Annotated in this window: 57 protein-coding genes, 2 tRNA genes and 1 CRISPR repeat array (1 of these 60 only partly in view); of the genes, 30 read left to right on the top strand and 29 right to left on the bottom strand. The window is 40.8% G+C overall.

Annotation, left to right across the window (positions count from 1 at the left end; genetic code table 11):
* The 3 genes in view from CFH81_01600 to CFH81_01590 are tightly spaced (at most 2 nt apart) and all read left to right on the top strand, a layout consistent with a single transcriptional unit that may run on beyond the window.
* Positions 1-760 carry the 3' portion of a tRNA (N(6)-L-threonylcarbamoyladenosine(37)-C(2))-methylthiotransferase MtaB gene (locus CFH81_01600; GenBank protein ID DAB41017.1) on the top strand. It extends 503 nt beyond the left edge of the window, so the window shows 760 of its 1,263 coding nt (coding positions 504-1,263); the start codon falls outside the window, past its left edge; its stop codon occupies positions 758-760.
* Entirely contained in the window at positions 729-2,408 is a 1,680-nt protein-coding gene (locus CFH81_01595; protein DAB41016.1) for an AAA family ATPase, read from the top strand. Before CFH81_01600 ends, CFH81_01595 begins: the two co-directional genes overlap by 32 nt.
* Before the next feature lie 2 nt (positions 2,409-2,410).
* Positions 2,411-2,932, top strand: a complete 522-nt coding sequence (locus CFH81_01590; GenBank protein ID DAB41015.1) for a hypothetical protein — start codon at positions 2,411-2,413, stop codon at positions 2,930-2,932.
* Positions 2,933-3,019: 87 nt separating this feature from the next.
* Here CFH81_01590 and CFH81_01585 read toward each other — a convergent pair whose 3' ends face one another.
* A complete protein-coding gene (locus CFH81_01585) occupies positions 3,020-3,517 on the bottom strand; it encodes a hypothetical protein (GenBank protein ID DAB41014.1) in 498 nt (165 codons plus the stop codon).
* Between the two features lie 99 nt (positions 3,518-3,616).
* Positions 3,617-6,418, bottom strand: coding sequence for a helicase (locus CFH81_01580; protein ID DAB41013.1), 2,802 nt, complete (start codon positions 6,416-6,418; stop codon positions 3,617-3,619).
* 211 nt (positions 6,419-6,629) lie between these two features.
* Here CFH81_01580 and CFH81_01575 point away from each other — a divergent pair, with 211 nt between their 5' ends.
* From CFH81_01575 to CFH81_01565, 3 genes are read left to right on the top strand one after another with little or no spacing between them, the layout of a single operon-like run.
* Positions 6,630-7,940 carry an ATP-dependent RNA helicase RhlE gene (locus CFH81_01575; protein ID DAB41012.1) on the top strand — a complete coding sequence of 437 codons (1,311 nt, stop codon included), beginning with the start codon at positions 6,630-6,632 and terminating at the stop codon, positions 7,938-7,940.
* Complete coding sequence (locus CFH81_01570; protein DAB41011.1) at positions 7,941-8,270, top strand: hypothetical protein; 330 nt, start codon at positions 7,941-7,943, stop codon at positions 8,268-8,270.
* A gap of 18 nt (positions 8,271-8,288) precedes the next feature.
* A complete protein-coding gene (locus tag CFH81_01565; GenBank protein ID DAB41010.1) occupies positions 8,289-8,432 on the top strand; it encodes an entericidin EcnAB in 144 nt (47 codons plus the stop codon).
* Positions 8,433-8,498: 66 nt separating this feature from the next.
* On the opposite strand, the gene CFH81_01560 is transcribed toward CFH81_01565, so the two are convergent.
* On the bottom strand, positions 8,499-9,626 hold the full coding sequence (locus tag CFH81_01560) for a type IV pili twitching motility protein PilT (GenBank protein ID DAB41413.1): 1,128 nt from the start codon (positions 9,624-9,626) through the stop codon (positions 8,499-8,501).
* A gap of 814 nt (positions 9,627-10,440) precedes the next feature.
* Here CFH81_01560 and CFH81_01555 point away from each other — a divergent pair.
* Both CFH81_01555 and CFH81_01550 read left to right on the top strand, forming a co-directional pair.
* Positions 10,441-11,094, top strand: coding sequence for a TetR family transcriptional regulator (locus CFH81_01555; protein DAB41009.1), 654 nt, complete (start codon positions 10,441-10,443; stop codon positions 11,092-11,094).
* 64 nt (positions 11,095-11,158) lie between these two features.
* Positions 11,159-11,767, top strand: a complete 609-nt coding sequence (locus tag CFH81_01550) for an SAM-dependent methyltransferase (GenBank protein ID DAB41008.1) — start codon at positions 11,159-11,161, stop codon at positions 11,765-11,767.
* A gap of 57 nt (positions 11,768-11,824) precedes the next feature.
* On the opposite strand, the gene CFH81_01545 is transcribed toward CFH81_01550, so the two are convergent.
* Both CFH81_01545 and CFH81_01540 read right to left on the bottom strand, forming a co-directional pair.
* Positions 11,825-12,406, bottom strand: a complete 582-nt coding sequence (locus CFH81_01545) for a hypothetical protein (protein ID DAB41007.1) — start codon at positions 12,404-12,406, stop codon at positions 11,825-11,827.
* A gap of 335 nt (positions 12,407-12,741) precedes the next feature.
* A complete protein-coding gene (locus CFH81_01540; GenBank protein DAB41006.1) occupies positions 12,742-13,236 on the bottom strand; it encodes a hypothetical protein in 495 nt (164 codons plus the stop codon).
* A gap of 144 nt (positions 13,237-13,380) precedes the next feature.
* On the opposite strand from CFH81_01540, the gene CFH81_01535 reads away from it, so the two are divergent.
* On the top strand, positions 13,381-14,616 hold the full coding sequence (locus CFH81_01535) for an aminoacetone oxidase family FAD-binding enzyme (GenBank protein DAB41005.1): 1,236 nt from the start codon (positions 13,381-13,383) through the stop codon (positions 14,614-14,616).
* An 18-nt stretch (positions 14,617-14,634) separates the two neighbouring features.
* Here CFH81_01535 and proB read toward each other — a convergent pair whose 3' ends face one another.
* Complete coding sequence (gene proB / locus CFH81_01530; protein ID DAB41004.1) at positions 14,635-15,405, bottom strand: glutamate 5-kinase; 771 nt, start codon at positions 15,403-15,405, stop codon at positions 14,635-14,637.
* Positions 15,406-15,569: 164 nt separating this feature from the next.
* Here proB and CFH81_01525 point away from each other — a divergent pair, with 164 nt between their 5' ends.
* A complete protein-coding gene (locus CFH81_01525) occupies positions 15,570-16,256 on the top strand; it encodes a hypothetical protein (GenBank protein ID DAB41003.1) in 687 nt (228 codons plus the stop codon).
* Positions 16,257-16,264: 8 nt separating this feature from the next.
* Here CFH81_01525 and CFH81_01520 read toward each other — a convergent pair whose 3' ends face one another.
* The 3 genes from CFH81_01520 to CFH81_01510 are packed head-to-tail and all read right to left on the bottom strand — an operon-like array spanning position 16,265 to position 17,233.
* Positions 16,265-16,489: a hypothetical protein gene (locus tag CFH81_01520; GenBank protein ID DAB41002.1), complete on the bottom strand. Its 225-nt coding sequence runs from the start codon at positions 16,487-16,489 to the stop codon at positions 16,265-16,267.
* Positions 16,486-16,698, bottom strand: coding sequence for a hypothetical protein (locus CFH81_01515; protein DAB41001.1), 213 nt, complete (start codon positions 16,696-16,698; stop codon positions 16,486-16,488). The genes CFH81_01520 and CFH81_01515 overlap by 4 nt, the downstream gene beginning before the upstream one ends.
* 1 nt (position 16,699) lies before the next feature.
* Positions 16,700-17,233 (bottom strand): molybdopterin adenylyltransferase, encoded by a 534-nt coding sequence (locus tag CFH81_01510; GenBank protein ID DAB41000.1) that lies wholly within the window; start codon positions 17,231-17,233, stop codon positions 16,700-16,702.
* A 144-nt stretch (positions 17,234-17,377) separates the two neighbouring features.
* Between CFH81_01510 and CFH81_01505 the strand changes: the two genes are divergently transcribed.
* A complete protein-coding gene (locus tag CFH81_01505; GenBank protein ID DAB40999.1) occupies positions 17,378-18,592 on the top strand; it encodes a hypothetical protein in 1,215 nt (404 codons plus the stop codon).
* Here the strand turns inward: CFH81_01505 and CFH81_01500 are convergent, their stop codons facing one another.
* Positions 18,593-19,063, bottom strand: coding sequence for a hypothetical protein (locus CFH81_01500; GenBank protein ID DAB40998.1), 471 nt, complete (start codon positions 19,061-19,063; stop codon positions 18,593-18,595).
* Positions 19,064-19,119: 56 nt separating this feature from the next.
* Between CFH81_01500 and CFH81_01495 the strand changes: the two genes are divergently transcribed.
* Positions 19,120-20,523: a phospholipase gene (locus CFH81_01495; GenBank protein ID DAB40997.1), complete on the top strand. Its 1,404-nt coding sequence runs from the start codon at positions 19,120-19,122 to the stop codon at positions 20,521-20,523.
* 8 nt (positions 20,524-20,531) lie between these two features.
* Positions 20,532-21,263, top strand: a complete 732-nt coding sequence (locus CFH81_01490) for a hypothetical protein (GenBank protein DAB40996.1) — start codon at positions 20,532-20,534, stop codon at positions 21,261-21,263.
* 9 nt (positions 21,264-21,272) lie between these two features.
* Here CFH81_01490 and CFH81_01485 read toward each other — a convergent pair whose 3' ends face one another.
* On the bottom strand, positions 21,273-22,085 hold the full coding sequence (locus CFH81_01485; protein DAB40995.1) for a short-chain dehydrogenase: 813 nt from the start codon (positions 22,083-22,085) through the stop codon (positions 21,273-21,275).
* 5 nt (positions 22,086-22,090) lie between these two features.
* Positions 22,091-22,774 carry a 3-methyladenine DNA glycosylase gene (locus tag CFH81_01480; GenBank protein ID DAB40994.1) on the bottom strand — a complete coding sequence of 228 codons (684 nt, stop codon included), beginning with the start codon at positions 22,772-22,774 and terminating at the stop codon, positions 22,091-22,093.
* Between the two features lie 186 nt (positions 22,775-22,960).
* Here CFH81_01480 and CFH81_01475 point away from each other — a divergent pair, with 186 nt between their 5' ends.
* From CFH81_01475 to CFH81_01440, 8 genes are all read left to right on the top strand, one after another.
* Positions 22,961-24,121: a hypothetical protein gene (locus tag CFH81_01475; GenBank protein DAB40993.1), complete on the top strand. Its 1,161-nt coding sequence runs from the start codon at positions 22,961-22,963 to the stop codon at positions 24,119-24,121.
* Between the two features lie 70 nt (positions 24,122-24,191).
* Positions 24,192-24,902 (top strand): hypothetical protein, encoded by a 711-nt coding sequence (locus tag CFH81_01470; protein DAB40992.1) that lies wholly within the window; start codon positions 24,192-24,194, stop codon positions 24,900-24,902.
* Positions 24,903-24,978: 76 nt separating this feature from the next.
* A complete protein-coding gene (locus tag CFH81_01465; GenBank protein DAB40991.1) occupies positions 24,979-26,052 on the top strand; it encodes a dipeptide epimerase in 1,074 nt (357 codons plus the stop codon).
* An 83-nt stretch (positions 26,053-26,135) separates the two neighbouring features.
* A complete protein-coding gene (locus CFH81_01460) occupies positions 26,136-27,461 on the top strand; it encodes a glycoside hydrolase (protein DAB40990.1) in 1,326 nt (441 codons plus the stop codon).
* Positions 27,462-27,503: 42 nt separating this feature from the next.
* Complete coding sequence (rsmD, locus tag CFH81_01455) at positions 27,504-28,106, top strand: 16S rRNA (guanine(966)-N(2))-methyltransferase RsmD (GenBank protein ID DAB41412.1); 603 nt, start codon at positions 27,504-27,506, stop codon at positions 28,104-28,106.
* Between the two features lie 64 nt (positions 28,107-28,170).
* Complete coding sequence (locus CFH81_01450) at positions 28,171-28,611, top strand: sulfurtransferase (GenBank protein ID DAB40989.1); 441 nt, start codon at positions 28,171-28,173, stop codon at positions 28,609-28,611.
* A gap of 35 nt (positions 28,612-28,646) precedes the next feature.
* Positions 28,647-29,399 (top strand): hypothetical protein, encoded by a 753-nt coding sequence (locus CFH81_01445; protein DAB40988.1) that lies wholly within the window; start codon positions 28,647-28,649, stop codon positions 29,397-29,399.
* A 537-nt stretch (positions 29,400-29,936) separates the two neighbouring features.
* Complete coding sequence (locus tag CFH81_01440) at positions 29,937-30,365, top strand: hypothetical protein (GenBank protein ID DAB41411.1); 429 nt, start codon at positions 29,937-29,939, stop codon at positions 30,363-30,365.
* A 12-nt stretch (positions 30,366-30,377) separates the two neighbouring features.
* Here the strand turns inward: CFH81_01440 and CFH81_01435 are convergent, their stop codons facing one another.
* From CFH81_01435 to CFH81_01425, 3 genes are all read right to left on the bottom strand, one after another.
* Positions 30,378-32,432, bottom strand: coding sequence for an ATP-dependent DNA helicase (locus CFH81_01435; GenBank protein DAB40987.1), 2,055 nt, complete (start codon positions 32,430-32,432; stop codon positions 30,378-30,380).
* Positions 32,433-32,435: 3 nt separating this feature from the next.
* Positions 32,436-32,774, bottom strand: a complete 339-nt coding sequence (locus CFH81_01430) for a hypothetical protein (GenBank protein ID DAB40986.1) — start codon at positions 32,772-32,774, stop codon at positions 32,436-32,438.
* A gap of 65 nt (positions 32,775-32,839) precedes the next feature.
* On the bottom strand, positions 32,840-33,388 hold the full coding sequence (locus CFH81_01425) for a hypothetical protein (GenBank protein ID DAB40985.1): 549 nt from the start codon (positions 33,386-33,388) through the stop codon (positions 32,840-32,842).
* 228 nt (positions 33,389-33,616) lie between these two features.
* On the opposite strand from CFH81_01425, the gene murA reads away from it, so the two are divergent.
* Positions 33,617-34,888: a UDP-N-acetylglucosamine 1-carboxyvinyltransferase gene (gene murA, locus CFH81_01420; GenBank protein ID DAB40984.1), complete on the top strand. Its 1,272-nt coding sequence runs from the start codon at positions 33,617-33,619 to the stop codon at positions 34,886-34,888.
* Positions 34,889-34,904: 16 nt separating this feature from the next.
* Here murA and CFH81_01415 read toward each other — a convergent pair whose 3' ends face one another.
* The 4 genes from CFH81_01415 to CFH81_01400 all read right to left on the bottom strand — a co-directional run bounded on the left by CFH81_01415 (position 34,905) and on the right by CFH81_01400 (position 38,868).
* Positions 34,905-35,276 carry a hypothetical protein gene (locus CFH81_01415; GenBank protein DAB40983.1) on the bottom strand — a complete coding sequence of 124 codons (372 nt, stop codon included), beginning with the start codon at positions 35,274-35,276 and terminating at the stop codon, positions 34,905-34,907.
* Between the two features lie 12 nt (positions 35,277-35,288).
* Positions 35,289-36,875, bottom strand: coding sequence for a hypothetical protein (locus tag CFH81_01410; protein ID DAB40982.1), 1,587 nt, complete (start codon positions 36,873-36,875; stop codon positions 35,289-35,291).
* Between the two features lie 74 nt (positions 36,876-36,949).
* The gene (locus CFH81_01405; GenBank protein DAB40981.1) at positions 36,950-38,020 is read right to left on the bottom strand and encodes a tRNA pseudouridine(13) synthase TruD; all 1,071 of its coding nucleotides are present in this window, start codon (positions 38,018-38,020) and stop codon (positions 36,950-36,952) included.
* A 14-nt stretch (positions 38,021-38,034) separates the two neighbouring features.
* Entirely contained in the window at positions 38,035-38,868 is an 834-nt protein-coding gene (locus CFH81_01400) for a thiamine-phosphate kinase (protein DAB40980.1), read from the bottom strand.
* Positions 38,869-38,984: 116 nt separating this feature from the next.
* Between CFH81_01400 and CFH81_01395 the strand changes: the two genes are divergently transcribed.
* The 5 genes from CFH81_01395 to CFH81_01375 all read left to right on the top strand — a co-directional run bounded on the left by CFH81_01395 (position 38,985) and on the right by CFH81_01375 (position 43,582).
* The gene (locus CFH81_01395) at positions 38,985-40,697 is read left to right on the top strand and encodes a fumarate reductase (quinol) flavoprotein subunit (protein DAB40979.1); all 1,713 of its coding nucleotides are present in this window, start codon (positions 38,985-38,987) and stop codon (positions 40,695-40,697) included.
* A 10-nt stretch (positions 40,698-40,707) separates the two neighbouring features.
* Entirely contained in the window at positions 40,708-41,697 is a 990-nt protein-coding gene (locus CFH81_01390) for a succinate dehydrogenase (GenBank protein DAB40978.1), read from the top strand.
* Positions 41,698-41,708: 11 nt separating this feature from the next.
* Positions 41,709-42,596, top strand: a complete 888-nt coding sequence (locus CFH81_01385; GenBank protein DAB40977.1) for a heterodisulfide reductase subunit B — start codon at positions 41,709-41,711, stop codon at positions 42,594-42,596.
* 85 nt (positions 42,597-42,681) lie between these two features.
* On the top strand, positions 42,682-43,122 hold the full coding sequence (locus CFH81_01380; GenBank protein DAB40976.1) for a cytochrome C: 441 nt from the start codon (positions 42,682-42,684) through the stop codon (positions 43,120-43,122).
* Between the two features lie 73 nt (positions 43,123-43,195).
* A complete protein-coding gene (locus CFH81_01375; protein ID DAB40975.1) occupies positions 43,196-43,582 on the top strand; it encodes a dethiobiotin synthase in 387 nt (128 codons plus the stop codon).
* A 184-nt stretch (positions 43,583-43,766) separates the two neighbouring features.
* Here CFH81_01375 and CFH81_01370 read toward each other — a convergent pair whose 3' ends face one another.
* Complete coding sequence (locus tag CFH81_01370) at positions 43,767-44,297, bottom strand: alkylhydroperoxidase (protein ID DAB40974.1); 531 nt, start codon at positions 44,295-44,297, stop codon at positions 43,767-43,769.
* A 208-nt stretch (positions 44,298-44,505) separates the two neighbouring features.
* On the opposite strand from CFH81_01370, the gene CFH81_01365 reads away from it, so the two are divergent.
* Positions 44,506-45,168, top strand: coding sequence for a uracil-DNA glycosylase (locus CFH81_01365; GenBank protein DAB40973.1), 663 nt, complete (start codon positions 44,506-44,508; stop codon positions 45,166-45,168).
* Between the two features lie 73 nt (positions 45,169-45,241).
* Here the strand turns inward: CFH81_01365 and acs are convergent, their stop codons facing one another.
* The 9 genes from acs to CFH81_01320 form a co-directional block, all read right to left on the bottom strand.
* Positions 45,242-47,200 (bottom strand): acetate--CoA ligase, encoded by a 1,959-nt coding sequence (acs, locus tag CFH81_01360; GenBank protein DAB40972.1) that lies wholly within the window; start codon positions 47,198-47,200, stop codon positions 45,242-45,244.
* 13 nt (positions 47,201-47,213) lie between these two features.
* Positions 47,214-47,828, bottom strand: coding sequence for a DNA polymerase III subunit epsilon (locus CFH81_01355; protein DAB40971.1), 615 nt, complete (start codon positions 47,826-47,828; stop codon positions 47,214-47,216).
* Positions 47,829-49,655 carry a hypothetical protein gene (locus CFH81_01350; GenBank protein ID DAB40970.1) on the bottom strand — a complete coding sequence of 609 codons (1,827 nt, stop codon included), beginning with the start codon at positions 49,653-49,655 and terminating at the stop codon, positions 47,829-47,831.
* Positions 49,656-49,709: 54 nt separating this feature from the next.
* Positions 49,710-51,380 (bottom strand): cation acetate symporter, encoded by a 1,671-nt coding sequence (gene actP / locus CFH81_01345; GenBank protein ID DAB40969.1) that lies wholly within the window; start codon positions 51,378-51,380, stop codon positions 49,710-49,712.
* Positions 51,381-51,390: 10 nt separating this feature from the next.
* Positions 51,391-51,696, bottom strand: a complete 306-nt coding sequence (locus CFH81_01340; GenBank protein ID DAB40968.1) for a hypothetical protein — start codon at positions 51,694-51,696, stop codon at positions 51,391-51,393.
* A 12-nt stretch (positions 51,697-51,708) separates the two neighbouring features.
* The gene (locus CFH81_01335) at positions 51,709-53,028 is read right to left on the bottom strand and encodes an outer membrane porin, OprD family (protein DAB40967.1); all 1,320 of its coding nucleotides are present in this window, start codon (positions 53,026-53,028) and stop codon (positions 51,709-51,711) included.
* Positions 53,029-53,159: 131 nt separating this feature from the next.
* Entirely contained in the window at positions 53,160-53,822 is a 663-nt protein-coding gene (locus tag CFH81_01330) for a DNA-binding response regulator (GenBank protein ID DAB40966.1), read from the bottom strand.
* The gene (locus CFH81_01325) at positions 53,819-55,414 is read right to left on the bottom strand and encodes a hypothetical protein (protein ID DAB40965.1); all 1,596 of its coding nucleotides are present in this window, start codon (positions 55,412-55,414) and stop codon (positions 53,819-53,821) included. Before CFH81_01325 ends, CFH81_01330 begins: the two co-directional genes overlap by 4 nt.
* A gap of 25 nt (positions 55,415-55,439) precedes the next feature.
* Complete coding sequence (locus CFH81_01320) at positions 55,440-56,471, bottom strand: bifunctional 3,4-dihydroxy-2-butanone 4-phosphate synthase/GTP cyclohydrolase II (GenBank protein ID DAB40964.1); 1,032 nt, start codon at positions 56,469-56,471, stop codon at positions 55,440-55,442.
* Positions 56,472-56,642: 171 nt separating this feature from the next.
* Between CFH81_01320 and CFH81_01315 the strand changes: the two genes are divergently transcribed.
* A tRNA-Gln gene (locus CFH81_01315) sits at positions 56,643-56,717 on the top strand.
* A gap of 34 nt (positions 56,718-56,751) precedes the next feature.
* Positions 56,752-56,828, top strand: a tRNA-Met gene (locus CFH81_01310).
* Between the two features lie 330 nt (positions 56,829-57,158).
* Positions 57,159-57,621: direct repeats of the CRISPR family, unit length 28 nt; unit sequence TTTCTAAGCTGCCTATCCGGCAGTGTAC.
* Positions 57,622-57,671: the final 50 nt, after the last annotated feature.

Here is a 57,671-nt window from a genome sequence, read left to right as displayed (position 1 = left end):
AACAGATATTCTTGCTCAGGTGGAAAAACTTGCGAGCAATGGTTTTGGAGAATTCATCCTAACGGGGACTAATGTAGGAAGTTATGGGCAGGACAGAGGTTCTTCGATGGCAAAACTGCTCAAAAAGATGAGCATGGTACGCGGAGTAAGACGTATACGCATAGGAAGCCTTGAGCCCATACAGATAGATGATGAATTTAAAGAGCTGCTTTGCGAACCATGGATGGCAAAACATCTGCATATCGCCCTGCAGCATACCAGCGACAAGATGCTCAAGCTAATGAACCGTCGCAATACCTTTGCTGCCGATCTGAAACTTTTTTATGAAATAGCACAAAAAGGGTATGCGTTGGGTACGGATTATATTGTAGGTCACCCAGGCGAAGACGACAAGGAGTGGACAGAGGCGATAGAGAGAGTCAAACAGCTTCCGCTTACCCATATTCATGCATTTACTTACTCTAAGCGGGACAACACCCCTTCAGCAAACATGAAACCTGAAGTCAGAGGCGATACCGCCAAGAGTCGACATAAAGAGCTTACAGCACTTATCCAGGCAAAAAATTATGAATTTAGATGCAGGTATAGAAAAAATCTTGAGGTGCTGCTTGAAAACGGCAAAGATGGAATTTATCATGGCTTTGACCAATATTTCAATAAAATAGAAGTCAAAAGCGATGAGGATCTCAGCAGTAATTGGATGCTGCTTAATGATGTGGAGGTAAGCAATGAAGGAAATAAAATACAAATCTTATCTTAAATCTTTTGATCAAAAAAATGTAGGCATCATAGCGGGGTTACTCGCCGTGCTGGTAGGGCTTTTATTTTTTTCATTTTTGAGAGATACGGATCAGCTTATTACCCACGCGCAGGCGAATGCTCTTTATACTGAAAATAAAATTCAAAAAGTCATTGTTGATGAACCTTATATACGACTTCAGAGCACTGATGGCAGATACAAAATCTACAAAGAGGCAATCAATCAAAATGCTTTTTTTAGTAAATATCCGGTAGAGGTTCACCAAGAAGGCGGGGTGGCGTACACTATGATATTTTTATTGATTGTTTTATCTGTTCTTGGACTGGCGTTCTGGTTGGCCAGACAAAATGGTTTTCAGCAGTCTAAAAAATTTAGCGGTATTTCAAGTGATGCGAATGAATTGCCCCCATATGAGCCCGTGCAGGCACTTGCGTCTAAAGTAAAATTTTCTGATGTGGCAGGCATCAAAGATGTCAAGGAGGAGCTCGAAGAGATTATTGACTTCTTAAAAGAACCGCAAAAATATAGAGACCTGGATATTCGTTTGCCCAAAGGCGTACTGCTGGTGGGGCCTCCTGGTGTAGGAAAGACACTTATTTCCAAAGCGGTGGCAGGAGAAGCCGGTGTTCCTTTTTTCTATCAAAGCGGGGCTTCTTTTGTGCATATCTATGTCGGCATGGGAGCAAAAAGAGTCAGTGAGCTTTTCAGAAAAGCCAAACAAATGGCTCCCAGTATTATTTTTATTGATGAGATTGATGCGGTAGGCAAAAGTCGCGGAGCACTTAGAAATGATGAAAGGGAAACTACACTCAACCAGCTGCTTACCGAAATGGATGGCTTTGAGGAGAGTTCAGGGGTTATTGTTATTGGAGCAACCAATAAGATAGATGTGTTAGATGAGGCTCTGCTTAGGGCAGGACGTTTTGATAGACGTATCCATATTTCGCTGCCTGATTTACAAGAGAGAATAAAAACACTTGAGCTTTATTTGATAAACAAGCCAAATGAGGTTGATGTGCAGCAGGTTGCCCGCATGACGGTCGGTTTTAATTCTGCGGCACTTTCTACATTGACAAATGAGGCAGCTATTTTTGCCATGAGAGAAGGGCGAAACGTCGTAAAGACAGATGATTTTGAAGCTGTAAAAGAAAAAGTTCTGCTTGGCAAACGAAAGATACTCAGTTTTACAGAAGAGGAAAGGGCGATTCAGGCACGTTATCAAGGGGCCAAAGCTCTCATGGCAACATGGCTTGATGTAGAATTTGAAAAAATAGGTATTGTAAATTCAAGATTTACGACTCAAGACCACGAAATTCTTTCCAAAACACAGCTGCTGTCGCGTATTAAAGTTTATTTGGCCGGCAGTATTGCAACAAAAATACATTACAATGAACAGTTTACCAACGCCAGTGAAGATATTTCTAAAGCTAAAAAATTGGCAAACAAAGTGATTCATGAATACGGCATGGGTGAAAATTTTATTATTACGCCCGATCAAGAGGAGCAGCTTTTGAGGGAATCTGTTTCTGCAATCACTTCTCTTTTGGGTACACTCGGCCAGGCATTAAATGAAATTACTGAATATCTTTTAGTGCATGAAAATATAGTACAAGAGGAATGCAGAAAGATTTTGCGTGAGATGTTTTGAGCATGAAATTTTTTAATGGGTTTTCGCTTCGCGGAGAGGAAAAATTTTTTGATGGTATTCTTATGGATACGGATATGTGCGTGGCGGGGTTCAGCTATGGTGCGCAAAAAGCACTTGAGTATGCTTTTGCATCTAAAGAGCGAATCGATAGACTAATCTTGATTTCACCCGCTTTTTTTCAAACGCAAAAACCCAGTTTCACTAAAGCGCAATTGCGATATTTTGAAATGGATAAAGAAGGATATATTGACCGATTTTTGCAAAATGCAGCTTATCCGAGTTGTACAGATTTGTATCCATATCTGCGGTCTGGAACCAAAGAAGAGCTTGAAACACTTTTGACCTATACGTGGGAAAAAGAGAAGTTCAGATCACTTCTGAACAAAGGGGTTACGGTAGAAATTTTTTTGGGAAACAAAGACAAGATTATAGATGCCGATGCAGCATTTTCATTTTTTTCGCCGCTTGCAAGTACTTATTTTATAAAGGATGCAGGACATTTGCTGAAAGATAAAGATTTGTAGATTGAAAAGAGATAAAAATAAACTTATAATAACTTCATTTTGCTAAAAGAAATTCCTATAGGCAAAGCGCCTATAGGAGAAGAAACCCTATCTTCTTCGATTATCGTAGTAATCTTCGCCACGATAGCCGTATTCACCTTTTCTTGCTTTATGGCGTTTATTTTTATGGTAACGGTATCCTTCATGATAATAGTGTCCATTGTGTAATTTGCGACCTTGATACAGATAGTATCCATTTTGGTAGGTTCCGCCCGTGTAGTACCTTCCATTGTAGTAATAGTATGGAGAAGCATATCTATTTACTTCACGATATCTGTGGTGATATTGCCCCCCATAGAATCTGCGCCCCTGATAGAGATAGTATCCATTTTGGTAAGTTCCGCCATAATAATACCTGTCATTATAATAATAATACGGTCTATCATAATATCGAGGACTGTCGTACGAACCTATAATTGTTCCTGCTACCGCCCCTACAGCAGCCCCTGAAGCAAATGCCTGCTCTTGAGGTGTGCACCCTGAAAAGAACAGCATACTAGAAATAACACCGATTGCACCTAAATGCTTTATATTAACTCTATTCATGATAACTCCTTTCTAAGTTATTTTATATAATAGCATAAAATTATCTATTTTGTGTAAAATGGATTAAAAAAATTAATAAAAATATATTTATTAATTTTTTTATCGTCCTTTCTTGCTTTTATAGTATTCACTTCCTCGTTTTCCTTGTGTGTGGCAACTGTCACAGATGGAAAAACGATAAGAAAAATCAAGCACTTTCCCGCAACGCCGGCATTTTTTTACAAAATGCCCTTTTCTTAGAGAATTTTCTATAAAAGTATTGAGCCGCCCTCTGGCATCTATGGCATTTTGTGTATCCAGAAAAAGATCCGGAAATTTAAAAGAAAGCCAAAGATAAAGTGAAATTTCTCTCACTCTGTCCTCGGCGTTTAGAAGCATATCGTTGGTTTGCGCAAAAGCCGGAAGGTCCCGAGGGGGGATATAAAGCACTTTGCTGCCTGCTTCAATTTGGCGAATGTAGCGATGCAGGACAGATTCGATATAGGGGGAAGAGATGCTTGCAGGGGCACAGGCGAGATAATAACGGGTACGTAAATCAAGATCATATTCGCTAACGATAGCCGCTATCTCAAGCATGGCATCAATATTGGCAGCGACAAAAGGTCCCTCAAACTCCATGTTGTCTGCAAAAAAGCTTAGGATATCCAAGAGATTATCTGTTTCCAATATCTCTCCTATAAGCATTACGTGCTCCAGGCTTGCCATGACAGAAACCGGAAGGCTGAGATTGGTCAGAGGACTATGAAAGGTCTTATCTATGGTGTAAAGAGTATTTTCGTCCAAAGCGCCCACATAGCCTTTCTCTTCAAAACCGTAGCGTCCTGCGCGTCCGGCAATTTGCAAGACTTCGGTTGGAAGCAGTTCACGACGACGTAATCCGTCAAATTTATTATCTTTTGCAAACAAAATTGTTTTAATGGGAAGATTAAGTCCCATAGCAATGGCATCAGTAGCAACCAGAATATCACTTTCTCCCTCCCTGAAGCGTCGTGCCTCTTCGCGTCTGACTTCGGGAGAAAGGTTTCCGTAAACTACCGAAACACGATAGCGATCGCTGAGTTGCTGCTTGAGAGAAAGCACTTCCCGTCTTGAAAATGCCACAATAGCAGTTTGTTTCTCTATTTTTCGTACAGAAACCGGACGATCCATCATTGTCAGTTCATTTTTTCTTTCAAATTCGATTACCTCAAGTTCTTCTTGCAGGTATAGGCAAAGCTCCTTGACAGCGCTTAATGCATCGATTGATCCTGTGAGTATCACTGTTTTGGCCGGTACGCCTATGAGTGCATTTGCCCAAGCCCATCCTCTGTCACGATCAGCAATCATCTGGATTTCATCTATGACGCACACATCGACATCGACTGAGATATTCATCATCTCAATAGTAGAGCTGATGTGTGTAGACTCCTCATCGATAATCTCCTCCTCTCCTGTGATCAGAGATACGTGCACACCATTATTTTTGAGGTTTTCATATCCTTCTAGCGCCAATAAGCGCAACGGCGCAAGATAATAACCTGTTGTTGCGGCTTCAAGCGCTTTAAGCGCCGCATACGTTTTTCCGCTATTGGTTGGTCCTACATGAAAAATGATTTTTCGTTTAAGCCCTCTGGCTAATGGAAAAAGATTTTTAAAATCACGAATGGTTTTAGCAAGCAGCTCTTCTCTTTTTTGTTTAGCCAAAAGCGGTTTAATATATTCCGTAAAATGAAACAGGATGCGTCGCTTCATCTTCTCTTTGAATTTTAAAGTGCGCGAAGCACGTATTTGAGGTTCTATGAAGCGAATAATAAATTCATGAAATACCTCTTCACTCATAGTGAGTTTTTCACAAAGCAAATGCATTTCATCGTAGACTTCGTCTACTCCAACTCTAAAATGCGCAAGAAGTTCATCATTCACATGGTTGATATCATCTTTTACGGGGAGTTCTTTACCTTGCCAAATAAGACTGTAAAAAAAAGGTTTTTCATACGATACGGAAGTATTGTAATACAAAAGAGTACCAAAGAGATCATAATGTTTTTCTTTTTCGATAATGATATGATCGGTGCTTTCGAATACATGGTATTTCTCACTAATATTTGTTAATATATTTTCAATAGTCTCATAAGAAAGAGGCGCATGGTAAAGCAGGGATTCCGGCGGCATTTTTTTGAGTGCTTGAACTATTTCTTGTTCGTTCAAATAATGATGTTTTGCTTTGATGATCCTATCTAAAAAGATAGTGATCTCGTTTATTTTTTGAGCAATAGTTTCTTCTTTTATGTTTTTTAGCCGAGCGATAATTTCGTCATCATTTTTTTGCCACCATTCATCCATCGGCAGGGGGGGCGTCGCACAAAGCAATAATTTATTGAAGTCAAAATCATGCATTGCAAAAGTAAAACCATGATAAAAGGTCATCTCATTGAGTGTATTGAACTCAATATCTAACGCCTTTTCAAATTTTTTGAGTCTCGTTTGTATGCGTAAATAGCCAAGCTTGTTGAGTACTTTTTCTTCGGTGATCTTAGAATTTTTCGTATCTATAAAAGATTCAATAAGTAAGTTTTCTTCATGTTTTGTATGTTTTACATTGTCGAGTATTTGAAGAATGGTTTCTACTTTATCCAGGGGTCTATTGATGTCTCCGCTGTATGGTACGGCTTTATAGTTTTGAGTAAGATGGGATACAATTATCTCGCGCACACCAGCCCCTTCCTCGCTCCAGATGCGTCTTAAAACGCGAACCATCTCATCTTTTGTGAAATGCGGAAGTCTCACTTCAAGGATCATCATGAGTTCGATAAGTTTATCCTCGTCTAGTGTAGCAATTCCTTCATCAAAGGGAAGTCCATCGAAATAATTTCTTATCTTGTTATTTAATTTTATGAGGTATTTTTTCTTTTTCTTTGCCATTTGTAAGTTTCAATTTAATTTTCATAAGTATAGCATGATTTAAGACGAGATACGGCGGTGTGAGAATATCCCGTATTATTACGCTATAATGTTATTCTATTTAAGCGTATATCGGTCAATGACTTAAATTTTGCAAAAAACATACTAACTAAGCCTAAGACCGACCTATACACTCTATATGGTAGGCTCGTTCAAAAGGTACAATAAAATTATGTCATTTACAAATCTAGGATTATCAGAGCCTCTTCTCAGAGCAATTAAGGAGCAGGGGTATACTATGCCCACGCCCATACAGCAACAGGCCATTCCGGTAGTGATACAAAAAAAAGATGTTTTAGCTGCGGCTCAAACAGGCACAGGAAAGACGGCGGGATTTACATTGCCTTTGCTCGAAAGGCTCAAGCAAAATAATCCAAATATGAATAAATATCAAATACGTGCTTTGGTTTTAACCCCCACGCGCGAACTTGCTGCGCAAGTGGCTCAGAGTATAAAAGTGTACGGAAAATATATGCCTTATACTTCTGCGGTTGTTTTTGGAGGTGTAGGAATCAGTCCGCAACTCGCAGCCATTCGCAAAGGAGTCGATATAGTTATCGCTACACCGGGCAGACTGCTTGATATCGTTGGCCAAAAAGGTATAGATTTTTCAAAGTTGGAATGTCTTATTTTGGATGAAGCGGACCGCATGCTTGATATGGGTTTTATACACGATATTAAAAAACTAATGAAACTTATGCCGCAAAAAAAACAAACTTTGCTTTTTTCTGCAACTTTTTCCCCTGAGATTAAAACGCTCGCATCAGGATTGCTCAATGATCCTGTGCTTGTAGAGGTGGCGCGTGAAAATACCACTGCAGAGCAGATATCACAGGTAGTGCATTATGTTGATAAGACGCGAAAAAAAGAGTTATTGTCACAGTTGATAAAAACGAAAAATTGGCAGCAGGTTTTGGTGTTTACGCGCACGAAACATGGGGCCAACCGTTTGACTTCGCAGCTCGAAGAATCCGGCGTTCTTGCTGCAGCTATACACGGCAACAAGAGCCAAGGAGCAAGAACCAAAGCGCTGGCGGATTTTAAGGATAAAAAAATAAGAGTGCTTGTAGCTACAGATATTGCTGCAAGGGGTATCGATATAGATCAGCTTCCCCATGTGGTCAATTATGAGCTTCCGAATGTGCCTGAAGACTATGTGCACCGTATCGGCAGAACAGGGCGTGCAGGAAAAGAGGGTGAAGCGGTTTCTTTGGTTTGCATAGACGAACATAAGCTTCTTGCGGATATTGAAAAATTTATTAAATCGCCCATTAAAAAGGTGGAAATTCCTGCTTTTGCTCCAGATCCAAGCATCAAAGCCGAGCCTATTCAAAACGGAAGAGGTGGAGGACGCAGCAATCAAAGAAGCGCTTCTAAAAAAAATAGCAATGGCGGAGGAGAAGCATCCTCTCAACGTCCAAGATCATCACGCGGACCATCGGCCGCAAACACTACTGCTCGCCAAAGATCAAAGGTAAAATAAATGAAAAAAATTTTTAAATTACAAGATGAAAAAAAACATGCAGACCGTGTGCTTGAAGCAATAAAGCATGAGATACGCAAATATGCAAAACGCGAATCCAAAAAGAAGCTGCCTGAGAGCGCATCAATGTATTGGGATTTTGATTGCCGTATCGGACAGGATTTTCCAAGTTCTCAAGTGATAAAATTCGAAGAACTCACCAAGGTTCTAGACAACGCTAAGGAGTCCGGATGGACCGAATGCTATGTTGAGATACTTGCAAGGGCTGCGAACAAGCCTTTAAAAACACCAAAACCGGTGCCGGAAGAATTAGAATCTAAAGAGTCATAGAAAAAAAGGACAGGCAACTTGAAAAAGAGATTCATATGGATTGCAGTAGGGGTAATAGGATTTTTTATGAATGGATGTGCCACGTGGAGCGGCATTAAGTACGATTCAAGCAAAGCCTGGAAAAGCACCAAAAAAGCGGTTCATGACGTGACGTCAGACTGATGATAGGATGTTATTTAGGAAATATTTAGAGAAATTTACTCTCTAAATACTGCAAAAGAGATCTGTTTATCTGCCGCGTTTTAATTTAATTTCTTCATATTCCGGACTGAGAGTAAACATCAATTTCAGATCTGATGGGCTTGAAGCGTATTGGTAGGCTTGTTCTTCTGTGATTTTTCCTGCCAACGTGAGATCAAATAAGGCTTGATTGAAGGTGATGGAATGAAACATCTTGTGTTCCTTGGTTAACGCATCCGGAATTTCATTATCTCTTTTGGTGCGGATAAGTTCTTGAATAAGAGGGCTTTTGAACATCATTTCAACCGCAGGCACCATTGCGCCTGAAACCCCTCTGATAAGACGCTGCGAGATAACGGCGGCAATAGTAGAAGCAAGTGTTGCGCGTACACGGTTTTGTTCTTCGCTCGGGAAGATGGCTATCATTCTATCTATGGTTTCTCGCGCGTCTAGGGTATGCACGGTCGAAAAGACCAGATGTCCCGTATTGACCGCCTGCAGAATACTCTCGGCTGTTGCGATGTCACGGATTTCCCCCACAACGATAATGTCCGGGTCTTCCCGCATGGCGGCACGCAAAGCCAAGGCAAAACTATTGGTATGATTTCCCAACTCCCGTTGTTCAATAATACATTTTTTATCACGATGCACATACTCTATAGGGTCTTCAATGGTAATAATATGGTGATAATAATTTTCATTAATTTCTTCAATAATACTGGAAAGAGTAGTTGATTTGCCACTCCCGGTCGTACCCGTAACAAGAACAAGTCCCCGCCTAAGATGCGTTAGATTCCGCAAAGCTACTGGCAGATTCAAAGCTTCAATATTTTTAATATTTTGTGGAATAAGACGCAAGGCAATAGAGTAACCATTAAGGTGCATATAGATATTTACACGAAAACGAAAATCGTCATTGAAAGTATAAAGACCGTCAAATTCTTTGGTTTCTTTGAAATTTAAATATTTGTCTTTCATCAGTTTTTGAACCAATTTTTCCATCATTTCATGCGAGACAATTTCGCGGGACAGAAGAGAAATATCACTTTTTATACGCGCATGTATAGGACTGTTGCTCTTAAGATGCAAATCCGCGCCTTCCGCTTCAATTAACATTCTTAACCAACTATTCAATTTTTCTATAGGTTCCGTAGAACTTTCGTTGTTTAAAATCATAGCCATAAACCTCCCGCCTAAATTTTTTATATTTTACTATTTATTCAAATTAAAAACAAATGAATTGATTAATAGAAAAAGAGACTTAGATTGAAGCTGCTTTTTTGCATTAAATCTATAATACTATATTTTGATTAACATAATATAAATTCTATCAAAAAAGTAAGTCCTCCACAAGCACACCATTTAAAACAATGACATAGGCAGCTATAAAATATTAATTCAATATGTATGCCATAATTTTTTTACAAATAATGGAATTTTTTATTACTACCAGCCCCTATAAGTTTGTAACCGTTTTTTGGCAGTTAAATTTAAATATCCGTTTGTTGTAATGTACGGCTAATTTAGTATACTAAAATTTATATTTTTTGATATTCAATTTACACAAAATAAAGCCCGAATATAGTCAGAACACACTGCGAAATTTATTTTCAGTGTCAAACAACTACTTATTTCATTTATCGGTGTATATATCAATGATGTTAATATTATTTAATTTAAATCTTGCAACAAATACAACTTCAAGCGACGTATATTTTTTACACCGACAGCAACATGCAATCCTTGCTTCATACCCATTTCCCATAAGATTCTACAAGACTATCCCTGCGGTACGGCCTCGGAAGGATTTAAATGAACAGTTGTTAATAAAACTATGAAGCCGAGTATATTCGTTGTGAACAGTTGTTCACAACGAATATAATGCAAAGATTTTTAAATGAACAATTGTTCTTATTAATTTACTTCATAGGCTTGACAAATGAACAATTGTTCACTATAATTCATTACAATATATCAGAAGGAGCCTAGAATGCACGATGAGAGCGCTATTCCCCTCCCTTCAAAGGGCAGCAAAACCAAAGACAAAATATTGAAAACATCGCTTAAACTCTTTTCAAGCAAAGGTTATACGGCTACTACCGTCAGGGATATAGCCGGTGCAATGGGTATAAAGCAAAGCGCCCTGTATAATCACTTTAAAAACAAAGATGAAATACTTGAAACACTCATTAGTGACCTAACCTCCTCAGCAATAGTGACCATATTTGCCGATAAAGAGTCTCAGGAGCTTTATAAACAAGGAAAGTCAGTACTGATGTCTATCGCCACTATTTTTAAGCTTTTAAGCTTTGATGGGCAAAATGAAGCTTTATTTAAACTGCTTATGCAGGAGATTTATCGCAATGAACGTATTCGCGAAATCTATAATGAATATTTTTACCAGGAAAACGTCAAAAAACTTTCAGGACTTTTTTTTATGATGATGCAAAATGAAATGATCAGGTCCTCGGATCCTCTTTTGCTTGCAAATGAATTTTTTTCACCGCTTTTTTTCTATCAAATGCAAGTTTCTTTGCTAAAATTAGACAAAAAATCGACCTCGTCGATTGTTTCATTATTTGAAAAACATGTGGATTATTTTTGGGATTCAATAAAAATAGAAAAACAAACCACTCTTTTTTAAGATATACTAAAAAATATCAGAAACAATACGAAGAAGTATATTAATAAATATAAAGGAATATTTTATGGAAAACAAAATAGACTATTTTGAATCCAAATCAAAGTCATGGGATATGAATAGCAGTCGTGTTCAAAATGCAAAAAGTATTGCTGAACTTATAGTAAAAAATATAAATCTTTCTAAAAATATGGAAATTATGGATTTTGGTGCAGGTACCGGACTTTTGAGTTATTTTATCGCACCTTATGTTGCTAAGATAGTTGCCCTGGATAATTCCCCTTCTATGTTGAAAAAATTTAAAGAAAAGCGTACTGAATTTGCTTGTGCTACAGAAGTGCTTGAAGAGGATTTGCATGAAATATATCCTGAAAGAAAATTTGATGGTATTGTCTCTTCTATGACAATGCATCACATTGAAAATATTGATACCCTGCTCTTTGGTTTCTATCAGGCGTTGCATCATGATGGATTTATCGCTCTTGCCGATTTGGATAAAGAGGATGGCAGTTTTCATAGTAGCAATACAGGAGTGTTTCATTATGGGTTCGATAGAGAGATGCTTAGAGAAATGGCGCTGAAGGTAGGTTTTAGAGAGATATTTTTTGAGACGGCAAGCATCATTGAAAAACCGCATTGTAAATTTTCAGTTTTTTTAATGATAGCCAAAAAATAACAAATCAGGTAAAATCCGATTTGTTATTTGGTTTTAAAGATTCAAAGATACATATTTTTAGTGTTTTTTGATTTCGGATACGATAATGCCCCTAAGTGATCCCTCTGTAAAATTGATAGCCTGATCTTTTGGGTAATTGATTGAAAGAGATTTTGTGATTTCATTGCTTAAATCCTTTCCATGGCATTTTAGGCAAGCTGCTTCAGTAATGAGCGGCTTATAAATTCTTGTAGTGTCGCCATCTTGAATTATTTTGATATCGTCTGTCGGGGTAAAAGTTTTGTCTGCAATTTCTTTCTCATATGCTTGAATCACTTTTATATCGATGGCATCAGGCGCATTTTTTTCATTTCTGCTTTTAAGTGAAGCGCGTCTTACAGTCGCATAATTTGGTAGTTTTTTGTTGACCTCTTCAGTAATCTCTGTTGCCTTTGCTGTGCAAAAACCTAGAGCGCTCATTCCTGAAGGATCAGCTTCCATATGTGTTTGCAACTGAGTTTTGAGTACGCCGCCGAGCATTTTGATGTATTCAATACCCTCTTGCTTTACAGTTATTGGAGCTGTTGCATTTTGCTCACTCGCAAAAACAGAGGCCGAAAAAAGCACCGGAATTAATAGCGTTTTAAATTTCATTTTCATTTCCTTTCAAATTCTACATATATACATTATATTTTTTTTTGCTTAAGATTGGTTGGATATTTTGGCAGCAGTTAAAAATATATATGATTTGCCGGCAATAAAGGTATTGGATAATTTGAAATTTTTTGATATTCCCTTCCTAGCTTTGGGAGGGAGGGAGGGAGGACTTAAAATATTATAAATATTGAATGTCTTTTGCTAGGAAGGTAAAAGTATGATACTCTTTAATTGTGAAGCGAGTGTGAATTTTTATGAAATTTTAGTATCAAAATGATTTAAAATATACCCCCCCCATTTGTATGCGGGGAGTATAAGCAAGCGAGACTGCAAGGCAATCAATAAGTATTATTGCCGCCGCCTTTGTTCGGGTTTTGCATTTGCTGCGTTTGGTGTGCTTCAAGTTCATTGGGCGTAATGGTACCGTCTTTGTTGGTATCGATATCCTCAAACGCCGGAGCATTGCCCGCATTTCTTAGCATCTTGCCCTCTTCGGCAAGGTTGGTCATTCGCTTAGTGCGTCCTTCCTCAAACTCTTTTGGTGTAATCTTGCCGTCATTGTTAAGATCATACTCTGCAAATTGCGGTTGATTCATTCCGCGGTTTTGAGCCATGCCACCGCCTCGCATCATGCCGTTATTTGACTGCATATACGCTTGTCTTTCTTGGGGCGACATATTTTGCATGCGTTTTTGCATCTCTTGCTGGAAGGCAGATCTTTCTGCTAGCGGTACGTTCCCGCGCATCTTCATAAGCTGCTCAGTGCTCATTTGAGAAAAATCAGTTGCATATGCTGCACAAGCCAGTGCTGCTAGCATCATTAATTTTTTCATTTTTTTCTCCTTGCAATATTGAAATACCTTCTTTTTCTAAAGAAGGCTGAGATCATTATATCCAATGAATGTAAACGGTATGTGAATTTTTACTCTTGGCAAATTTTAGTTATGATGTTAAGGAAATATGGTTAAGGAATCAAAATGGCACAGTATGATCTCATCATCGTAGGATCTGGTGCAGCAGGCATGATGGCTGCGATCGTTGCATCTCGCAAGGGCAAACATGTCCTGCTTTTAGAAAAACTTTCCCAGATCGCCACTAAGCTCAAAGCCACAGGCGGAGGTCGCTGCAATCTGACAAATACACTTGATAAAGAAACGTTTATGGCGCATTTTGGACGGGACGGACGCTTTATGTCCCCTGCTTTGGAAGCATTTGACCATAAAGCATTGGTAACATTTTTTCGGCAGCTTGGTGTAGAGAGTCATGCTCCTGATGGATATAGGGTTTTTCCTGTGACACATAGCTCGTCTACCATTATCGATGCACTACAAAAAGAGATGGTGCAATCTGGCGTGGAGATACTTTGCTCTCAAAAAGTAGAGATCTTGGAGCATGATGGCGCCAAAGTGACCGGAGTGACTACACAAAGAGATACTTTCTATGCAAAAAATGTGGTACTCGCAACCGGCGGTAAAGGGTATCCGATGCTGGGGAGCGAAGGTGACGGCTTTGAGATAGCCAAGTCTGCAGGACACAGCATCACAGAGCTTTATCCTGCCATGATGCCGCTTAAAACAAAAGAGACATGGGTGAAAAATTGCAGAGCAGACACTGTTCCCAAGGTAGAAATGTTTGTTAATATTAAAAAATATACCCATCTGCGAGCCAAAGGTGATCTGATCTTTACAAAAGATGGCATTCGCGGTCCTGTGGTGTTAGATTTTTCTCGAGAGATTACTCCGCTATTAAGTAAGTTTCAAGAAGTGCCCTTGCTGATGAATCTTACCAAGGGTATGAATGAAGAGCAATTGCTGTTGCATTTTAAAACCAGGATAGCCAATGATCCCCACCATACTGCTTTACAAGTGATTCAAACCCTGCTTCCGGAGTCTGTTGCTTTAGAGCTATGCAAAATAGCAGAGGCTGATCCCTCTCTCACCTTTGGAAAACAGACCGGTGCGGTCAGGGATAAGCTCATCAAGCTTATGGCCTGGACTCCCCTCACTGTCAGTGGACACGACGGTTTTAAAATGGCGATGATTACTCGAGGAGGTATCAGTCTCAAGGAGATAGACCCCTATACTATGCAAAGCAAAAAACTTAATGGTCTTTATTTTTGCGGAGAGATCGTAAATCTTGACGGCCCGTGCGGGGGCTATAATCTCCAGTGGTCTTTTTCAAGCGGTGCTTTGGCCGGCGAATCGGCCAAATAGCCTAATCTGTTTGCCTGATTATTTTTTCTCGCTCGCGGTAAAAAGTGTTCCCAGCGTTTGCTTGTGGTTTAATAGGTAGGATTCTGCTGCAGATAAATCAAAGCCGCTGCATAGAAACATTTGTCTATGGTGCCTCATCATGTAGTGGGCAGCTTTAAGCTTGGTGACAATCCCGCCTGTTGCAAACTCATTATTGGGTGTTACTTCATCTAAAAGTGCATTTTCAGGAAGTTTTTGAACCAATGGATAGATTTTTGCATCATTGTTTTCTTTTGGATTTTTATCATAATATCCATCAATATCGCTTAGTATGACCAGTAAATTTGCATCCACAGCGTGAGCAACATTGGCCGAGAGCTGATCATTGTCTCCAAAAAGCTGTTCGGGTGTTGAAGTGATATCGTTTTCATTGATGATCGGTAAAATATTGTTTGCCAATAGCGCATCAATAATTTCTTGAAACATTATGGTTCTTCTTCTTGAATCAAAATCATCTTCTGTTAAAAGAATTTGTGCAATATCGATGTCAAATATATCAAACTTCTTTTTGTAAGACGCCATCAAAATGGGCTGTCCGGTTGCTGCTAATGCTTTTTTGCCAATTTGCTTTTTTTTATCTAATTTAAGTGCAGAATATCCGGCTGCCACTGCCCCGGAGGTTACCAGAATCACGTCATATTTTATTTTAAGTTTTGCAATCAGTGAAACCAGATTGAGCATTCTTTCTTTTGCGATTTGGTTATCCTGTGTCAATACGGCACTGCCTACTTTGATAACAATTCGTTGCATATGACTCCTTTTTTCGCATGTATGTCCCAATTAAAATACCATAAGATTTTTAAACTGCCATAAAAAGCCTACTTAATATTTTGATATTGGACGGTATAAAATTTAAAATACTATTTTTTATAAATTATGATATGATTATCTTATGTAAGCAGAAAGGATACAACATGAAGATAAAAAAATTGCTGCTCCTAAGCGTAGTTGCTTTTGTGTCTTTGCAAGCCAGGGTCGGTTTTGAATATGATGGCATATCTGTAAAAATACCAAATGCCGCCACTCCGGGCAAAACCGTTGTTGTAAAACGAAATATCCCAAAAGAGTGCCTGAAAGTACCTATCACCAATGAAATGGTATGGACGGGAAATTATGCAAACCCTAACGTTCCGCAAGCTTGCAAATCTACCTATGTGCATACTACCGGCAAACTTACACCCATAAGGCTCGATGAGGACATCGAAACATACGGGGAGCTTGAAGTGCTTGCATTTATCAAAGAAATGCAGCAAAATGACAAGATGCTTTTAATTGATGCGCGCAATGATGAATGGTATGAGTATAGAACTATACCCGGTGCGGTCAACATGCCATACCCTTATTTTAAGGATCAGGATATTTTCAAAGAAGAGTTTGAGGAGATGCTGGACAGGCTTGGCGTCAAGATGCTAAAGAAAAATGAGTATGATTTTACACATGCCAAGGTGATAGCTGTTTTTTGCAACGGTCCTTGGTGCGCCCAATCCTCATGGATGATCAATGCACTTTTGGAGATTGATTATCCTCATGAAAATATCAAATGGTATCGCGGAGGTATGCAAGATTGGCTTGGCGCAGGCATGACGAGTACCCGCGAATAATTTATTTTTTAGAGAAAGAACATGCCTATGATGCCCAAAAGAAAAGGGAGCATGGCTAGCGTATAGATAATTTTTTGTGTTTTTGTTGCTTTGTAGACACTCCAAAAAAAGAGTCCAACCACCCCGATAAATCCTGCAAAAAAGAGATACCCTGTTGTGTCGTCGGGGGAAGCTGATTTGTTTTGGGCAAATATTAAGACGGGGATCAGCAGGAAAAAGAAAAGACCTTTCATTGTTTTTCGATCTCCTCTCTTCCAAGTTTTTCTACCATCTTTATGCTCTCAAGAGCGTTATTGAGTATTTTTTTGGTCGAGGTAAGCGGCTTCATTCTGAGATTTGTCTGCTTTTTGTCAAGTTTTTCATTGCTTAGTATTTGCATCACCTCTTTCTCCAGTTCCGCAATAATCTCATTCATTTTTGATTCTATAAAACTAATATTCATATTATTTTCCTGAAGGCCTAAAAATTTTTATGATCTCTTCATTTGCCTGCATGTAAGCTCCTCCGATAAGGTCGATACAATAAGGCACCGCAGGAAAAACCGCATCAAGGCACTCCCTGATAGATTTTGGTTTTCCCGGAAGATTGATAATGAGTGAGTTATTGCATATTCCGGCTGTTTGGCGGGAGAGAATGGCTGTGGGAACATACTGCAAACTGACTGCTCTCATCTGCTCTCCAAAACCAGGCAGCAGTTTTTGGCAGACATTTTCGGTTGCTTCCGTGGTTACATCGCGTTTGGCAGGCCCCGTTCCGCCGGTGGTAACGATAAGGTCGCATTTTTCGTCACATGAAAGTTCGATCAGCGTAGTTTCGATAAGGTTTTGTTCATCGGGTATGCATCTATAGATATATTCGCACTCGTTTAAAAGATAGGCTTTCATTGTCTCCATGATCGCTACACCCGAGGCATCTTCATAGATACCCTGACTTGCCCTGTCGCTTGTCGTTACTACGCCGATTTTGATTTTATCCATGCTCTCTCTTTTTTTTGATAATAAAATTATGGGGCAATTATAGCGAAAATGATTGAGTGTTCAACAATGATGCAATTGCATCATCTTTAAAATATTTTGAATTGTGTTAAAATATACTGCTAGATCATAGATAAAAGGCTTTGCATGATACAAAGGATCAAATACTATCTTTCAGAATACAATAAATCTCTTTTCCGTGTTAATCAAAAAGAGCTTTCCAGAACTTCAAAAATGCTGTTGGCGATATTTTTATTTACTATCTTTATTGTGATAGGATGGGGGTTGGAATGGCAGCTTAAGCAGGAAAAATCCCCTGCAAAAGCTTACGGAACCGCTTGCAAAGCGCTTATGAACAAAAAAGAGGATTTTAACGTCAGGGATTTTTCACGATTTGCCTATCGGCAAGAAATCTCTATGCAAGGGGATGACGGAGAGGATGCTTTCGGCGAAGATGCGGTATGCAAAAAGCTTGGTGTGCTATACCGTGCCGTATCAAACGATACGGCGTTTAGTGCCGATCAAAAAACATTAAGCGAAGTTCAAAAAAAACTTCAAGACACACAATACAAAATACAATCGCTCAAGGATTCGTACGGTGATTTGCTTTTGGAAAAAGTAGCGAAGCAGGAAAAGGCAAAATCAATTTTTTCTACCGATGTTGCCAAAATCAAAGAGGAGCTAGAAAAGCTCCAAAACAGTGAGCAGAAATACGAAGCATCTGTTTTGAAACTCAGCGATTTGAACCGATATCCTGCCTACACAGCCTTTATAGACTATTATAAGGCGCACAAAGAAGAGCTGAAGGAAGCTTATGAAAACAAAGTGCGCTATTTTTCCTTTAAACGAACGATGCAGGCTTTTGCCTTTTTGATCCCCGTGTGGCTGCTTTTTTATCTCGCGTATAAATTTATGTTGCGCCGCGAATATTACATCCTTTCTCATTTGACGCTGCATGTAGCCAATGTGGCAGCGGTCTACGGGCTTTTTTATCTCGTACTGTTCATCTATGACATTATCCCGGAGCTCTTTTTTCAAAAGATCATCGCTTTTTTTATGCAGCACAATATGGTCATCGTCTTAAACGTGCTGGCAATACTCTTTTTCGTTGTGCTGTTTGGGGTCATTATCTATCGCATCCAAAAAAACGATACTACCGGAGCCAAAAAACGCAAGCAAGAACTGCTCAATCTTAAAATGGGAAAATGCTCTGAGTGCGGATGTGTGATCGACGGCGAGTACTGCTTTGTGTGCGGTTTTCATCATACAACACCCTGTGCTGCGTGCCGTCAGCCGACCTTGCGCAAGGGCGAATTCTGCCGCCATTGCGGTGCGAAGATGCAAAGCGGCGATGCTGCGTAGCTATCTGGCGTCTATGACTCTCCACTCGCCTTTTCTGGCGCTTCCAAATCTTTGAAGTTTGTTTTCATTTTTGAGTTTAGCAAGCTGTTTTTCTACTGCTCTTGTTGAGATGCTCAATGTCTCGGCTATTTTGGCGATGGTAATTTTCGGATCTTGTTTTATCAGTTCCATTATTTTATCTTCCGTATTTACCGAACTTTTCACCGAACTCTCAATACTTTTTAAGATAACTTCCAGCATAAACTCCACAAACGGCGTACTTTCTCCCATATTTCCTGAAAGCTCCAGTACCTCATAATACTTCTCTTGATAATCTCTGACAATGCTTTCTGTCGGAATTGCCACAAAAGCTTTTTTCCAGCTATATAAAATCACACTTTGCCAAAGTCGCCCGATACGGCCGTTCCCGTCGCTAAACGGATGGATAAATTCAAACTCATAATGAAACACTCCACAACACCATCGCCTTATTGTTAAATTTTCTAAAAGCCTTTTTCAAAAAACTTTTTTAACGATATAATATTAGCATGAACCCCATAGCATATCTCACGCAGCATCCGGAAATAGTGTTATACCACGGCCTTTTGGCTCTCAGCGGGGTGGTGGCAGTTGGCGTACTGCTTCATCTGTTTTATCAAAGACGTTCTTCAAGCGCCATCGCAGCATGGCTGATGTTCATATTTATTTTGCCCTATGTTGCTTTTCCTTTGTACCTTATCATAGGCATACGAAAACGCAAAAACCGATACAAAAAAGAGTCCGTTCTGCCAAATAGCGCAAAAAAATCAAAACTCACTCCGGATGCCGCCGGTAACCCGTTGGGGAACGGCCCTTTGTATGATGCCGCTTTAAATGCCCGCATGGAGCTCTTCTTTGATGCGTCAGAAGCATACACCGCCCTCATGCATGCCATAGAGAATGCCAAAACATCGATCCATATCAGCATCTATATCCTTAAGTACGATACGATCGGCAAAAGCATTATAGGCATACTGACAAAAAAAGCCAAAGCGGGTGTGCAAGTCAAGCTTCTGATCGACTCTTTGGGTTCGGCACCCCTTTACCTGCTGCAATATAGGCTTAAAAAATTGAGAGATGCCGGTGCGGAAGTGGAATTTTTCATGCCGATATTTGAAATGCCTTTTAGAAACTATATCAACCTGAGAAATCATAGAAAAATATATATTTTCGATGACCAAATCGCGCTAAGCGGAGGCTCAAACATCTCCCGGGAGTACTTTGCCATCCCCAAAAGAAAAAGCGAATGGGAAGATATCATGTTTTTGATAGAGGGAGAATCGGTCGAGAGCTTTTTTGAGATATTCGCTTCAGACTGGCGCTATGCCTCGGATAAAAAACTTGCGTTCAATCCTCCAAAAGAAGTCAAAAAAGCGGACATCTATGCGCAAATCATACCTTCTGGCCCCGATATGCAAAGAGATACGCTTTATGAAACACTCCTTAGCGCCATATACGGCGCACAAGAGAAGATCTCTATCATCACACCCTACTTTATACCCAATGACTCGCTTGTGGAGGCCCTTATCATCGCAAGCCACAGAGGGGTGAATGTCACTCTTGTTACCCCAAAAGAAGCAGACCATGCCATCATCAATCTTGTGCGATGCTCTTATATGAGAGAACTTGAGGAAGCCGGGGCGAAGATCTATCTCTACGAAAAAGCCATGCTTCATGCAAAAGCAATTATTTTTGATGAGCGTAGTGCGATGTTGGGAAGCGTCAATTTTGACAACAGAAGCCTTTTTTTGAACTATGAGGTGGCGGCATTTGTCTATTCGGACAAGATCATCGCACAGATGCTCTCATGGACCCAAATGCTTATAAACAACTCCTCTGAGGGGACAAAAAAGGCAAGCGATGCAAGAAGAGTGTTTGAAAACCTTCTGCGCATTTTTGCGCCGCAACTTTAAGGAAAGAGATGTTTAAACCAAAGCGTTTTGATAAAATCCTAAAACACCAAGAGCTAAAATTGAGGGGTGAGTTTAGCGTGCTTTGCTGGAATGTGGCCAAGCTGACGCAAAAGAGCCTTTACAAAGAGTTTATAGACAAACTTATAAGGGAGCATGACTTTGATCTGCTGCTTTTTCAGGAAGTCAAAAAAAATCTCTCTTTGGAAATGGAACTTCATGACTACTCATACATTCTTTCTCCAAATATCCAGACAGGAAAGCATATTTACGGCGTGCTAAGCGCGTTTAGGTCCTCCTGCCATGAAGATGTCTGCCTTCTTAGCAAAAAGCGCGAGCTTAGGTATGCGACGCATAAAGTGTCGCTGATCACCCACCATATACTCCCTGATGAGAGAAGGCTTCTCGTGGTCAATCTCCATGCTATCAATTTCGTGCACAATAAAGATTTCAAATGTGAGCTTGACTATATCTTCGATACCATCCAAAACCACCGCGGCGCAATGATCGTAGCGGGAGATTTCAATACATGGAACAGGCAAAGGGTGGAGTATCTAGCCGAGTTTGCAAAAAAACTATCGCTGCAGATGGTAACGTTTGACGATGAGTCAAATATAAAAAAGGTTTTCTCGAATTCGATAGATTATATATTTTACAGAGAGCTAAATCTCACCTTCTCTGAGGCCATAGATAGCAAAAAGATATCCGACCACAACCCCATCATTGCTAAATTTAGCCTGTAGTTTAGAACTCTACAGCCTTATGAGTATCTTATCAAGCAGCGAAGTGCTGAGCATTCTTTTGAGATAGCCCAAAAGATACGTAGCTTTGGTGATATAGTATCTGGGCTTTGGTTTTTTGGAAAGCATGATGCGGTGTACCACGATGGCTACCGATCCGGCTGTTTCGCTAAACGGTACTCTTTTTTGGGTGCCTTCAAGGCTTTGCTTGTATCGTTCGGCAAATACGGAGTGTTCGGTATCTACGTTTTCTTGTAATTTTTTGACCGCATTGGTGCGAAATCGGCTGGTAATGGAGCCGGTGTTGAGCAGTACCGGGTAGATGTTTGTGTCTTTGAGTTCCAAACGAAGAGTATCCGTGAGCCCTTCGATAGCGTATTTGCTTGCGTTGTAAGCTCCCCTGCCAAAAAGCGAGATAAGCCCCAGTACGGAACTGTGCTGAATGATCTTGCCGTATCCTTGTTTTCGCATAACGGGGATAAGCTGTCTGGTGCATTCGTGCAGGCCAAACACGTTAGTTTCAAACTGGGCTTTAAGCACATTCGTTTCGATATCTTCAAGTGCACCGGGCTGTCCGAAACCTGCATTGTTAAACCATGCGTCTATCGTACCTTCTTTTTCAAGTACCGCAGCGATCACGGCGCTGATCTGTTCAGGGTTTGTGACGTCAAGCTGCATCGCCTCTTCAAATCCGAGCGCTTTGAGTTTTTCTACATCTTGAGGGTTTCTTGCCGTGGGATAGACTTTAAAGAACCGCTCCCTAAGGTACAAAGCTGTTTCAAGCCCTATGCCGCTGCTGCATCCGGTGATAACGATATTTGCCATAAAAATTATTCCTTTGTGTCCATATGGGCTGCGAGTGTGCCTACGGCTACATTTTTGCCCCGAATATGCTCTTTGGCAAACTCTACAATCTTTCCGTGAAAGCGTGCAAAGATGACATGTGCGGAGACAGGCGAAGGATAAAGCCGGGCTATTTTATCAAAATGTGTTTCGATCCCCTCTTGCATCCATTCTTGCAGCTGCGTATAGTCATCAAACGTGTATCCCAGCGCATCGAGCAGTCTTTGCGTATAGCTGTCAACGACAAAAACCTCACGTTTGCATGCATAACAAAGGATAGAGTCCGCGCTCTCCATCCCTATGCCTTTTTGTGAAAGCAGCCACTCCCGGCTTACCTCCTCCTTGAATACTTCAAAAGTACCGAAATTTTCTAAAATATTTCTGCAAAGCTGTTGAAGTCTTGTTGCTTTGGTATTATAAAAACCGCTAGGTTTAATAAGCGAGGTGATTTGTTTAATATCCCCGGCGCTTAGTGCTTCGATCGAACAAAGCCCCTGCTCTTTGAGCTGCGCAAGAGACATCTCTACCTTTTCCCACTTTGTCTGTTGTGTAAGTATCGCACCAATGATAACCTCTTCCGTACCGCTATGCGGCCACCAAAGAGGATCCCTTGCCGCATGAAGATATCCCATTTTTTTAAGCGCACAGAATAGATCGTAACTGCTTTGCACAAAAAACCTTTATTTTTTTGCAAGTATATCAAAATTGCAATTTTATCGAGAAATCAAATCAAGCGTTCTTGTGTATCCATGGTTTCACTAGACGCAAAACATATAAATTGCACATGGCTAATATGCTACATACGGTATAATATCCAATAAATCTACAGATATATTACATAATATAAAAGGCGTCAAATGATAGAGTCAGGGTTTATGTATTTGGCTGTTTTGGCAATGACGGCAGCATCTATCGTTTTTTTGGAGCAGCGAATACAAGCCAAGATTTTCAAGTATCTTCCCGGTATTGTTGTTCTCTATTTTGCGGTCATGCTTTTTTCTACTTTCGGCGTATGGCAAAAAACAGAAAGTATCAACACTGTTTATGTTACCATGAAAACCAATCTTCTGCCGGCAATGATCTTTTTGATGCTGTTGGGTGCCGATATCCGCCAAATATTTACGCTTGGCAAAAAGATGCTGGCTGCCTTTTTTCTTGCTTCTTTGAGTATCGCGTTGGGCTTTATCTTTACTTTCGCTCTTTTTCATACATATTTTGAAGCTGATGCATGGAAAACATTTGCTGCGCTTAGCGGTTCATGGATGGGCGGCACAGGCAATATGGTTGCCATACAGGGAGCGCTGAATGTTCCTGATAGCAAAATGGGTTATGTTCTTCTTATCGATTCTATTGTTTATGCGATATGGGTGATGATACTTTTAGCTCTGGTCCCGCTTGCAAAATATTTCAATGCATGGAGCAAAGCAGATACTTCTATCATTGATAGCGTGAGCGAGAAATTGGCACAAAGCAAATCCAACGAAAAGATTGATTTCGCATCTCTTTTTATACTTTTATCTTCAAGTCTATTGGTTTGTGCCTTCAGTCAGTACGGGGCATCTTTTTTGCCTGAAACATCATTTTTGAGTACTTCGGGATGGATTGTAATTTTTGCAACAGTTTTTGGCATCTTATTTGCCATGACATCCTTGGCGAAACTCGCAGGCTCAATGGAGCTTGGAAATATGATGCTGTATCTCATCGTGGCGCTTGTGGCTTCTCGTGCAAATTTTTCAGAACTCACCGAGGCGCCCCTGTATATCTTTGCGGGATTTATGGTGATTGCGGTGCACGGGGCATTGATGGTTATTTTTGCCAAACTCTTCAGGCTTGATCTTTTTGTTATCGGGGTAGCTTCGCTGGCAAATATCGGCGGAGTGGCTTCGGCGCCCATCTTGGCATCAGCATACTCCGGAGCTTTGATTCCTATCGGGGTACTTATGGCAATGATGGGGTATATTATAGGAACATTTGGCGGATTGATGGTGGGCAAAGTATTGCAAATGATTAGTGCTTAATTTTTTTACTATTTCACGATTTTCACACTGTATTTGGATAGAATACCAATTATTTATAAAGGAAATTAGAATGAAAAAATATTTTAAGTACATTGCGTTGGCCGGAGCATTTTCATCAGCAGCTTTTTTGGGTGGTTGTGCAACGGATGATTATGGTTATCCCAATGGTTATGGTTACAATGATTATGGTTATTACAATGATCCCTACCGTTCTTCTGTATTGGCAGTGTATAGTTATCCCTACTATACCGACAGACCATATTACATTTACGGAGGCAGATATTATTATGGCGGGTACTACCGTGACGGGTACTACTATTATCGTGGGCGAAAATTGCGCGGCGGGAAATTTTATCAGCACCATCACAGAAATGTACGCACCATAGACAAGAGACCTGAGTATCAAACTCGAAGCACACTGGGTCGCACTTACCAAGATCAGAACAGATACCGCTACATTAATACAGAAAGAGAACGCCGAAATATAGAAGGAACACGCAATTATCGGATACAAGACACTAAAAGCACGCTCCAAAACCGTGACAGCTACCGCAACGTTACTGTTAAACGTGAAAAAGAGCGTAAAATTACACAAAAAACATTTGCCAATCAAGAACAACGCCGTAATTTTGGTGTAAATAACGAAAATAAATACAGAGAAAGAAATGCTTATCAGCACAGAGTACAAACACAAAAAGCAGAACCAAGAGTAAAAGAAACGTATCGCAATAGAAACGACAATGAGGAAAATCAGGCAACCAATCCTTTTAACCGAAGATAAATTTAAAGCTGGGCTTTATAAGAGGGAAAATGGCAAAATACAAAAAGAGACCATCTTCCTTCCGGGATAAGCAATAATGAAAATCAAAGAGATTAGAACAATCATTTTTAGGGCGCCGCTCAAGACCCCTTTCAAAACAGCCCTTAGAAGAGTTGATCAGCTGGAAGATCTTGTTGTTGTTGTCGAGTGCGATGACGGCAGTATAGGCTATGGCGAAGGAGCTCCCGCTCCTGCAATCACAGGCGAAACGATTGGCTCAATGATTGCAGCTATTGAGTACATCAAACCTTCACTTCTTGGACTTGACATGGAAGAGTTTGATACTATTTTACAAAAAATACACCATTCAATAGTGAAAAATACTACAGCAAAATCTGCCATTGAAATCGCTCTTTATGATCTTAGAGCCAAAATTCTGAAGCTTCCTCTTTATCGTATGCTTGGCGGAACACAAAAAGTTTTTAAAACCGATATTACAATCAGCATGAATGAAACAGATAAGATGGTGCGTGACAGTCTTGATGCGCTTGCAAGAGGCTATGAAGTACTTAAAGTTAAGGTCGGCGACAATCCGCAAAAGGATATCCAGCGAATCAGGGCAATCTGGGATGCTGTAGGTAAAAAAGCAGTCTTGCGTCTGGATGCCAACCAAGGATGGAGTGCCACACAAAGTGTTGAAGTACTCCAAAGCCTCGAAAAGGCAGGTATCGTGCCTGAGCTTATCGAGCAGCCTGTAAAGGCAGATGATCTTGCGGGACTCAGATACATTAAAGAGAGAGTACAAACCCCCCTGCTCGCAGATGAATCGGTTTTCTCAATCAAAGATGCCGTTATCCTGCTTGAGCAGCACGCTGTAGACTATATCAATATCAAATTGGCTAAAACAGCAGGTATCACCCAGGCGCTTAGGCTTGCAGATATTGCGAACGGCTTTGGGGTCAAGTGTATGTTGGGCTGCATGCTGGAAGGTCCTTTTTCTGTAGCGGCCGGTGCACATGTCGCTTCAGCCAAAGCACATATCATTACGATGATAGATCTTGATGCAGTTAGTCTGCTTTCACACAATCCGGTTCGGACTTCTGTGCGGTTTGAAGAAAGTCAGATTGCACTCAGCGAGGAGAGTGGATTGGGAGTGAGTCTTTTGGCTTAATTTTTGCAATCTAGAACCCTTTTCGTATGATATAATAAGATAAAAGAGAGTTCATCTTTTTTATAAAATAGAAAAGGCAAAATATGATGATGAAAGTACTGGGAATGGTTTTGTTGAGTATGAGTATTTTGCATGCAGAATATATTCTTAAGCAAAGCCACAGAGCCAAAAGCAAAATAGATCTGATGCCTCAAAATAAAGTGGCCGATATGAAATCCATTCCCCAAGACCCTGCTTACTATGCAAATCAGATAAAGCCATTTTCCACATACAAGCAGCGAGCACTTGATAAAGAGTTCAATAAAAGGTATTTTTATCCTTGGGAGCTAAGCAAGCTTGATATACCCGCAGATGATTTTGGATGGGAAGAGCGTTTTGTTGTTAAAAAACCTATTTTCAGGGAAAATGGAAAAATAATACCTCCAACGATATACAGCCAATGGCTCAATAACGCCAATATGGCAGAAGCAGATAGTAAAAAATATAAAGCAATTACCATACGCCATACCGATGTGAAAGCATTGCCCACCGCAGAATCATTCTATCGTGATCCCAGAAAAACAGGAGAAGGTTTTCCGTTTGATTACAATCAGAATTCTACCTATCACATCAATGTTCCTCTTTATATTTCTCATTTTTCAAAAGATAAAAAATGGGCCTTTGTGCGCGGTGCATATACGTTTGGCTGGGTGAAAGTGAATGATCTCGCCTTGGTTGATAAAACGTTTATCGAAACATTTAAAAACGGAAACTATGCGATGGTAATCAAAGACAACCTCAGGCTTTATCGCAACAACAATCAAGAAACCATAGTAAAGCTCGGCTCTCTTTTCCCTATCGCAAAAGATAAAAAACACTATTTGGTTGCTTCAAGGGACACCAAAGGCAGAGCCCATATTAAAAAAGTAAGTGCGCAAGACCCTCACACTATGGCTAAAAAACCTCTTGCTTTTACACCTCAAAATGTAGCAATGCTCGCCAAAGAGTTCTATGGAGAGCCTTATGGCTGGGGCGGAGGTTATGAGTGCCGTGACTGTTCTGCTACTACGAGGGATTTTTTGGGCGCATTCGGTATTTTTCTGGAGCGCAACTCCGGCAAGCAAGCAAAAGAAGGCCAAAAAATTTCAATCGCCGGTTTGCACAAATCTGACAAAAAAAAGAAGATTATCAGCAAAGCCGAGCCCTTCAGATCTTTACTTTATGTTCCGGGACATATAGTGCTTTATCTTGGAGAATATAAGGGTGAACCTGTGATAATGCACACCTATTGGGGGATGCGAAAAAATGACGGCACCAAACTTATCACGGGTCGCACGATCATTACGAGCACTGAACCGGGAAAAGAACGAGCAGACATCAAAGAGCAAAGCAAGCTTATCAATACGCTTCAAACGATTGTTTCGTTCTAGAGCAGTACTTTCTTTTTACCGATGTTAGGCTAAAATATGATCATGAGAAAAAATGAAAAAATTAAATTATTTACAACGACTATCAATGCCGGAAAATTCAAAGGGCATAAAATAGAGATACCCGATATCAGTACAACCCGAAGCTCAAAAGCAATACTGAGGGAATCGCTGTTTAATACCTTGCAGTTTGATATTATGGATAAAAACTTTGTAGAAGTTTTTGCCGGAAGCGGTTCTGTCGGATTGGAAGCGCTAAGCCGGGGCGCAGGAGAGTGCTATTTTATAGAATATAATAAAGCGGCCTTTCATGTATTGGAGTCCAATGTCAAAAAACTTGATTCAAGCCATTGCCACCTCTTCTATGGTGACAGTTTTGAAAAATTTTCGGTTGTTTATGAGCTGGTAAAAAGAAGCCATGAAAAAACCTACTTTTATTTTGATCCTCCTTTTTCTACGCGCGAGGGAATGGATGAGATTTACGATAAGACCATGGCACTCATGGCAAGTATAGAACCTGAAGTATGCGAGATGGTCATTGTGGAGCATATGACGAACTTTGAAATGCCTCACTCCATAGGTGCGTTAAATTTTTTCAAACATAAAAAGTTTGGCAGAAGCACTATGAGTTACTATCGACCTCTTTGAGGACTGATAGTTTTCTTTACTTTTGCTAGAATTGGTGCTATACTAAATTGAAAAAGGGGTTGTGGTGGATTATAACGAGCAGATGAAAAAATATTATGAACGATGCAATATAGATCTGCTAAAGGGTCGTCTTAAGGCATCTTTGGAAAAAGCCAAAGAAGAGATTAAGGAGATTGGGGTGGATGCATTGGACCTTGAAGATATGGTCTTGATTGATGTAAGAGAAGCAGATGAATTCTCCACAGGAATCATACCTGCCAAAAAGATTTTTACCATTCCAAGAGGAAAATTGGAATTTGCGGTAGATGATACTTTGATCAACGTTAGTGACCGTCTTATTGTTTGTTATTGCCTTAAGGGTGCACGGGGATTGTTGGCTGCAAAAACACTCAAAGACTTGGGGTTTGAAAACGTAGTGAGCCTTCAAGGCGGGATAGAAAACTGGGTGAAATCAGGCAAATCGATCAAAAATTATCTTGGTTACTTTACACTTGAAAAAGCGTAAAGTTTCACATCTCCATTATCACAAAAAGAAAAATTATGAGTAAAAAAGAAGATCATATCGCTTTGTTTATCGATTGCGACAATATTTCCCATAAAGCAATTGAGGGTATTATCAGTGAATTGAGCAAATACGGTGTTGTGAATATACGTCAGGCGTATGGCAACTGGACCAAAGACAATCTCAAAAATTGGGAGGAAAAACTGTTGGAGTTTGCTATCAAGCCTATTCAGCAATTTGACTACTCTAAAAATAAAAACGCAACCGATATCCTGATGACTATTGATGCAATAGACCTGCTTCACACGAAAGATATTGATGCCTTTGCCTTTGCAACCAGTGACAGTGATTTTACTCCGGTGGTCATGCGCGTACAAGCAGAAGGAATCAAAGTCTACGGTTTTGGTGAGAAAAAAACCCCTAAACCCTTTATGGCGGCATGTTCACAGTTTATTTTCACAGAAAAATTAATGACGTCGGAGAGAAAAAATCCAAGCAGCAGCGAATCAAGTCTCGTTCAGACCCCCATACGTAAAAGCGGAAAAGAGATGCGCGCAGATACATGGCTGGTTAATTTGCTTAGAAATGCCGTAGAGCAAACCATGGATGAACATGGCTGGGCCAATCTTGCAGACGTAGGACAATATATCAACAACAGCTCTTCTTTTTCGCCTGTCAATTATGGCTATAAAAAATTAAGCAATCTTATGGATGAGATTGATTTGTTTGATATCTATTTGGATGAGGAAAGCAAGCAGATGAGTATACGGGATAAGCGATTTGGTAGCTGATCTTGATTTTCATATGTATCACATATGCGAGAAGAGTAAACAGAAGAACTTTGTATGATAGTTGCATATATTGACGTAGGCATGAAATACTTTACAATTTTTTGATATATAATAGTATAATTATATGAATATATAGGTGAGCGATCAAGAATGAGAAAATATATCCTTCTTCATTTCATTGGCTTGATTTTTCTTCAGGCGAATATTATGGATTTTATGCTGTCTCCTTTCAAAGATGGCAATACATCAAAGACGGAAATGCCTGAAGCAATCAAACAAGAGAACAATGTATCCAAAATCGAAACATCTCTGCTCATCAAAAAAGAAGAAAATGCATCGGACTCTCAAAAATCTCAAATGATCAAAACAGAAGATAAAAGTTTTTTTGAATCCGTTCTGTCCTCTTTTAGAAAAGAAGACAATACAAGCGAATCTGAAAAATCCGAAAATGCCAAAGAGGGTCATACCGGTATATTCGATTTTATCTTTTCCGTTTTTAGGAAAGAGAATGCAGTCCAGCCTCCAATATCCGACAGCATGAAAGCGGATTTGGTCATGATCATCAAATCACAAAATACTTTGTATCTTTCAAATAAAGGAAAGGTTTTCAAAACCTATAAAGTTGCCCTGGGAGGTAATCCGATAGGGCCCAAAGAGATGGAAGGGGATAAAAAGACTCCGGAAGGTTTCTATAAGCTCGATTTTTTTAAATGCAACAGCACGTTTTATAAAGCCTTTCATATCTCGTATCCAAATACGCAGGATATAGCAAATGCCAGAAAATTGGGCAGAAGTCCCGGTGGACAGATCATGATACACGGACAACCCAATAATAGGACATGGGCAAAAAAATATATCAAACCAAACGAGAATTGGACGGCGGGATGCATAGCGCTCTTAAATAATGAAATGGATGAACTATTAAAATTTGTGGAGGTGGGAACCCCTATTCTTATCAAACCGTAAAGGAATAAAAATCTATTTTTGTTTCGTGGCCGGTTCTTCAAACTCTCCTTTTATCAACCCTGCTTCATGGAGGAATGGTGAAGGCTTATACTCTACTTTTTTTTGTTTGTCGTATTTGGCCAAAGAGAGATAGAGTCTGTCTTTGGCTCGTGTTACGGCAACATAAAATAGCCTTCTCTCTTCTTCGAGACTCCCGCCTCTACCCATAAGTTTTCGATTGGGAAATCTTCCGTCAACCAAATCTACCACATAGACCTCAGGAAATTCTAATCCTTTACTGGCGTGCACAGTAAGCAAATTGACACCCTCTCCTTCACTCAATTCATTTCCGCCAAGTACCATAGCATTTACAAAGCGGCTCAAATCCTTATATTGGCGAGACAAATCAAGAAGAAGATTTGCCTTGCGCATGATACGCTCCTTAGCCTGTTTCTTTTTTTCCTTGTCAATTTCGCCCGATTTGAGCCGTCCTCTTTGTGCAGAGAGTATCTCCGTAATATGCTCATAGAGTGCAGAAGCGATAACGGTGCGCAGAATTTCAGCAGGATTTTTAAGTAAGACCGCCCTAGACACCAGAGTATAAAAATCTTTAAAAAATCTTACGCTTTCCTGTGTTAATTTAGGGTGTTTGAGTAAAGGATGCGTATAGATAGTCTTATCCAATTCCATATGGCTAAACCGTGTTGCAGATCCTATCTCGTGATCGTCATCAAAAAGCCCCAGCTGTATATTTTTAACTGGATTGAGCTTGGGAATATTGTGATTTTTAGGTGAAAGTACACCTTGTATAAAATAACCATTGCCAAAATGCAAAAAGCATTGAAAAAATTCTTTCGATAGCGCTGAGCCTACACTGTTTGCATATTCAAATATATGGATAAAGGCCATCATGTCCTTGGGATTAACCAGCAAGGAGAGTACGTCTAGCAGAAATTTTATCTCTTTGGTATCAAAAAAACTTGTACTTCCTTTGCGCCTGCAGGGGATTCCTACTTCGCGCAAACTAGCTTCAATTCCGTCCGCACTGGAATTGTTTCTAAAAATAACGGCGATATCATGATTTGGGACATGTGTTGTCTTGATGGAGTGTGCGATAGATTGATACTGTTCAAACAGGTCATTAAACATTAAAAGTTTTGGAGGATGACTTTTTCCTGCGCGGCCTACTTCAAGTTTTTTGGGATAGATGCGTTCATTTCGTTCTATTACGCGATTTGCAAGAGAGAGTATCGGCGCAGTAGAACGATAATTGGTTTTAAGTGTGAATATTTTTGCATTTTTATAGCGTTCGGAAAACGTTGCAATATTTTCTATATTGGCACCATTAAACGCATAAATACTCTGATCATAATCCCCTACGCAGAACAATGAGCGCGGCTTGAGTGCATCTATCAATGCACTTTGCAAGGTATTGGTATCTTGGTATTCATCAACCAGTACTTCCTGAAAAGGCATGGACGATATTTGCAAATGATTTTTCATGCGCAAAAGAAGATCATTAAAAGAAGCAAATCCATACTCCAGCTTTTCTTTTTCAAATTCTTCTGTAATGTCCATATAGATATCTATTAGCGTTTCATGTTCGGGATATTTCTCTAAAAACCAAATATCAAATCCCTCCAGGGAGGCATTTTGGTACAAACTGTACATTTCATAAAGATAGGTAGCCGAGAATGGTTCAACAGGAAGATTCATACGTGAAAAATGACGTTTTTCATAAAGGCTTCTAAAAAGAGTTTTGAGTTCCGAAGGTTGTTTGAGAGCCAAATTGGGATAGATCTCTTTAAGCCATCTATAACATACGGCGTGAAAAGTGCCTGACTGTATTTTAGAAACTACCTGTTTTGGAAAAAATCGTTCAAGACGGGCAATCATCTCTCCCGCAGCTTTGTTGGTAAAGGTAAGCAGCAATATGTTTGAAGGCTCTATGCCCGCATGCAAAAGATGGGCAATACGTCCTACAATGGTGGATGTTTTGCCTGTCCCGGCACTTGCAATAATAAGATTGTGACCAAGAGGTGCCGTAGCAGCACTAAGCTGTTCAGCGTTGAGCGTGCTAAGAGGCATAGATTAGAGTTGACCAAGGATATAGTATGTCGGTTTATTTTCTACTTTTTTAAGGGAAATTTTATATTTTTTAGACCAATGATCAACCAATTCCGCAAAGGCAGAGAGATTATCTGCATTGCTATCCTCGTCGCACTTTATTTTTAAATAGTTTTCGGAGTTTGACATCGCTATATAACCTTTTTCTACCGCAAGAGCATCCTGAAGAGAGAGCAGATGTTTTGAGAAATGCTCAAAATTTTTTGTATTTGAAATTATTTTATTGATTTGCTCAAGTGTATGATTGTTTTGGGGGTATCCCAACTGTGCTAAAATGGCTTCGGGTGTTAGGTCGATATGCATTTACTTTCCTCTCTTTATTTAATCTGAAAAGAGATTGTATCAAAACTTTGATTAGAAGCGAGTGACTAGAAAAGCGTGCTTTTTGGGCGCTCAAGCCTATCGATAAGGTATCTATAGTGTTCAACGTTTTGAAATGCTTTTTCATAACGCCAACGCAAAATAAACTCTATAATTTCATTTTTCAAGACAGCATCCAATGTTTCTGCTTTTCCGAAATAACCTAAAGAGATATTTTTTGCTTTTTTCTTCCCGTTTTTGTCCGGCTCGTAGGTAATGGCAATGATCTGTATATATTTTCCTTCTCGCACCTCGCCAAAATCTTCTTCTTTTAAGCCTATGCCGCTTAAGTTCATAGCTTTATATATAAATATTTTTTCAAAATCAGGTGATTTCTCAAAAATTTTCAGTTTTTCATATAAGAATTCAAGACGTTTTAAATTCTCTTTGCGCACATTCTCAAATTCAGTGCTTATCTTCAGGGCAGTTTGCCTAGCAGGCTTATCTTCAATGATATCTTCGGGTTTGACCGTAACAACAGAGCTTTTTTCTTTTTCTACCAATTTATCTTCCAGACGGTTGGCGAGTGCTTTAAGCTTATCTAAACTGCTAGACATAATTCCCTCTTTGCATAAAATTTTGTTTGATATCTTTTCTATATTAGAAAATATTTTACAAGATATTTTCTAATATATTGTTTAAATCATCGTTAATAATATTAATTTTTTATTTTTTAATGTAAAAAAGAATTTCTGATTTAAGCGGAGGCGTTGTTTTGCTTTCTGCTGTGATTAACCATACTTTAGATAAAATCTCAGTAAATTTTGATTAAGGAAGCGTATAGAATGGATTATTTACAGATCAACGGCGGGAGAAAATTGAGCGGCAGTGTGACAATTAGCGGCGCAAAAAATGCTGCTTTACCCATTATTGCAGCAACCATACTCAGTGATAAAGATGTAACCCTTACCAATCTGCCAAATGTTGTAGATATCCGTACCCTGCTCAAGCTTTTGACGATGCTCGGCGGCAAAGTCGAACACGAAGGCACAACAACAGCCAAGATCAACAACGGATCCATGACATCCACCAAGGCGGTTTATGAAATTGTTTCTCAAATGAGAGCTTCTATTTTGGTACTTGGTCCGCTGCTTGCACGGTTTGGAGAGTGTGAAGTAAGTTTGCCCGGAGGATGTGCCATCGGACAACGCCCCATAGATTTGCATCTCAAGGCGCTTGAGGCGATGGGCGCAAAGATAGAGATCAAGGGCGGCTATGTGCGTGCAGAAGCCCACGAAGGTTTGCATGGAGCCAAGATTGTCTTTGACAAAATTACCGTAGGAGGTACGGAAAATATTGTGATGGCGGCCGCACTCGCTAAAGGGGTCACAAGCATCATCAATGCCGCCAAAGAACCCGAAGTGGTACAATTGTGTGAAATGATTGCTGATGCAGGGGTTCGGATAGAAGGTATTGGCACTAACGAACTTACCATCTACGGGACAGACGGAAAGCCGCTCACTTTCCAACCCGTAGAGATCATCCCTGACCGTATTGAAGCAGGCACTTATCTTTGTGCGGGAGCAATTACGGGCTCTGTGATTACTTTAAATAAGGTTGACGAACGGCATATTAGAGCTTCCATAGATAAACTCGAAGCGATGGGTTGCAGATTTGACGTAACCGAAGAGAGCATCACTGTTTATCCTCCAAAAGAGATCAAACCGGTCAATCTCACCACGATTGAGTATCCTGGATTTCCGACAGATATGCAGGCGCAATTTATGGCACTTGCGGTCATGGCTAACGGAGAAAGCATCATCGAAGAGCGTCTTTTTGAGAACCGCTTTATGCATGTGAGCGAACTAAATCGTTTGGGTGCAGATATCTGGCTCAAAGGCAATATCGCCGCCGTCAAAGGAGTGGACAAACTTTACGGTGCCGATGTCATGGCAACTGACCTAAGAGCCAGTTCGGCGCTTGTTTTGGCAGCATTGGTTGCGGAAGGTACGACAAATGTACGCCGTATTTATCATCTGGACAGAGGGTATGACGATTTGGAGGGAAAACTCTCCGCGCTGGGCGCAGATATCGTGCGAAAAAAAGAGGTTAAATAAACCTCTGGCCCAACTTTTATTTTGCTTTGTATCGGTATGCTTTTTCTCTTTTTTGTTTCCAGATCTTTCGCAGAAGCTGAGGGTCAATTTTAAAAAGTTCTGACGCATTACGATCAAGCGCTTCGCTTCTTTGGACTTTAACACCCGAAGGTATCAGCTCCAGCGTACCGTTTTTTTCTTCTGTTTTGGCGTATTCATAGTTTTTAGAGCTATTGTTGTATTTTATGATATGCCCCTCATTGTCCTCGATCCAATTGAACCATTCATCGCCTTTGAGTTTTCCCTGAAAGGCTGAACCGTCATTTTGTTTAAATTCTAAAGAACCTTGAAAAGCAGGTACAGAAAATGCGAACGTTAGCATACTTATAAATAAAATTAATCTTTTCATGTTTGATTCCTTTTAGTTGGTTTCTGTTGTCAAATCTGCACTCATGATATCTCCGGGGCCGGAAATATTTGTGATGTTTACACCGCTGTCAGAACCGTCATATCGGTCTGAGTTTGGATCGGTAGAGGGCGTAAAACTTGCGTTGTTTGCTTGAAAAAAGAGATTTAGGTAGTCTCCTCTGTGTTTATTGGTATCCAGTCCCGGACGATTGGCCTCTTCTATATCAACTAGTTTATGGGATTCGTTTTCGTTGCAGCTGTTTGTGGTGATGCAGCCGGGCAACAGAGTGTCATCGATATGCAAAATAGACAATCCCCCCTCAAAATCACCCAACTCTTTAAGGATATATAATCCCCTATCGTATCCGCTGTTAGCTCTGTTTTCTATTAAAAAATATTCGCCACTGCGACCGGTCGGAATCTTATAGAGTGTGTAACCTGTCGAAGAAGCGGCTTTTATCTGCAACTCTTGGGCATCAGTAACGACGGCCGGCACAACAAAACCGCTGTATGCTTTGCTCCATCCTGTCATATGCACCGGTGTTGCGCCATAAAATTCTCCTTCTTTATACCCCCAGCTTCCTGCGCCCATCAAACCGAAATTGCCGATACCCTCTGAGCTGTCGTCTGTATCGTAAAGATCCGGCAAACCAAATACTGCATGCCCCAGCTCATGAGCGATAATCCCTACGGTAGCATCGTTGCCCGTAAGAGCATCAAAATGTTTTTCGCCAAAAGCCGCATATACCCCTTCATAATCGCAGCTCATGAGAGTGACATTATCAAGTTTGGGAGGTCCGACATTGATTGATGTGTCCATGCACCATTGGTGCGCCCAAATTCCGGGATGAGCTGACGTTGCAAGCTCGCCGCCAGCCACTAAAAACATGATTTGAAGCTCATTGGAGCTTATTGCTCCGTTTTTGTCGGTATCATACTGTGCAAAATCGATATATTCGTCTGCGAGTATGGCCGCATTTTTTAATCTGTCTATCTTTGTTTGCAATTCATCGGGATGGTTTTCATCAAGATGCACCGTAATGATGCCGTCATTCTCTCCGTTTGTTTCTGTGGCGGGTCGGAATTGAAATGTACCGTAAGAAATTTCATGATAATAATCGTTCAATCCCCCTTCATTTGAGCCGAATATTTTTTGATTCCACTCAGAAGCAGAGCTGTCAAACTGATAATCATCAAACTCTATGCGGATAACCGCAAGCGGCATCACTCTTTGCACCGTATTTGCTTCCGTGACTGTCACATTCATCGTGTCGCTGTCCGTTGCGCCTTCATTGTCGGTGACGGTGAGAGTTAATGTATGAATGCCGGCTGTGGACGGGGTGTAGTCAAATGAAGCCGTATTGGCTAAAACCGTGCTGCCATTTTTCCATTGATAGCTTGCAATGGTTCCGTCTGCATCGCTGCCGCTTCCGACAATATTTACCGTTTGATTCACCTGTATGCTTTTATCTATCCCTGCGTCTGCTGTGGGAGCTTGATTTAATGTTTCGGCTTCTCCTCCGCCTCCACCGCCGCCGCAGCCGTTGAATATCATTATCCCCGCCATCAAAGCGCCGGCTGCCCAATGAGAATATCCCATACTTTTTCCTTAGTCCGAATTATTTTTTTTAGTATAGCATACAGCTATGAAAAAAGAATGAAGTCTTCATCATTTCAAATTTGATTGGTGCCCCTGAGTACGTCAAGCACATTGGTCGCATAGGAACCTTTTGGCAGAACAAAACTAAGCTCATAATGGGCTTTTTCTTCGACATAATTTTTCTTTATTTCTGTCGCTTGAACCCATGCATAGCGTCTGGCGCCGAAAATTTTGATCTCTTCGTCAAACTGTTCTTCAAAAAGTCTGGCAACACCTGTGGCTCTTTTGGTTTTACTTCCGGGCAAAAGACCTGTGGGGGCGATATCCTTTGTCTCGAAACGTTCTGCTTCTTTATCCAACTCTTCTGCTTCAAAAAGTCTTCCGTAAGGATAGTGCATCATCAAATCGCCCTCGAGAAGCTTAAAGAAATTGGGTTGCGCCTTGACTCCCTTGAGTGCACCGGACGGGAGTTTTAAAAGCTGTTCAGCTTCCTCTTCGCTGAATTTTTCCAACAACAAGTTAAGCTCCATACGTTTTGCAAGCCATAAATTAAAAAGATAACTCTGATAGGATCCCATTAAAAATTCACGTGTTTTTTTATCCCGGATCTTAAGCTCGCCAGACAAAAGCTTTTTGCCATCTATCCAGTTTGTTCCATCCGTACCGAAACGTTGATTGCCAAAATAATTGGGTACGCCGTTAGCTTTGATCCATTTTAGCACAGAGTCAAGCTTGTCTTTTTGTATCCCCAATACTTTTTTAAGTCGGATATCAAAGCGATTTCCCTTGAGATGTCCTACACGTATTTTGTTATTGTGTCTGGTGCTTTCAAGTATTTTGATCTTTTCATGAGAAAATGCGGCTAGCTTCTCTTCAAATTTCGCAGGCAAAGAGACCCATTGTATGGTCATGGCATGCTTATCTTTAAGTCCGGCATATCCCATATCGCGTCTTTTGATGCCAACATACTGCGAGAGTATATCGAGCATCTCCCATGTGGTCAGTTCTTTTTTGCGAACCTTCAATACAAGATGTTCGCCCTCCCCCGTAAACTCATAAAGAGGTATCTCCTCTACAGTAAAATCCCGCGGAGTGGAGTTAAAAACAAATTCATTTTGAACAGGCAAGGGGTAAATAGGTTTCATGGTTAATGTATTCCTCAATTTTTAAAATGGTGGCTTTCGCAGCAAAATCGTTTATCGTTTTGAACCACTTTTGCAAATACAGTCAGAGCAGTATCTGTTTCTTTGGCTATCGCCAAAACGGTCTCAAGATTTTCCGGAGAAAACCCCACAAGCATCTCATACTCTTCCCCGCTAAGACCCATTTCTTGGTCAATGTCAAGCAGCAATTCAAATCCATATCCGTTTGTATCCAACAGTTTATTGGTGTCACAAAAAAGACCATCGGATATATCCATACCTGCATGCAGATAGGGATGCGACTTTTTGATAAATTCAACTCGCAGTTTTGGCTCATAAAATTTAGAATCGCTTGAGATTTTCTCTCCTCGGAGCAATATTTCAAGATCGTGTTTGCTCTGGCCCAGAGTACCTGTGAATGCCAACAAATCTCCCTCCCGCAGCCCTTTGCGCAAAAGCGGATGGAAGCTTTGCGAAATGACGGCGATTGAGAGATGCAGCTTATCGGCACCTATCGTATCTCCCCCGATGATTTCACATCCATACAATTTTGCCGTATCCTCAAGACTTTTCATCAGCTCGTCTATCTCTTTATTTTCAATGTTTTTTGGCAAAGAGACCGATACGAGGGCATATTTTGGCTCGGCATTCATCGCTATAGCATCAGAGAGGTTGACCAGCATTGCCTTTTTGCCGATTTGCGTCATATTCATCCAGGAACGCTTGAAATGTACATCTTCAAAAAAGGTATCCATACTATAAAGCATGTTCCCTATTACGGCTGCATCATCACCTATATGTTTCGAGGTGAGTTTATTGATAAGGTATTGTTCTTTGTCTATTTTTTTCATTGCAAAATTGTAACATACTGCACCCTATTTACACATTTTTATAAAACTATTAAAGAAATTAATATTTACCAATAGATATAATAGAACCAAATTTACTCTAAAAGGACATAGTAGCCATGGATGTTAAGATCTATCAATACGATGCAGTCATTGTCGGTGCAGGACTTGCAGGGCTTGCTGCAGCACGGGAGTTGACTGCGGCAGGCAAGAAAACAGCTGTTATCACTAAACTTCACCCTCTAAGAAGTCATTCCGGCGCAGCCCAAGGGGGAATTAATGCCGCACTTGGCGAAGGCGACTCTACAGAGCTTCATGAATTTGATACGGTTAAAGGAAGTGATTATCTTGCAGACCAGGATTGTGTTGAATTGATGTGTACCAAGGCACCCGAAACGATTAGATGGGCCGAACAGATGGGAGCTGTTTTTTCAAGAGACGATAGAGGTGATATCGCCATCCGTCCTTTTGGCGGACAATCCAAGCCCAGAGCCTGTTATGCAAAAGACAGAACAGGACTTACGCTCTTGCAAACCATGTATGAACAATGTGTGCGCGAGAATGTCCAGGTATTTGATGAATGGTATGCAGCAGATATTATCTACAAAGACGGTAAAGTCTCGGGTGTCGTCGCATTTGATATTAGAGATGCCAAACCGGCCATTTTCAATGCCAAAGCTACTATGTTTGCAACAGGCGGACACGCAAGGGCTTACAAGATCAACTCCAACGCCCATGCAAATACCGGCGATTCTCTCTCTATTGTTGCGCGTCACGGTCTTCCTCTGGAAGACATGGAGTTTGTTCAGTTTCACCCAAGCGGCCTGGGAGGCTCAGGTATTCTTATCTCGGAAGCAGCGCGCGGAGAAGGGGGTCGTCTTTTTAATTCGGAGGGCGAAAGGTTTATGGAAAAATATGCGCCCAATGCCCTGGAGCTTGCATCAAGAGATGTTGTAAGCCGTGCGATTATGCAAGAGATTCGCGAAGGAAGAGGCGTGGGTCCTAACAAAGATGCTGTCAGTATTGATCTTACGCATCTTGATCCTCAGATTATTCTTACAAGACTTCCCGAACTTAGAGAGCTGGCAATTACTTTCCTGGGGCAGGATATGCTTAAAGAGCCTATCCATATTGCAGCAACGGCACACTACTCTATGGGAGGGATTCCTGTAGATATCAACTGTCATGTACGTAAAAACCCTCAAGAGCTTGTCGAAGGTTTCTATGCTGCCGGTGAGTGTTCTTGTGTTTCAGTACACGGCGCAAACAGATTGGGCGCCAACTCAGTCCTTGAAGCACTTCTTTTTGGAAGACATGCGGGTCAGAACATGCTTAAAGACTTAAGCACACTTACACTCAGGCCGGCAACAAGCGAAGATGCAGCCGGTATGCTGGCAGAGTATCAGTGGGTAAAAACAAATAACGGAAATGAAAAGGTAGCCAAGCTTCGAGAAGAGCTTCAGGAGAGCATGACAAAAGATGCGGGCGTATTCAGAACAGCTGAGTCTCTCACTCGACAAAAAGAGAAGATCAAAGAGCTTCTCGCGCGATATAAACATATCCGCGTGGATGATAAATCCTCCGTTTTCAATACCGAGATTCAAGAAGCGATCGAACTTGGACACATGCTTGAATACAGTCTTTTCATTGTTGAAGGCGCCTTGGCTCGTGAAGAGAGCCGCGGGGGGCACTTTCGTGAGGATTTTCCGACAAGAGATGATGAAAAGTTCTTAAAGCATACCTATGCTTATATGGATAAAAATTTCAATATTACACAAGAATATGCGGATGTGGTTTTAGGTAAGTTTGAAGTTAAAGAAAGAACATATTAAGGAGATAGCAATGAATGAAACAAAAAAAATAACCATAAAAGCATTTAGATTTAATGCTGAGACTGATTATCTGCCTTACTATAAAACTTACGAGATGGAAGTAGGAAAAGATGAATTGGTGCTTGATCTGCTTAATCGCATCAAATGGGAGCATGACGGAAGTTTTTCCTACAGAAGATCGTGCCGTCACGGGATCTGCGGATCTTGTTCGATTAAAGTAAACGGCAAACCGGTGCTCTCCTGCAAAGAAAATGCACATGACATGATCAAGCTGTTTGGGGAAGAATTGATTTTTGATCCGCAAAGCAAAAAACGTGCTGTCAAAGATATGATTATTGATAAAAAAGATTTTTGGGATAAACATCATGCGATTAAACCTTATGTCAATGGAAATGTAGAGCCTCAGCCTGCACATGAAACGCATATGACCAAAGAGCAGGTTGAAAATTTCCTTGACGCGGATTATTGTATTCAGTGCGGTAACTGCCACTACGCTTGCCCGGTACTTGAGGTAAACAGTGATTTCTTCGGACCGGCTGCTTTTGCCGCTGCCTATAGATTTTCTATCGACCCTAGAGACAATTGCGGCCAAGAGAGACTTGAGATGACTGCTCAGATGGGTCAAGGGGTTTGGGACTGTGTCAAATGTTACGAATGTGCCGAAGCATGCCCTAAAGATGTCAATCCGATCGAGAAAATTATGAAGCTTCACAATATGCAGTTTGAACAGGGTGTTGCTCAAAGCAATGTTGCTACACGCCACGCAGAAGGGTTTGTAAGAAGCATCAAAAAACACGGGTTGCTTGATGAGGCAGATATCGTGAAATACTCGGAAGGACCTATCGGTGTCTTTAAGCATGTTAAGGATGCGATGAAGATGATGAAAGCGGGGAAAATTCATCTCACCGACCAGATGCCGTTTGTTGACAATATGCCAAAATCTAAAAATCTTGATGAAATCAAAAAACTCATTGAAATTTCACAAACAAATAAGCTATAAGGAGAGAGAGGATGAGCACACTACATTACGCACTTTACACAGGATGTACCGCAAAAGAGTCAACGCCTGAACTGCTGTCGTCTACACTCGCAGTGGCTGAAAAATTGGGGATCAAAATTACCATACTTGAAGAAGCGAGTTGCTGCGGTGCAAGTCATCTGCAGGATTTTGACGAATTTCTTTCGCATGTATTGAATGCCAGAAATATCTGCTACGCGGAAAAACTGGGACTGACAATGATCACAATTTGCAACACATGCCAAATCAACTCTGCCATGACAAAGCATAAGCTGGACAATAATCCTGAGTATAAAGCGAGAGTCAACGAAAAACTTGCTGAAGTGGGACTTGAATACAAAGGCACCTCCCAGATCAAACATTTTCTTTATGCGCTGATCGACGACTATGGTCTTGAGAATATCAAAAGCAAAGTCACCACGCCGCTTAGCCGTTTTAATATCGCTCCTTTTTACGGATGTCACAATATTAGGCCATCAGAACTTCAAAACGAAAGCAACGGCGGAGAAAATCCTTACAACCCTACTTCGCTTGATGAACTTATCGCTGCGCTTGAAGGACATCCGGTTGACTATGCGAGCAAAAATAAATGTTGCGGTTTCCATGTAGATCTTCAAGCGCCTCAGACAAGCAATGCGCTCACAGGAAATGCGCTGCTAGATGCCATCGACAACAATGCAGACATGATCGTTACTCCCTGCCCGCTTTGCCATCTCAATATGGATATCAAGCAAGAAAGTGCCGGAAAACAACTCGGCCGTGATATTGACCTTCCTATTTTGCATATGCCTCAAATGGTCGCACTTGCACTTGGCTGCACGGAAAAAGAGATTGGACTTAAGCATCACGTTAGCAAAGCAGACCATATCTATACCGCATAATTTTCAGTTATCTGCCCATCTGGCACATGGGCGCAGTACCGATACCCTTTTCAACACAAAATAAGCAAAAAAGGAAAGACAATAGATGGCAAAAACAATCGCTTTGTGGGGGATTGCATTTTTGCTTTTATTGCAAACCGTTCAAATAGAGATATCAACTCCTTCCGCCATTGATCCCAAAAGGGAAATAGATGCTCCAAAAGAGATCATAAAGATGCTAAAAGTCTCTTGCTATGATTGCCACTCCTATCAAACAAAAATGCCATGGTACGCAAATGTGGCACCTTTTTCATGGAGTGTGCGAAGCCACATCAAAAAAGGCCGAAATTGGTTCAATTTCCAAGAATGGAATAGCTATGATGAAGAGAAAAAGCAGAAGATATACAAAGGTATCGCTGAAACCATTAGCTACAGCATGCCAATGCCTATGTATTTAAGCTTTCACGACGAGGCAAAGCTCACCCAACAAGAAAGAAACAGGATTAAAAAATGGGCACAAAACAACATAAAAGATGAAAATGAGTAAATAAGATAAAAATTATCCTATTTAACTTTTTTTTATGGTATAATTTTATTAAACCACATATAAAGGAAAATAAATGCCAAAAATTAATAAATACGTAGATATTGATACCGTAGAGAGAGAAGCAAAAAAAGATCTTATTGACAGACATTCTCCGTTTATTCACTGTGCCGATACGGCAAAAGCCGGTGAGCCATTTGAAGTGACAGTAAAAATGGGCAACGAATATACGCATCCGGATGATTTTGATCACTATATTGAATCCGTAACCCTTTTTAACGGTGATACGCTGCTTGCTAGGGCTACTTATGTACCCGGAACTCTAGGAAACACAAAAGCACATAACACCACTACATTTACTATCATCCCAACCGGTAAAAAACTTAATCTTATAGCACACGGTTACTGTACAAAACACGGTATCTGGGAAGGTACGCCTGTGGAGATCACGGTAGAAGGATAATTCTTCGCCATTTTCTCTGCGATAGGGCTTTGTGCCCTATTGTGTGTATTTCACTTATTTTTAACTTACTTATATTTTACTATTTTAAATAACCATTGAAATCGCACAATGTTTTCCCCGCTCCTCTCATCCTTGAAAAAGAATGAAAGAAAACAAAGAAGGGTGTTGTTGCCATTTTGCATCCCTACTTTCCAAGCCCGAATACATTTGAAAGCGTATTGATATAGTTAAAGTACCCTGTGATCGCTACGGCTTCGACAATTTGCATATCACTCCACCCCATCGCTTTGAGCGCATCTATCTCTTCTTTGAGGATTTTATAATTGTCTTTGCGCGATGCTTTAATGCAGAAGTTCAACAATGCCTTGTCTTTGCCCTCTACATGCATCGCATCTACTCCCTGCAGTATCTCTTCGATCTGCTCCTCGCTTATCCCCAGCATCGCTGCGATGCTTTTGTGTACATCCACACACATGCTGCATCCGTTCTCTTTGGAGATCAAAAGCGCTATCGCTTCTTTGATAACATACGGAAGCGTTGTTTCGTTGAGTAAATACCCCTGCACCATCCCATCCGTTGCAAAATAAACTTTTTCATCTACTGCCATCAGTTTAAATATCTCTCCAAGCTGTCCTGTTTTTTCCAAAATCGGCCGTGCCTTCTCTTGGATCGCGGGTGACATTGCTTTAAATTCGGGTAGTTGTATATGTGCCATCGATGCCCTTTTGTATAGTATTAAATTTATAATTTTAATTATAAGATATGATTTTTAAATAGAAATGCTATAAATAAATTATCAATTCAATATCTTCAAGTCTGCAAAACAAACATCGTTAATCAACAATTTTTTGCCGCACGAAAGAAAATAAATGCTTTAAAGACGCAAATGAGCAGCTCAAACATTTATCTGCTATAATTTCTTTATGAAAAATCTTAAAAATGCACTTTTACTTAAACAGTTGTACCAACTCAAACAGTTGGGTTATCAGTACACGGATATCACCCTTTTTAAAGAGGATGATTTGGATTTATCTCTTCCGGGCACACTTGATCTCTTGCAAAAGCAGGCAAATCAATGCCATCTTTGCGATCTAAGCAAAACTCGCCAAAAAGTAGTGTTTGGAGAAGGAAATCCTTCGGCTGAAATTATGTTTGTCGGAGAGGCTCCGGGTGCATCGGAGGACAGTACAGGAAAGCCTTTTGTCGGTCGTTCAGGCGAACTTTTGACAAAGATGATAGAAAATGTTCTTCTTGTTTCGCGAAATGACGTGTATATTACAAATATTGTGAAATGCCGTCCGCCGGGAAACCGAGAACCTGCACCCAGTGAAGCTTATACGTGCAAACCTTATTTATTGAAACAAATAGAACTTATCAAGCCGAAACTGATTATTGCGTTGGGGGGTACTGCCTATTTTTATCTTACAGGAGATGAAACCCCTATCGGAAAAGTCAGGGGTACTATTTTTAAAAAAGAGCGTTATATCGTGATACCGACGTACCATCCAAGTTATTTACTCAGAAATCCTTCCGCGAAAAAAGAAGCATTTGAAGATTTGCTAAAAGTAAAAAGCCTTATGGCTTGATTTGAAAAATAAAAATAGAGAAAATTATTTTATTTGCAGTTACAGAGGCAGACAAAACCGCCTCTGTGTAAAATTATAGTCGGCAAGATTTTACGATTGATTCGATTTTGCCTACGATAGACGGATCTTCCAATGTAGAAGTATCCTGTGTAATTTCTTCATTTTTAACAATACTTCGCAATATTCTTCTCATAATCTTGCCGCTTCTTGTTTTTGGAAGATCCGGAACAAACACGATATCATCACATAGTGCAATTGCACCGATCTCTTTTTTTATGATATTGTTTATCTCTTTGGTTAGTTCAATCTCTTCTGCCAAACTTTCTTCCGATTTGAGAACGATATAGGCAAAGATTCCCTCCCCTTTGATCGGATGCGGTTTGCCTACAACTGCCACTGCCGCGACGTTCGAATGCTTTTTAATCGCTGCTTCAACTTCGGCTGTTCCCATTCGGTGCCCGGAAACATTGATAACATCATCCGTTCTTCCGGTAATGGTTATATATCCCTCTTCATCGATCATCGCGCCGTCACCCGTAAAGTAAACCGGTTTGCCCTCTTTTTTGCAATCTCCAAAATAGGATTTTACAAATCTCTCAGGATCGCCCCAGATTGTTCTGATCATGCTTGGCCATGGTTTTGTAATACACATAAAGCCTTTCTCGCCTATCGGTGCAGGATTTCCTACTTCATCGATAACTTCCGCTATGATTCCGGGAAGTGCAAACGTAGCGCATGCAGGCTTGATGGGCGTTGCTCCGGGAAGCGGAGAGATCATGTGTCCGCCCGTCTCTGTCTGCCAGTAGGTGTCCACAATAGCACACTTGCTTCCGCCAATCTCTTCGTAATACCATTTCCATGCAGCCGGATCGATAGGTTCTCCGACGGTTCCCAAAACCCTAAGCGAACTTAAATCATATTTTTTAGGCTCATCTTGACCTGTCTTATGAAGAAGTCTGATCGCTGTAGGCGCCGTATAGAACTGATTTACTTGATACTCTTCTACCATTCTCCAGCATCTTCCTGCATCAGGGAATGTAGGCACGCCTTCAAACATTACCGTAGTTGCACCCGCAGCAAGCGGCCCATAAACAATATAGGTATGTCCGGTGATCCAGCCTACATCGGCTGTACACCAATAGGTATCATTCTCTTTAAGATCAAATACCCACTCCATCGTCATTTGCGCCCAAAGAATATATCCGGCGCTTGAATGCTGTACTCCTTTTGGTTTTCCGGTACTTCCTGAAGTGTAAAGCAAGAAAAGAGGATCTTCACTCTCCATCGGTTCTGCTGCACATTTGGATGATTCGTTTTTCACTAGTTCATTATAGGCATAATCACGTCCCGGTTCCCAATGGATCTCTTCGCCGTTGCGTTCAACCACACATACTGCCTTGACGCATTCGCATCCTGTACTGAGCGCTTCATCCACTACCGGTTTGAGCATATAGGGATTGCCTTTTCTGTAGGCTCCGTCTGATGTTACAACAAGTTTTGCCTGGGCATCGATAATTCTGTCTCTCAATGCTTCTGCACTGAAGCCGCCAAATACCACAGAATGGATAGCCCCGATCTTCGCGCAGGCAAGCATGCTGATTGCAGCCTCAGGGATCATCGGCATATAAAGCACTACCCTATCTCCCTTGGTGATGCCAAATTGGTTTTTAAACATATTGGCTGTTTTGTTGACTTCATAGGCCAGTTCTCTATAGGTAAGCACTTGCTGGTCGCCGTTATCTCCTTCAAAGATAATAGCTGCTTTATTTTTGCGCGTTAACAAATGTCGATCGATACATTGGTGTGCTACATTGAGCTGTCCACCCTCAAACCACTTGTAAAAGGGTGCTTCGCTTTCATTGAGTACCATATCAAACGGTTTAAACCAGTCAATTTTTTCTTTGGCGTAGTCACCCCAAAAACCTTCATAGTCTTCTTTTGCCTTGTTCATCAATGCATGGTATTCATCCATGCTTTTAATGGCAGCAATTGAAGCATATTGTGGATTTGGTTGATAGATCTCTTGTAACATTATTTTCTCCTGTTTATTTTAATTTAATTGTATGTTTTAATTTTAAATACATCATAGCTGTCATGATGGCATCATTGAGTGCATCATGTGCCTTTAATCTAGGCAGTGCTAAATTCGCCACTATTGTATCAAACCTTAGGTCTATATTCCCTTGAGGGATAGTGGAAATTTTTTTATCATAATAGAGTGCTGATACCTCCTCTTGCTTGTTGGGTAATGTAATTCCAAACATTTTTTTAGTATATTTATTGATCATTGCGACATCAAATTCCAGATAATATCCTGCCAGTGTTCTGTTGCCTATAAAATGCAAAAACGATTCAATCGCTTCTTCGATGGCAACAGCATCCTGAAGATCGCAATTTCTAATCTGGTGTATCTTGATGCTTTCATGCGCAATCTCTTTTTTTTGCTGTACATAGATATGCAATGCCTGATCTGTAAGTATTTTGTCGCCCTTGATCTTGACTGCACCGATTGAGACAATATGATCCTTTTGGGGATCGAGTCCGGTTGTTTCGCAGTCAAAGACTACAATTTCATCACCGGGAGTCTCGTCAAATAAAAAAGCAAAACGTTCATCACTCAAATGTTTTCGATTCCATTTGCGTTTTAGACTTTCAAACATTTATCCCACCATAGAAAGATGAAAATGGTAACTGATCATCTTTTTGAACGAATGGACGCTTTTAATCGCTTCTTTTAGAAGATCGCGTTCGAGCTTTCCTATCTCAACAATAGAAATATAGTTGTCTATTTTTTTTCCTTTTGCTGATTTTTCCAGCTGCGAATGCAATCTTAACGTATTGATAACCTCAAAAGCTTCAATCAACTCGCTTGCATCTTCTTTATTCATAAATCCTATATTGTTTAACGCTTTGATGCGCAAAATCGTATTGGTTGGTTCAATCGCATGCTCAAGAGCCAGCGCACGAACTCCGTGAACCAGTGCAAAAAGTGCACCTTTTTTGATATCAATTTCATTTTGATGCTCTTTTGCGCCTGTAACAAATTGGGAAAAAAGCCCCAACGCAGATTCAAAATGCTCAATAGGCTTTGCAAAATGCGCCAGAACACTTTGATATCCGCTCATTTTCTCTATAAGATATTCTCTAAGCTGAGTATGCAGGTTTTTCTCTCCGGCTATTGCAACAGAATCAAATAAAATTGCCATATTGATAAAGCCTTCATGCGTTTGTCCTTCTACCCAGCTGTCTATATCATTTTTATAGCCATCAATGGACTTGCGCCACTGAGGATTAATCACCATGATATTGCCGCTGCAGCGGGGAAACCCTATGTTGTCCAGCGTAAGAATAAACTTTTGTGTAATTTCTTCAATGTTATCGGGTAAAAATCCCTCTTCAAATATCAGAGCATTGTCCTGATCTGTTCGCAAGATCTGCTCTCCTCTTCCTTCGCTTCCAAGCAGGATCAATGTACATTTTTCATGCCAGGATTTAGGAAAGATCATCTCAAAGAGCCTAAGATACATTTTTTTATTGATTTCAGAAACCAGTTTGGCAATATATCTGCTCTTGACGCCCTTGGCATGCAAAGCGTTGATCATGATCTCTACCCTTTTGGCCGCATCGATCACCGCTTCAAGAGTGGATGCCTTTTCCATCTGTGCCGAGATGAGATGGGATTGGTTTGAAAAAAAACTCAACAGGTCAATAAGTTCCAAAACCCCCAAAACCTCTCCCGTCTTATCAAGCACAGGAAGGTGTTTGATCGTACGCTCAGTCATCAAAAGCAAAATATTAAAAAGCAATTCCCCCTCTTCTATGGAGATCACAGGATAACTTTGTATATCTGAAAGACGATGAAGCTCTTGACTTTGCTGATACAATATGTAGTATCTAAGATCGGCATCGGTAACAATGCCGTATCCCTGCGGATTTTTAACAATGACTGATGTGGCATTGCACTCTTCCATTTTTTTCAAAGAATCTATGATGGGCATATCAGAAGCCAGTACACACGCATTGTGCAAGATACTCTTGTCCACTCTTGCCATCATTAGATCACTCATCGCTGTATATTCGCGTTTTTCTTTGAGCATTTCAAGACGCTCAACGATTGAAGAAAAAAAATAATCCTTAAATGCTTTATTTGATTCACAGAGTTTCAGAAACACTTCTTTCTTGATTTCATAACAAATCAATTCTTCTGTTACTTTGTATTGATAAAGAGACGCTTGATTTTTAAGAAGTTCAATTCCGCCAAAGGCATCATGTGTTCTGTAAACATCGATAAGCTCATCGTCATTATTTACTTCGACCATTCCCTTGATGATGACAAACAGTTTGTCAAAAAGAAAATTAGGCTCTGTCAATACCGTATGGTTTGGATAGTAGGCGATCTGAGCATTGCGCTCGATTAAAGCAAAAGCGGTGTCATCTAAAAATGAAAAGGGGGGATGCCCCTTAAGTGTTTCCAATAGTGCAATCATATGCAATTTCCTATCGAGAAAACCGCAGAAGCGGCTTTGCATCGTTTAATGCGTTTAGTGTGCCGATGCACCTTCTGCTCCAATACCTGTTTGAGATCTGATATCTTGCGCATCAAATGCTTCTATCTCACGTGCCGCATCATCGCTCTTGTCGGTAACCGAGAAGAACCATATCGCTACAAATGCAGCGATCACAGAGAAAAGTGCCGGATGCTTATAAGGGAATATTGCCTCAGCATTGCCAAGAACCTCTACCCAAATAACAGGGCTGATAATCAACAATATAACTGTCGTCAAAAGCCCGATAAATCCGCCGATTACCGCACCGCGTGTAGTAAGTTTCTTCCAGAACATTGCCAAAAAAAGCACAGGGAAGTTTGCTGACGCCGCAATCGCAAACGCAAGTCCAACCAAAAATGCAATATTTTGTTTTTCAAAAGCAATTCCAAGCAAAATGGCAATCACGCCAAGTCCTACCGTTGCCATTTTGGAAACTTTCATCTCTTTTGCTTCATCCACTTTGCCTTTCATGAAAACATTGGCATAAAGGTCATGCGAAATAGCTGACGCTCCCGCCAATGTAAGCCCTGCAACCACCGCCAAAATCGTAGCAAATGCCACCGCAGAAATAAAGCCTAAAAAGAAGTTTCCTCCTACCGCATGCGATAGATGCACTGCTGCCATATTGTTACCGCCCAAGATAGGTGCGCCGCCCTCTATCGCCTGTTTGGCAAGATCAAGATATTCAGGGTTGTTAAGTACCATTACGATAGCACCAAATCCGATGGTAAAGGTAAGGATATAGAAATATCCGATAAAACCTGTTGCATAGAATACAGATTTTCTCGCTTCTTTCGCATCAGCAACCGTAAAAAATCTCATCAGAATATGAGGCAATCCCGCAGTCCCCAACATCAATGCAAGTCCAAGAGAAATCGCAGAGACAGGATCAGACACCAGTCCGCCGGGACTCATAATCGCTTCACCCTTAGGGTGCACCTCTACTGCTTTTGCGAAAAGCGCTTCAAAACTGAAACCAAAATGTGCCAATACCGCCAGCGCCATAAACGTAGCTCCCGCAAGCAACAAACATGCTTTGATGATCTGTACCCAAGTAGTTGCAAGCATTCCACCGAAGGTCACATACATGATCATAAGAGCACCGACAAGCACTACCGCCCACGAGTAAGGAAGTCCAAAAAGAAGCTGAATAAGCTGTCCTGCTCCTACCATTTGAGCGATCAGATACAACACAACCGTAGCGATCGCCCCTGAGGCTGCCATAGTTCTTATAGGTCCTTGCTTAAGTCTATAAGCAACTACATCCGAAAAAGTATATTTTCCAAGATTTCTTAGTCTTTCAGAAACCAAAAATAAAATAACCGGCCAACCTACCAAGAATCCGATCGAATAGATCAGTCCATCATACCCTGCGCCGTAAACCAGTGCCGAAATCCCCAAAAAGGAAGCCGCCGACATATAGTCCCCTGCGATCGCCAATCCATTTTGAAATCCTGTAATACCTCCGCCGGCAGTATAGAAATCTTTAGCGGTTTTCGTTCTTTTGGCTGCCCAGTAAGTGATACCCAATGTTCCTGCCACAAAAACTAAAAACATAATAATCGCTGAAATATTCAGAGGCTGCTTTTGCACCTCACCCTCTAGCGCGCCCGCTGCAAATACCATGGCCCCCAGTGCCATGAAAGATAGTAAAATTTTCTTCATCTTCGCCCTTTTATTTTAATGCCTCTTTGACTTGGCGACTCAAGTCGTCAAATTCAGTGTTGGCTCTTTTGACATAAATTCCCGTCAAGACAAAAGCAATTACAATAATCCCCACTCCTATAGGAATACCCCATGTGGTAACACCCGAACCTAGCTTAGTGCCAAGCAAACTCGGATCAAATGCGATAACCAAAATGAATCCATAATAAATTACCAGCATAATAATAGAAAGTGTCCATGCAAAACGACTTCTTTTTGAAACAAGTTCTTGGTATTTAGGATCATTTTTGATCTGCTCTACAGTCTCTTTTTTCATCATTTCTCCTTGTTAGAAATTATAGTTTACGATAAACCGATACTCATCCCAGTCTGTTCCGGGAGCAAAATCTGTCGTAAAATTGGCTCTGAGTTTAAACTCGACATTTTTCATAGATTCCGGTATATAAGAAAAATCAAGTCCGCTCTCTTCGGCTTCCCATGCAATACCTGGCTGATAAGTATTGTCTGCACCGATATCAAACGATGTATAGTACGCCGTTGCAACCAACGGCATACCGTGATCTTTGAAGTTATAGCTTGCGGCCACTTTCCATGCATCGGTGTCGGCAAAGAACATATGTCTTGTTACCATCCCTTGCGTAAAGGCCGGCATACCGCCCCACGGGCTGATTATCCCGCCGTTTGTGACGGTGTCATTGTTTGATCCGGTCGTCGAAAACGCCGCATATCCGCTGAGGGCATTGTAGGCTGCGCCCAGTTTGGCTCCAAAATAGTTGCTCTCTACATCTCCGGCAAGCGCATCACCCACTTCGCTTTCATAGATGTATTGTGCAGAAGCGTTCATTTTTACTGCGCTGTTTAGCAAACAATCCCATCCGTAATCCGCCTGAAGATAGAGTGCATTGAGGATATCATGCGCATAGTAATCCCACGCCTGAAGCGTCAAGCCGGGGATACCTTTGTAGATCGCCGCTGCTGCGGTGACACCGTCGGTATCGTTTCCTGTGCCCAGCGCGATCTCGCCCATATCTTCAAATTCTCCGCTTTGAGCAGCAACAGTACCAAGACCATAGCCACTTTGAAGTCCCAACATACTGTTATCATAAATGTTGCTGAATGTTCCTGCAGTCTCTTTAGTCACATGCGCCAAGATAAGAGTGGTGTCCTTAATGTCTGTGTTGCTGAGCACTGCTGCTTCAAAAAGGTTGGGCAGCATTCTGGCTTCATCGCTTCCTGCCATCGGCGTATCAAGTCTTTGGCGGCCCACTTTAAGTGTCGTATTGTCTCTTTTGTAGTTCATATACAATTCGCCCAAGAACGTGTACGAATCCAAACCGTCACCAAAAAGCGACGGATCATAACTGGTTGCTTCCGTCGCGCTGCCGTGGATATCTACTTTGTTCGTAGAGTACCCTTTCGCCCCGATGCTTAGCCCATACCATGGTGCCGTTTCATATCCGAAATACCCGCCTACCGACAAAGAATTTCGATTGATTGTAGCTCCGGTATTGTAGGTTCTATCGATATAAAACGTTCGCAAAACCCCTGAAAATTCACCTTCTGTTAAAGCCTCTTCCAGTGTTTCGGCTGCCATGGCGCCGCTTGAAAGCATTGCGACTGTAACCAAACTTAACGCAATTTTTCTCATATTTTCCTCCAAATCAATTTTGATACACTCATTATGAGTGTTAAAAATAGCATTAACATAGCATCGGACAAAAAAGAGAAACAAAAAGAAAGTAATGTATAGTTTTGTTACACAAAAATAAAAAAAGCTGTTTATTTGATACGTTTTAGCCTATACCCTACCCCTTTAAGACTCTCTACAATATCCTCCTTGAGAATCTGTCTGACCCTGTGGACTTCTGCTCTGATTGTGGCATTATCTATATCGTTTCTGTCCCAAACATCATAACGCAGCATGTCAAAATCAACGATTTTCTCTATATTTGAAGCCAGCAGTTCTATGATCTGGGCTTGTTTTGGTGTAAGCGTCTGTTCCTCATTGTCAAAGAAAAGCCGTTTATTTTGCAGATCGTAAGTGTACATTTTGCTGATTTTGACATGATTTTTTGACGTGATATCTGCCATTTTGAGCAAACGGTCTATGTGCAGCGTAAGCTCTTTGAGATGAAAAGGTTTTTTAAGATAATCATAACACCCAAGCTCATACGCTTTGCTGATCTGCTCTATCTGGGTGATTGCCGAGATAAAGATTGTCGGAATGTAAATTTTGTCATTTTGGAGTTTTTCTAAAAGCGCAAGACCGTTTAGGGAGGGGGTATTGATATCAAGGATCAGCAAATCATATTCGTTTTGGCTGATCATCTCGTATGCTTCCAGGCCGTCTTCGCCCATCTGCACAAGATAGCCCGTTTGCGTCAAATACTCTGCTATAGCGCTTTGGAGCATCTTTTCGTCTTCAAGCAAAAAAACCTTCATGGAGAAACCTTTTTAAAATAGTAAGCAAATGTGGTGAGTTCGTCATTCGAATCAACTTCGATTCTGATGTCCTCTTTTTGGCAGATGGCACCTACGATCTCCAGGCCCAAACCAAATCCGCCTGCTTGTGTCTCTTCTTGATGGAACGCTTCAAATATCTGCTTTGTGTTTTCTATTTTTTTCGAGTGCGTAGCGCATGTTAAGACAGCGGTATCTTTTTCTTTATACAGCCTGATCCATATATCTGTTGATTTCTTGGCATATTTGATAGCATTTGAAAGGTTGTTGTCTATGATGCGCTGCAACTCTATCTCATTAAAATAGATCACACCCCCCCCTTCAATCTCTTCTTGAATTTTATGTCCGTTGCCTACAGCGATTTCTTCAAAAAACACAATGCGCTCATGCAAAAAAGAAGAAAAATCAATCCAATGCTTCTCATAGATGATGCGGTCTTTTTTCACCAGATAGCTGAGATCATCGTAGATATTGGCAATCATCTTGCTTGCTGCTTCTATCTTGGAAAGATAACTGTTTTGGCCGTACTTCATCTTATAGATATCTATATGCGTCATGATCACGGCTAAAGGCGTATTGATCTCATGAATAGAATGTTTGATAAAGCTGTCTTGCATATTTACCAGCTGTTTGTTGTATTCCATCTGCTTTTGCAGTTTTGCTGTTTTTTCCAAAACCTTTTTTTCCAAAGATGCATTCAGCTTTTTAAGTTCATAATTTTTTTGGTGCACGGCACTTACCATTTCGTTGACATATTGAACCAAAATGTGAAACTCTTTAAAGTATATCTGCTTTTTATCGATCACCACGTAGTGTTCGACGGCCTTTTTAAAAAAATCCCTAAAAGTGTCTATCTCGTTGCGAATAATCCCGTTGATCAATTTCATACCTGCAAAAGCCAAGCCAAATAAAATCGTAGCAAGCGTCAAAATCTCCATCATGTATTTGATCAAACGCTCCTTGAGGACACGCTTTCTCTCCATCATAAGATTTTCGATCTCATCGAGATAAACTCCCGTTCCGACAAGCCAGCCGTACGGCTCAAATCCGGTCACATAAGAAATTTTTTTTGAAAGTTGTTTTGTAACCGGATTGTCCCAAACGTATTCAACATACCCTCCGCCGGTTTTTGCTTTTTTTATAAGCGCATCAAGTACATCAAAACCGTTTTCGTTGTCTAACTGGCTCATTTTTTTGTTAAGATTTTTAGGTTTGTTCGGATCGGAGATGTTTGCTCCTTCAAGGGTGTAGATAAAAATATAGCTGCTGCTGTTTTTTTTGCTAAAAAGATGTTCGATGGAACTTACTATTCTTTCTTTAAGCATCTCCTGGTCTTGTTTTTTTGATCTGTCGTGCTCGTACCGAATATAGGTTAAAACACGCCTTGCTTCATCTTGAATGTGCTGTTTTTGTGCCGTCAAATAGTTTTGACGCAAAAGCACCTCTTCTTGTTCAAAATCTCTATACTCTTCAAAGATTACAAGAAAAGTGAAAAGGATAGCAAACAGAAAAAGAATTATCACCCCATACAGGTTGATCGCACTTAAACTGATCTTTTGAAAATATTTTTTCATTCTCTTTGTGTCGCATCCTGTTTGATCAGATGATGATCTTGTCTACTACGTTCAACCCAAACCCGCTTAGACCTACAAATTCGGTCTCTTTATTTGTCGTGAGAAGGTTGATATTTTTGATGCCAAGATCTTTCAGTATCTGGGCCCCTACGCCAAACTCTTTGGCTTGTTCGTGAGAAATGGTTTTGGTATCCAGAAAGATCAGCGTTCCTCCGTTGGTTTTCAAGTACTCCATGGCGTTGTGCAGGGTGTTGAAACGTTTGTCGTCGAGTATAAGATCGATATCAGAGCCGATATTGTGAAATTTTACATTGGATGTTTCATGCACTTTATAAAACTGCACAACCGTATGTACCCTGTCAAGGTGATCAACGTATGTCATCTTTTTTACCTTTGTGCCTCTGAGTTCACCCTCATCAGAAGAGAGACGCTTGATAAGCTGCTCGTTTGCCAGCCGATATTCAACGATATCAGAGATATAAACGATGGACAGATTGTGCGTCGCAGAAAAAGTTTTCAGATCATCCATCCGTGCCATCGTACCGTCATCCTTGATGATCTCGCATATCACCGCTGCGGGAGCCAAGCCTGCAAGCTTGCAAAGATCGACCGACCCCTCAGTATGTCCGGTGCGCACCAGGACGCCCCCGTCTTTGGCGATCAAAGGAAAGATATGCCCCGGACGAACAAAATCCTCCGCAGTCGTCAAAGGATGGGCGAGCTTGCAGATACAGTCATCCCTTTCGTGCGCGGAGATACCCGTCGTAGCTGTTTTTGAATCTATAGAAACAGTAAAGGCTGTTTCATGGTTTGAGATGTTGCGGCTCACCATCGGTACAAGGTCGAGTTTGGCAGCTATCTCATTGGTGATAGGCGCACAGATAAGCCCTCTAGCCTCTTTTGCCATAAAGTTCACCATCTGTGGAGTAGAAAATGTGGCAGCGTAGACCAGATCCCCTTCGTTTTCGCGATCCTCATCGTCCATCATAATGACCATCTTGCCATGCTTGATATCCTGTATGGCTTTTTCTACTCTCTTTATCGCATCTTGTGACATTTCTCTGTTCCCCCGCTTTTACACTTGCTGTAAAATATAGTAATTGTAAAAACATTATACCTTTTTGCACTTTATTTCACAACTTTTGTGAGTTTTTTGAAAATAGGTCTTGACAAGCGTGTGTCTTTGGAGTATAATGCCGTCCACATAAGCAGTTAGACTTATGAAGATTGGGGTATCGCCAAGCGGTAAGGCCTCGGTTTTTGGTACCGATATTCGGGGGTTCGAATCCCTCTACCCCATCCACCAGGATTTTTAAATCCTTCTTTTTTTCATCTGTCGCGGGATAGAGCAGTTCGGTAGCTCGTCGGGCTCATAACCCGAAGGTCGTCGGTTCAAATCCGGCTCCCGCAACCAATTTAACCTCCCAAAAGCCGTACTTTCAGAAGATTTCAAAAACTTAAAGTTTTCTTAGTGTCACCACGACTGTCACCATTGGTTTTGAACGGATTAAATAAACTTGCCAATTCTAATCACAAGTGCAATTCCACCTCAATCAAGCAGCTAAAACTTTAGCAAATTCTGTAAAAAATACCTCATACAGTATTTTGTAATTCAGCACTTTTCTAGGTCTGTGGTTTGGCTTGTATGGTAATGATAAGAAGTTCTCAAAAATCTGTCTTGACAAACGGGGACATTATATCCGGCAGTGTACTGCTATCTCGTATTAATTCGGGATTTTCACAATTTCTAAGCTGCTTATCCGGCAGTGTACCAAATAAGAAGCACAATAGAAAGCGCATTTTGTTTCTAAGCTGCCTATCCGGCNNTGCCTATCCGGCAGTGTACTCGCTATGGGAAAATAAAGGCTAGACTTCCCTTTTCTAAGCTGCCTATCCGGCAGTGTACGCAAATATTACCATTGTGCAGTTTATCCGAGTTTTCTAAGCTGCCTATCCGGCAGTGTACACTAATGGAGATATTTCGACCGCTGTCTATTCTTTTCTAAGCTGCCTATCCGGCAGTGTACTTTCGAACGTCCTAACATTGGAATGGTTTTGCTTTCTAAGCTGCCTATCCGGCAGTGTACAAGAAAACATTTATAGACGTTTACGACCTCTTTTTCTAAGCTGCCTATCCGGCAGTGTACTCCACAAAGAGTTACAGGTGCGCATCCGTAAATTTCTAAGCTGCCTATCCGGCAGTGTACAGAAAAAATACATACGGCGAGTTTGTAGAACATTTCTAAGCTGCCTATCC

This window comes from Sulfurovum sp. UBA12169, from assembly GCA_002742845.1.
In the GTDB taxonomy this organism is placed as follows: Bacteria; Campylobacterota; Campylobacteria; order Campylobacterales; family Sulfurovaceae; genus Sulfurovum.
This window is presented reverse-complemented; position numbering and strand designations above follow the sequence as displayed.

Coding starts and splice junctions, on each gene's coding strand:
- CFH81_01595 (DAB41016.1), top strand. CDS start 729: ATGAAGGAAATAAAATACAAATCTTATCTTAAATCTTTTGATCAAAAA.
- CFH81_01590 (DAB41015.1), top strand. CDS start 2,411: ATGAAATTTTTTAATGGGTTTTCGCTTCGCGGAGAGGAAAAATTTTTT.
- CFH81_01585 (DAB41014.1), bottom strand. CDS start 3,517: ATGAATAGAGTTAATATAAAGCATTTAGGTGCAATCGGTGTTATTTCT.
- CFH81_01580 (DAB41013.1), bottom strand. CDS start 6,418: ATGGCAAAGAAAAAGAAAAAATACCTCATAAAATTAAATAACAAGATA.
- CFH81_01575 (DAB41012.1), top strand. CDS start 6,630: ATGTCATTTACAAATCTAGGATTATCAGAGCCTCTTCTCAGAGCAATT.
- CFH81_01570 (DAB41011.1), top strand. CDS start 7,941: ATGAAAAAAATTTTTAAATTACAAGATGAAAAAAAACATGCAGACCGT.
- CFH81_01560 (DAB41413.1), bottom strand. CDS start 9,626: ATGATTTTAAACAACGAAAGTTCTACGGAACCTATAGAAAAATTGAAT.
- CFH81_01555 (DAB41009.1), top strand. CDS start 10,441: ATGCACGATGAGAGCGCTATTCCCCTCCCTTCAAAGGGCAGCAAAACC.
- CFH81_01550 (DAB41008.1), top strand. CDS start 11,159: ATGGAAAACAAAATAGACTATTTTGAATCCAAATCAAAGTCATGGGAT.
- CFH81_01545 (DAB41007.1), bottom strand. CDS start 12,406: ATGAAAATGAAATTTAAAACGCTATTAATTCCGGTGCTTTTTTCGGCC.
- CFH81_01540 (DAB41006.1), bottom strand. CDS start 13,236: ATGAAAAAATTAATGATGCTAGCAGCACTGGCTTGTGCAGCATATGCA.
- CFH81_01535 (DAB41005.1), top strand. CDS start 13,381: ATGGCACAGTATGATCTCATCATCGTAGGATCTGGTGCAGCAGGCATG.
- proB (DAB41004.1), bottom strand. CDS start 15,405: ATGCAACGAATTGTTATCAAAGTAGGCAGTGCCGTATTGACACAGGAT.
- CFH81_01525 (DAB41003.1), top strand. CDS start 15,570: ATGAAGATAAAAAAATTGCTGCTCCTAAGCGTAGTTGCTTTTGTGTCT.
- CFH81_01520 (DAB41002.1), bottom strand. CDS start 16,489: ATGAAAGGTCTTTTCTTTTTCCTGCTGATCCCCGTCTTAATATTTGCC.
- CFH81_01515 (DAB41001.1), bottom strand. CDS start 16,698: ATGAATATTAGTTTTATAGAATCAAAAATGAATGAGATTATTGCGGAA.
- CFH81_01510 (DAB41000.1), bottom strand. CDS start 17,233: ATGGATAAAATCAAAATCGGCGTAGTAACGACAAGCGACAGGGCAAGT.
- CFH81_01505 (DAB40999.1), top strand. CDS start 17,378: ATGATACAAAGGATCAAATACTATCTTTCAGAATACAATAAATCTCTT.
- CFH81_01495 (DAB40997.1), top strand. CDS start 19,120: ATGAACCCCATAGCATATCTCACGCAGCATCCGGAAATAGTGTTATAC.
- CFH81_01490 (DAB40996.1), top strand. CDS start 20,532: ATGTTTAAACCAAAGCGTTTTGATAAAATCCTAAAACACCAAGAGCTA.
- CFH81_01485 (DAB40995.1), bottom strand. CDS start 22,085: ATGGCAAATATCGTTATCACCGGATGCAGCAGCGGCATAGGGCTTGAA.
- CFH81_01475 (DAB40993.1), top strand. CDS start 22,961: ATGATAGAGTCAGGGTTTATGTATTTGGCTGTTTTGGCAATGACGGCA.
- CFH81_01470 (DAB40992.1), top strand. CDS start 24,192: ATGAAAAAATATTTTAAGTACATTGCGTTGGCCGGAGCATTTTCATCA.
- CFH81_01465 (DAB40991.1), top strand. CDS start 24,979: ATGAAAATCAAAGAGATTAGAACAATCATTTTTAGGGCGCCGCTCAAG.
- CFH81_01460 (DAB40990.1), top strand. CDS start 26,136: ATGATGATGAAAGTACTGGGAATGGTTTTGTTGAGTATGAGTATTTTG.
- rsmD (DAB41412.1), top strand. CDS start 27,504: ATGAGAAAAAATGAAAAAATTAAATTATTTACAACGACTATCAATGCC.
- CFH81_01445 (DAB40988.1), top strand. CDS start 28,647: ATGAGTAAAAAAGAAGATCATATCGCTTTGTTTATCGATTGCGACAAT.
- CFH81_01440 (DAB41411.1), top strand. CDS start 29,937: ATGAAAGCGGATTTGGTCATGATCATCAAATCACAAAATACTTTGTAT.
- CFH81_01435 (DAB40987.1), bottom strand. CDS start 32,432: ATGCCTCTTAGCACGCTCAACGCTGAACAGCTTAGTGCTGCTACGGCA.
- CFH81_01430 (DAB40986.1), bottom strand. CDS start 32,774: ATGCATATCGACCTAACACCCGAAGCCATTTTAGCACAGTTGGGATAC.
- CFH81_01425 (DAB40985.1), bottom strand. CDS start 33,388: ATGTCTAGCAGTTTAGATAAGCTTAAAGCACTCGCCAACCGTCTGGAA.
- murA (DAB40984.1), top strand. CDS start 33,617: ATGGATTATTTACAGATCAACGGCGGGAGAAAATTGAGCGGCAGTGTG.
- CFH81_01415 (DAB40983.1), bottom strand. CDS start 35,276: ATGAAAAGATTAATTTTATTTATAAGTATGCTAACGTTCGCATTTTCT.
- CFH81_01410 (DAB40982.1), bottom strand. CDS start 36,875: ATGGGATATTCTCATTGGGCAGCCGGCGCTTTGATGGCGGGGATAATG.
- CFH81_01405 (DAB40981.1), bottom strand. CDS start 38,020: ATGAAACCTATTTACCCCTTGCCTGTTCAAAATGAATTTGTTTTTAAC.
- CFH81_01400 (DAB40980.1), bottom strand. CDS start 38,868: ATGAAAAAAATAGACAAAGAACAATACCTTATCAATAAACTCACCTCG.
- CFH81_01395 (DAB40979.1), top strand. CDS start 38,985: ATGGATGTTAAGATCTATCAATACGATGCAGTCATTGTCGGTGCAGGA.
- CFH81_01390 (DAB40978.1), top strand. CDS start 40,708: ATGAATGAAACAAAAAAAATAACCATAAAAGCATTTAGATTTAATGCT.
- CFH81_01385 (DAB40977.1), top strand. CDS start 41,709: ATGAGCACACTACATTACGCACTTTACACAGGATGTACCGCAAAAGAG.
- CFH81_01380 (DAB40976.1), top strand. CDS start 42,682: ATGGCAAAAACAATCGCTTTGTGGGGGATTGCATTTTTGCTTTTATTG.
- CFH81_01375 (DAB40975.1), top strand. CDS start 43,196: ATGCCAAAAATTAATAAATACGTAGATATTGATACCGTAGAGAGAGAA.
- CFH81_01370 (DAB40974.1), bottom strand. CDS start 44,297: ATGGCACATATACAACTACCCGAATTTAAAGCAATGTCACCCGCGATC.
- CFH81_01365 (DAB40973.1), top strand. CDS start 44,506: ATGAAAAATCTTAAAAATGCACTTTTACTTAAACAGTTGTACCAACTC.
- acs (DAB40972.1), bottom strand. CDS start 47,200: ATGTTACAAGAGATCTATCAACCAAATCCACAATATGCTTCAATTGCT.
- CFH81_01355 (DAB40971.1), bottom strand. CDS start 47,828: ATGTTTGAAAGTCTAAAACGCAAATGGAATCGAAAACATTTGAGTGAT.
- CFH81_01350 (DAB40970.1), bottom strand. CDS start 49,655: ATGATTGCACTATTGGAAACACTTAAGGGGCATCCCCCCTTTTCATTT.
- actP (DAB40969.1), bottom strand. CDS start 51,380: ATGAAGAAAATTTTACTATCTTTCATGGCACTGGGGGCCATGGTATTT.
- CFH81_01340 (DAB40968.1), bottom strand. CDS start 51,696: ATGAAAAAAGAGACTGTAGAGCAGATCAAAAATGATCCTAAATACCAA.
- CFH81_01335 (DAB40967.1), bottom strand. CDS start 53,028: ATGAGAAAAATTGCGTTAAGTTTGGTTACAGTCGCAATGCTTTCAAGC.
- CFH81_01330 (DAB40966.1), bottom strand. CDS start 53,822: ATGAAGGTTTTTTTGCTTGAAGACGAAAAGATGCTCCAAAGCGCTATA.
- CFH81_01325 (DAB40965.1), bottom strand. CDS start 55,414: ATGAAAAAATATTTTCAAAAGATCAGTTTAAGTGCGATCAACCTGTAT.
- CFH81_01320 (DAB40964.1), bottom strand. CDS start 56,471: ATGTCACAAGATGCGATAAAGAGAGTAGAAAAAGCCATACAGGATATC.